Annotated in this window: 49 protein-coding genes (1 of these 49 cut by a window edge); 38 read left to right on the forward strand and 11 right to left on the reverse strand. The window is 43.8% G+C overall.

Going from position 1 to position 57,671, the window contains the following annotated elements:
- Positions 1 to 280 precede the first annotated feature (280 nt).
- The 10 genes from AC07NA_RS05345 (at position 281) to AC07NA_RS05390 (ending at position 18,606) form a co-directional block, all read left to right on the forward strand.
- A complete protein-coding gene (locus tag AC07NA_RS05345; protein WP_494896338.1) occupies positions 281 to 2,596 on the forward strand; it encodes a GH92 family glycosyl hydrolase in 2,316 nt (771 codons plus the stop codon).
- Positions 2,597 to 2,623: 27 nt separating this feature from the next.
- Entirely contained in the window at positions 2,624 to 4,573 is a 1,950-nt protein-coding gene (locus AC07NA_RS05350) for a glycoside hydrolase family 97 protein (RefSeq protein WP_494896340.1), read from the forward strand.
- 140 nt (positions 4,574 to 4,713) lie between these two features.
- A complete protein-coding gene (locus tag AC07NA_RS05355) occupies positions 4,714 to 5,847 on the forward strand; it encodes a beta-1,2-mannosidase (protein ID WP_494896342.1) in 1,134 nt (377 codons plus the stop codon).
- Positions 5,848 to 6,100: 253 nt separating this feature from the next.
- Complete coding sequence (locus AC07NA_RS05360) at positions 6,101 to 8,578, forward strand: glutaminase family protein (protein ID WP_494896344.1); 2,478 nt, start codon at positions 6,101 to 6,103, stop codon at positions 8,576 to 8,578.
- Between the two features lie 17 nt (positions 8,579 to 8,595).
- The gene (locus AC07NA_RS05365) at positions 8,596 to 10,662 is read left to right on the forward strand and encodes a beta-L-arabinofuranosidase domain-containing protein (protein WP_494896346.1); all 2,067 of its coding nucleotides are present in this window, start codon (positions 8,596 to 8,598) and stop codon (positions 10,660 to 10,662) included.
- Between the two features lie 180 nt (positions 10,663 to 10,842).
- Positions 10,843 to 12,078 (forward strand): L-fucose:H+ symporter permease, encoded by a 1,236-nt coding sequence (gene fucP / locus AC07NA_RS05370; protein ID WP_345210613.1) that lies wholly within the window; start codon positions 10,843 to 10,845, stop codon positions 12,076 to 12,078.
- A gap of 99 nt (positions 12,079 to 12,177) precedes the next feature.
- Positions 12,178 to 13,203: a LacI family DNA-binding transcriptional regulator gene (locus tag AC07NA_RS05375; protein WP_345210614.1), complete on the forward strand. Its 1,026-nt coding sequence runs from the start codon at positions 12,178 to 12,180 to the stop codon at positions 13,201 to 13,203.
- A 70-nt stretch (positions 13,204 to 13,273) separates the two neighbouring features.
- Positions 13,274 to 13,978 (forward strand): NUDIX hydrolase, encoded by a 705-nt coding sequence (locus tag AC07NA_RS05380; protein WP_345210615.1) that lies wholly within the window; start codon positions 13,274 to 13,276, stop codon positions 13,976 to 13,978.
- 114 nt (positions 13,979 to 14,092) lie between these two features.
- Positions 14,093 to 17,596 (forward strand): PKD domain-containing protein, encoded by a 3,504-nt coding sequence (locus AC07NA_RS05385; protein ID WP_494896349.1) that lies wholly within the window; start codon positions 14,093 to 14,095, stop codon positions 17,594 to 17,596.
- On the forward strand, positions 17,593 to 18,606 hold the full coding sequence (locus AC07NA_RS05390; RefSeq protein WP_345210617.1) for a PorP/SprF family type IX secretion system membrane protein: 1,014 nt from the start codon (positions 17,593 to 17,595) through the stop codon (positions 18,604 to 18,606). The genes AC07NA_RS05385 and AC07NA_RS05390 overlap by 4 nt, the downstream gene beginning before the upstream one ends.
- 301 nt (positions 18,607 to 18,907) lie before the next feature.
- On the opposite strand, the gene rpoN is transcribed toward AC07NA_RS05390, so the two are convergent.
- Entirely contained in the window at positions 18,908 to 20,386 is a 1,479-nt protein-coding gene (rpoN, locus tag AC07NA_RS05395) for an RNA polymerase factor sigma-54 (protein WP_494896352.1), read from the reverse strand.
- 150 nt (positions 20,387 to 20,536) lie between these two features.
- Between rpoN and mscL the strand changes: the two genes are divergently transcribed.
- From mscL to tsaB, 5 genes are all read left to right on the forward strand, one after another.
- Positions 20,537 to 20,944 (forward strand): large-conductance mechanosensitive channel protein MscL, encoded by a 408-nt coding sequence (gene mscL / locus AC07NA_RS05400; protein WP_494896354.1) that lies wholly within the window; start codon positions 20,537 to 20,539, stop codon positions 20,942 to 20,944.
- A 128-nt stretch (positions 20,945 to 21,072) separates the two neighbouring features.
- Positions 21,073 to 21,231, forward strand: coding sequence for a 50S ribosomal protein L34 (rpmH, locus tag AC07NA_RS05405; RefSeq protein ID WP_345210620.1), 159 nt, complete (start codon positions 21,073 to 21,075; stop codon positions 21,229 to 21,231).
- Positions 21,232 to 21,299: 68 nt separating this feature from the next.
- Positions 21,300 to 21,701, forward strand: coding sequence for a ribonuclease P protein component (locus tag AC07NA_RS05410; protein WP_494896356.1), 402 nt, complete (start codon positions 21,300 to 21,302; stop codon positions 21,699 to 21,701).
- A complete protein-coding gene (gene yidD / locus AC07NA_RS05415; protein ID WP_494896358.1) occupies positions 21,685 to 21,918 on the forward strand; it encodes a membrane protein insertion efficiency factor YidD in 234 nt (77 codons plus the stop codon). Before AC07NA_RS05410 ends, yidD begins: the two co-directional genes overlap by 17 nt.
- A 6-nt stretch (positions 21,919 to 21,924) precedes the next feature.
- Positions 21,925 to 22,617, forward strand: coding sequence for a tRNA (adenosine(37)-N6)-threonylcarbamoyltransferase complex dimerization subunit type 1 TsaB (tsaB, locus tag AC07NA_RS05420; protein WP_494896360.1), 693 nt, complete (start codon positions 21,925 to 21,927; stop codon positions 22,615 to 22,617).
- Here tsaB and AC07NA_RS05425 read toward each other — a convergent pair whose 3' ends face one another.
- A complete protein-coding gene (locus tag AC07NA_RS05425; RefSeq protein ID WP_494896362.1) occupies positions 22,618 to 24,045 on the reverse strand; it encodes a DUF5723 family protein in 1,428 nt (475 codons plus the stop codon).
- A 127-nt stretch (positions 24,046 to 24,172) separates the two neighbouring features.
- Positions 24,173 to 25,756 (reverse strand): hypothetical protein, encoded by a 1,584-nt coding sequence (locus tag AC07NA_RS05430; RefSeq protein WP_494896364.1) that lies wholly within the window; start codon positions 25,754 to 25,756, stop codon positions 24,173 to 24,175.
- Positions 25,757 to 25,844: 88 nt separating this feature from the next.
- Between AC07NA_RS05430 and AC07NA_RS05435 the strand changes: the two genes are divergently transcribed.
- Positions 25,845 to 26,234: a DUF423 domain-containing protein gene (locus tag AC07NA_RS05435; RefSeq protein WP_345210626.1), complete on the forward strand. Its 390-nt coding sequence runs from the start codon at positions 25,845 to 25,847 to the stop codon at positions 26,232 to 26,234.
- Positions 26,235 to 26,243: 9 nt separating this feature from the next.
- Positions 26,244 to 28,727 carry a replication restart helicase PriA gene (priA, locus tag AC07NA_RS05440; RefSeq protein WP_494896366.1) on the forward strand — a complete coding sequence of 828 codons (2,484 nt, stop codon included), beginning with the start codon at positions 26,244 to 26,246 and terminating at the stop codon, positions 28,725 to 28,727.
- Here priA and AC07NA_RS05445 read toward each other — a convergent pair whose 3' ends face one another.
- Entirely contained in the window at positions 28,728 to 29,054 is a 327-nt protein-coding gene (locus AC07NA_RS05445) for a hypothetical protein (RefSeq protein ID WP_494896368.1), read from the reverse strand. It abuts the gene before it with no gap.
- Positions 29,055 to 29,183: 129 nt separating this feature from the next.
- On the opposite strand from AC07NA_RS05445, the gene AC07NA_RS05450 reads away from it, so the two are divergent.
- Positions 29,184 to 29,840, forward strand: a complete 657-nt coding sequence (locus AC07NA_RS05450; protein WP_345210629.1) for a protein-L-isoaspartate(D-aspartate) O-methyltransferase — start codon at positions 29,184 to 29,186, stop codon at positions 29,838 to 29,840.
- A gap of 162 nt (positions 29,841 to 30,002) precedes the next feature.
- On the opposite strand, the gene smpB is transcribed toward AC07NA_RS05450, so the two are convergent.
- Together smpB and AC07NA_RS05460 are read right to left on the reverse strand one after the other, a co-directional pair.
- Positions 30,003 to 30,455, reverse strand: coding sequence for an SsrA-binding protein SmpB (gene smpB / locus AC07NA_RS05455; protein WP_345210631.1), 453 nt, complete (start codon positions 30,453 to 30,455; stop codon positions 30,003 to 30,005).
- 29 nt (positions 30,456 to 30,484) lie between these two features.
- A complete protein-coding gene (locus tag AC07NA_RS05460) occupies positions 30,485 to 32,368 on the reverse strand; it encodes an Nramp family divalent metal transporter (protein ID WP_494896371.1) in 1,884 nt (627 codons plus the stop codon).
- A 211-nt stretch (positions 32,369 to 32,579) separates the two neighbouring features.
- Here AC07NA_RS05460 and AC07NA_RS05465 point away from each other — a divergent pair, with 211 nt between their 5' ends.
- Positions 32,580 to 33,050: an Lrp/AsnC family transcriptional regulator gene (locus AC07NA_RS05465; protein WP_345210633.1), complete on the forward strand. Its 471-nt coding sequence runs from the start codon at positions 32,580 to 32,582 to the stop codon at positions 33,048 to 33,050.
- A 27-nt stretch (positions 33,051 to 33,077) separates the two neighbouring features.
- On the opposite strand, the gene AC07NA_RS05470 is transcribed toward AC07NA_RS05465, so the two are convergent.
- The 3 genes from AC07NA_RS05470 to AC07NA_RS05480 all read right to left on the reverse strand — a co-directional run bounded on the left by AC07NA_RS05470 (position 33,078) and on the right by AC07NA_RS05480 (position 35,226).
- Complete coding sequence (locus AC07NA_RS05470) at positions 33,078 to 33,821, reverse strand: copper homeostasis protein CutC (RefSeq protein WP_494896373.1); 744 nt, start codon at positions 33,819 to 33,821, stop codon at positions 33,078 to 33,080.
- Positions 33,822 to 33,881: 60 nt separating this feature from the next.
- A complete protein-coding gene (locus AC07NA_RS05475) occupies positions 33,882 to 34,892 on the reverse strand; it encodes an isoaspartyl peptidase/L-asparaginase (RefSeq protein WP_494896375.1) in 1,011 nt (336 codons plus the stop codon).
- A 73-nt stretch (positions 34,893 to 34,965) separates the two neighbouring features.
- Positions 34,966 to 35,226 carry a putative signal transducing protein gene (locus tag AC07NA_RS05480; protein ID WP_494896377.1) on the reverse strand — a complete coding sequence of 87 codons (261 nt, stop codon included), beginning with the start codon at positions 35,224 to 35,226 and terminating at the stop codon, positions 34,966 to 34,968.
- Positions 35,227 to 35,282: 56 nt separating this feature from the next.
- Here AC07NA_RS05480 and AC07NA_RS05485 point away from each other — a divergent pair, with 56 nt between their 5' ends.
- The 3 genes from AC07NA_RS05485 to AC07NA_RS05495 all read left to right on the forward strand — a co-directional run bounded on the left by AC07NA_RS05485 (position 35,283) and on the right by AC07NA_RS05495 (position 37,243).
- Complete coding sequence (locus AC07NA_RS05485; protein ID WP_494896379.1) at positions 35,283 to 36,224, forward strand: helix-turn-helix transcriptional regulator; 942 nt, start codon at positions 35,283 to 35,285, stop codon at positions 36,222 to 36,224.
- 122 nt (positions 36,225 to 36,346) lie between these two features.
- Positions 36,347 to 36,805, forward strand: a complete 459-nt coding sequence (locus tag AC07NA_RS05490; protein ID WP_494896381.1) for an EVE domain-containing protein — start codon at positions 36,347 to 36,349, stop codon at positions 36,803 to 36,805.
- A 12-nt stretch (positions 36,806 to 36,817) separates the two neighbouring features.
- The gene (locus tag AC07NA_RS05495; RefSeq protein WP_494896383.1) at positions 36,818 to 37,243 is read left to right on the forward strand and encodes an SRPBCC family protein; all 426 of its coding nucleotides are present in this window, start codon (positions 36,818 to 36,820) and stop codon (positions 37,241 to 37,243) included.
- Between the two features lie 83 nt (positions 37,244 to 37,326).
- On the opposite strand, the gene AC07NA_RS05500 is transcribed toward AC07NA_RS05495, so the two are convergent.
- On the reverse strand, positions 37,327 to 38,661 hold the full coding sequence (locus AC07NA_RS05500; RefSeq protein WP_494896385.1) for a dihydroorotase: 1,335 nt from the start codon (positions 38,659 to 38,661) through the stop codon (positions 37,327 to 37,329).
- Positions 38,662 to 38,881: 220 nt separating this feature from the next.
- Between AC07NA_RS05500 and AC07NA_RS05505 the strand changes: the two genes are divergently transcribed.
- From AC07NA_RS05505 to AC07NA_RS05540, 8 genes are all read left to right on the forward strand, one after another.
- A complete protein-coding gene (locus tag AC07NA_RS05505; RefSeq protein ID WP_345210641.1) occupies positions 38,882 to 40,228 on the forward strand; it encodes a DEAD/DEAH box helicase in 1,347 nt (448 codons plus the stop codon).
- Between the two features lie 8 nt (positions 40,229 to 40,236).
- Positions 40,237 to 40,503 (forward strand): hypothetical protein, encoded by a 267-nt coding sequence (locus tag AC07NA_RS05510; protein WP_494896387.1) that lies wholly within the window; start codon positions 40,237 to 40,239, stop codon positions 40,501 to 40,503.
- Positions 40,504 to 40,509: 6 nt separating this feature from the next.
- Entirely contained in the window at positions 40,510 to 40,839 is a 330-nt protein-coding gene (gene gldC / locus AC07NA_RS05515; RefSeq protein WP_345210643.1) for a gliding motility protein GldC, read from the forward strand.
- Positions 40,840 to 40,843: 4 nt separating this feature from the next.
- Positions 40,844 to 41,263 carry a hypothetical protein gene (locus AC07NA_RS05520; RefSeq protein WP_494896388.1) on the forward strand — a complete coding sequence of 140 codons (420 nt, stop codon included), beginning with the start codon at positions 40,844 to 40,846 and terminating at the stop codon, positions 41,261 to 41,263.
- 120 nt (positions 41,264 to 41,383) lie between these two features.
- Positions 41,384 to 44,830 (forward strand): response regulator, encoded by a 3,447-nt coding sequence (locus AC07NA_RS05525; protein WP_494896389.1) that lies wholly within the window; start codon positions 41,384 to 41,386, stop codon positions 44,828 to 44,830.
- Positions 44,831 to 44,839: 9 nt separating this feature from the next.
- Positions 44,840 to 45,670, forward strand: coding sequence for a CheR family methyltransferase (locus AC07NA_RS05530; RefSeq protein ID WP_345210646.1), 831 nt, complete (start codon positions 44,840 to 44,842; stop codon positions 45,668 to 45,670).
- Positions 45,660 to 46,247, forward strand: coding sequence for a chemotaxis protein CheB (locus tag AC07NA_RS05535; protein WP_494896390.1), 588 nt, complete (start codon positions 45,660 to 45,662; stop codon positions 46,245 to 46,247). Before AC07NA_RS05530 ends, AC07NA_RS05535 begins: the two co-directional genes overlap by 11 nt.
- 38 nt (positions 46,248 to 46,285) lie before the next feature.
- Entirely contained in the window at positions 46,286 to 48,223 is a 1,938-nt protein-coding gene (locus AC07NA_RS05540) for a hybrid sensor histidine kinase/response regulator (protein ID WP_494896392.1), read from the forward strand.
- Here AC07NA_RS05540 and AC07NA_RS05545 read toward each other — a convergent pair.
- Positions 48,220 to 48,705, reverse strand: coding sequence for a methylated-DNA--[protein]-cysteine S-methyltransferase (locus AC07NA_RS05545; protein WP_494896393.1), 486 nt, complete (start codon positions 48,703 to 48,705; stop codon positions 48,220 to 48,222). The two genes, AC07NA_RS05540 and AC07NA_RS05545, sit on opposite strands and share 4 nt — an antisense overlap.
- 100 nt (positions 48,706 to 48,805) lie before the next feature.
- Between AC07NA_RS05545 and AC07NA_RS05550 the strand changes: the two genes are divergently transcribed.
- The 8 genes from AC07NA_RS05550 to AC07NA_RS05585 form a co-directional block, all read left to right on the forward strand.
- Positions 48,806 to 49,489 carry a heme exporter protein CcmB gene (locus AC07NA_RS05550; protein ID WP_345210650.1) on the forward strand — a complete coding sequence of 228 codons (684 nt, stop codon included), beginning with the start codon at positions 48,806 to 48,808 and terminating at the stop codon, positions 49,487 to 49,489.
- A complete protein-coding gene (locus AC07NA_RS05555) occupies positions 49,477 to 50,694 on the forward strand; it encodes a carboxypeptidase-like regulatory domain-containing protein (RefSeq protein WP_494896394.1) in 1,218 nt (405 codons plus the stop codon). Before AC07NA_RS05550 ends, AC07NA_RS05555 begins: the two co-directional genes overlap by 13 nt.
- Before the next feature lie 16 nt (positions 50,695 to 50,710).
- A complete protein-coding gene (locus AC07NA_RS05560) occupies positions 50,711 to 51,406 on the forward strand; it encodes a cytochrome c biogenesis protein (protein WP_345210710.1) in 696 nt (231 codons plus the stop codon).
- A 3-nt stretch (positions 51,407 to 51,409) separates the two neighbouring features.
- Positions 51,410 to 51,619, forward strand: coding sequence for a CcmD family protein (locus AC07NA_RS05565; RefSeq protein WP_494896396.1), 210 nt, complete (start codon positions 51,410 to 51,412; stop codon positions 51,617 to 51,619).
- A gap of 157 nt (positions 51,620 to 51,776) precedes the next feature.
- Complete coding sequence (locus tag AC07NA_RS05570; protein ID WP_345210653.1) at positions 51,777 to 53,213, forward strand: Glu/Leu/Phe/Val family dehydrogenase; 1,437 nt, start codon at positions 51,777 to 51,779, stop codon at positions 53,211 to 53,213.
- 971 nt (positions 53,214 to 54,184) lie between these two features.
- Positions 54,185 to 54,595, forward strand: a complete 411-nt coding sequence (locus AC07NA_RS05575) for a cytochrome c maturation protein CcmE domain-containing protein (protein ID WP_345210654.1) — start codon at positions 54,185 to 54,187, stop codon at positions 54,593 to 54,595.
- A 7-nt stretch (positions 54,596 to 54,602) separates the two neighbouring features.
- Complete coding sequence (gene ccsA / locus AC07NA_RS05580) at positions 54,603 to 57,062, forward strand: cytochrome c biogenesis protein CcsA (protein WP_494896399.1); 2,460 nt, start codon at positions 54,603 to 54,605, stop codon at positions 57,060 to 57,062.
- A gap of 6 nt (positions 57,063 to 57,068) precedes the next feature.
- Positions 57,069 to 57,671: the 5' portion of a phytanoyl-CoA dioxygenase family protein gene (locus AC07NA_RS05585; protein ID WP_494896401.1), read on the forward strand. It continues 120 nt past the right edge of the window; the window shows 603 of its 723 coding nt (coding positions 1-603); its start codon is at positions 57,069 to 57,071; its stop codon lies off the right edge, out of view.

The raw sequence follows: 57,671 nt of genomic DNA on the forward strand, positions 1-57,671 counted from the left end.
AAAACTAATTAGCATGGGTTAATTGCCGTGTTTTTTAATATTTTAGTTGTTCAATTATAAATTTTATGTATAATTGACAGTTGCAAAACAATTACCAATTATACGTTAAATACCTGTTTAGCCGCTGCAAGAGCCACTTTGCCAAAATAGCAGGGAAATTAACGGATGATGTACCCGCTAAAAACGGATAATAAAGTGCTGCCTGATTTTAATATTATAAGGTGATGTGAAATGAAAATTAAAACATCAGTAAACAATTAAATTCTGCACCCTAACCAAAATGATGAAGAAGTACCTTATTCTATTACTTGCAGCTGCTTGCCAGGTAAGTGCTATAAAAGCGCAAACCCCGGCCGATTACGTAAACCCTTTTATTGGCGCTACTACCAGCGTTGATGCCGCGGGCGTATACCATGGGCTTGGCAAAACCTTTCCGGGTGCTACGGTGCCTTATGGCATGGTACAAGTAAGCCCCAACACCATTACCGGCGGCGATAATGGTCCCGGTTACAGCTACGAACACACCAGTATCGAGGGCTTTGCCTTTACACAAATGAGCGGTATCGGTTGGTACGGTGATCTGGGTAATTTCCTGGTGATGCCCACCACGGGCAAGCTCAATACCTTTTCGGGTAAGTTAGATCATCCCGAATTGGGTTATCGTTCAACATATACTAAAACGAGCGAAGCAGCAAGCGCCGGATATTATTCGGTAAAGCTGGATAAATACAATGTAAAGGCCGAAATGACGGCAGCCCCGCATAGCGGCATACTGCGTTTTACCTTCCCTAAAAATGACGATTCGCGTATTCAGATAGACCTGGCCCGCAGGGTAGGCGGTACCTCAACACTACAATATGTAAAGGTAGTGGATGACCATACCATACAAGGCTGGATGAAATGTACACCTGACGGCGGCGGCTGGGGTAATGGCGATGGTAAGGGCGATTATACCGTATACTTTTACGCCCAATTCAGCAAGCCGTTAAAAAGTTACGGCGTATGGAGCGCCAACATCCCCGACGATTGGAAACGCAAACTGGAAGACGTTACCAGCGATAAATACCAGCAGGCCATTGCCAATGCCCAGGTATTACCAAACGTAAGCGAAAAAGAAGGAAAGCATTTAGGCTTTTACACCGGCTTTGCCACTACGGCTAACGAGCAGGTGCTGATAAAAAGCGGAATCTCGCTGGTAAGCATAGAAGGCGCTAAAAAGAACCTGCAAGCCGAAATACCTGCTTGGGATTTTGATGGCGTACACCAAAAAGCCCGCGCTTTATGGAATAATGCACTATCAAAAGTAAGCCTTACCGGCGGTACTAAAGATCAGCGTACGGTTTTCTATACCGCGCTGTACCATACCATGATAGACCCACGTATTGTGAGCGATGTGGATGGTAATTATACCGGTGGCGATAACAAAGTACACCAATCATCAGCATTTAATAAACGCACTATTTTTAGCGGCTGGGATGTTTTCCGCAGCCAAATGCCTTTGCAAACCATTATCAACCCATCGCTGGTGAATGATATGGTGAACTCGCTGGTTACCCTGGCGGGCGAAAAGAAGGAAAATTACCTGGAACGCTGGGAGTTTTTAAACGCCTATAGCGGTTGTATGCTGGGTAACCCTGCCATATCCGTTATTGCTGATGCTTACGCCAAAAACATCCGCAATTTTAATGTGCCCGAGGCTTACAAGTTATCGGTTAGTACAATGGATAAGTTTGGCAATGGCGATGAAGGCTATTACTATGTTGATAACGGCATTGCTAAAACGCTGGAGTATGCCTATAACGATTGGTGCGTAGCGCAGTTGGCTAAAGGCCTCAACAAAACAGCCGATTATGCTAAATACAAACAAAAAGGCGAAGCTTACAAAAATATATTCGATCCGGAAAAGCACTGGTTTCGCCCTAAGCTGAAAGATGGCAGCTGGGAGCCATGGCCTGCCGAGGGCCGTTTGAAAGAGTGGTACGGCTGTATGGAAAGCAACCCTTATCAGCAAGGTTGGTTTGTACCGCAGGATGTACCGGGTATGGTGAAATTAATGGGCGGCAATGCCAAAGTAATTGCCGATCTGGACAGCATGTTCATCAAAACACCCGAAAACATGATGTGGAATGCTTATTACAACCATGCTAACGAACCAGTGCATCACGTGCCTTTTCTGTTTAATAAATTGGGCGCACCGTGGTTAACCCAAAAATGGACGCGCGAGGTTGCCCGCCGTTCTTACAAAAATTCGGTAGAGGGATTGATAGGTAATGAAGATGTTGGGCAAATGTCGGCATGGTATATACTGGCAGCCAGTGGTATCCACCCGATTTGTCCCGGCGATCCAAGGCAGGAAATTACCAGCCCGTCGTTTGATAAGGTGGTATTTAGGTTAGATCCTGCTTATGCCAAAGGCAAAACGTTTACCATAGCGGCCCGTAATAATTCGTCCAAAAATGTTTACATACAAAGCGCGAGGCTAAACGGCAAGCCTTACAACAAATGCTACCTCGAATTTAGCCAGATAACAGATGGCGGCTACCTCGAACTTACGATGGGGCCAAAACCTGCCAAGGGCTGGGGAAGCACCAAATAGCACTAAAACTGAAAGCTCACAATAACAATGAAAAGAAAACTGTTAATTACCGGCCTGCTTTTATCAGCAGGTTTAAAACTGATCAGCGCGCCGATCGACCTTTTATCGCCCGATAAGAAGATAAAGGTATCGGTTGATCTTAAAAACCGCATTACCTATTCGGTTACCTTTAACGGCGACGCGCTGTTAAGCGATTCGTACCTGCAACTTAACCTGGATAAACAAAAGCTGGGTGCCGATCCTAAACTGATCAAAAAGTCGTTTTCAACGGTTAACGCCACTTCGCACCCGGTAGTGCCTTTTAAAAGCAGCACGGTAATTAACAACTACAACCTATTAAGGCTCGATTTTAAGAACAATTTCAGCGTAGAGTTCCGCGCATATAACGATGGTATCGCTTACCGCTTTATCACCAGCAAAAAAGATTCGATCATCGTTAACGACGAAGACGCGCATTTTAACTTTGTTGATAATGTAGAGGCATCATACCTCGAAACTGATAACTTCAAAACCTCTTACGAAATACTTTACGCTAAAAAAGACCTCGGTAAGGTTAATAAAAGCAACATGAGCGTATTGCCTATTTTGTTTGATAACAAAAAGTACAAGGTAATGCTGTCCGAAGCCGATCTGTACGATTATCCTTGCCTGCTGTTAAAAGCTACCGGCGATAAATCGATGGATGCCATTTTTCCTAAAAACCCGATCGAGTTCGGTCCGGATGGCGATAGGAGCGTGAAGCTGGTTAAAGAAGCATCATACATAGCCAAAACAAAAGGTACCCGCAGTTTTCCATGGCGCTTTTTGGTGATCACCGATAAGGATAAACAACTGGTAGAAACCGAAATGGTGTACAACCTATCAACCCCTAATCAGTTAAAAGATACCCAATGGATAAAACCGGGCCAGGTTACCTGGGAGTGGTGGCATAATGCTTACGTGTACGGCGTCGATTTTAAATCGGGCTACAACCAGGATACCTATAAATATTATATCGATTTCGCTTCAAAAAACGGCATCCCGTATATATTGATGGATGAAGGCTGGGCTAAAACAACGTTAAACCCGTTCGAGCCAAACCCGACCATCAACTTACAGGAACTGATTGCTTACGGTAAGCAAAAAAATGTAAAGATAGTTTTATGGTTTACATGGCTGGCGGTTGAGAACAATTTCAACGTGTTTGAAACGCTGGAGAAATGGGGCATAGCCGGTGTTAAGATCGACTTTATGGAGCGTAACGATCAGTGGATGGTAAACTACTATACGCGTGTAGCTAAAGAAGCTGCCAAGCACCATATCCTGGTTGATTTCCATGGCGCGTTTAAACCTGCGGGTTTAGAGGTCGCTTATCCTAACGTACTGTCGTACGAGGGTGTGGTTGGTATGGAGCAGAACATAGGCGGAGGATTCGCTACGCCTAATAACAATGTGTTCCTTCCTTTCCTGCGTAATACGGTAGGCCCTATGGATTATACACCGGGAGCTATGCGTTCCGGTCACCCTAAAGATTACCGTGCTAACTGGCACAATGTAATGAGTGTGGGCACAAGAGCACATCAGCTGGCTTTGTACGTGGTATTTACAAGTGGTTTCCAGATGCTTGCCGATAACCCTTTTAACTACAACAAAGAGCCCGAGGCTACAGAGTTTATCACCAGCGTGCCCGTTACCTGGGATGATACCAAAGTGCTTGATGCTTCCGTTGGCGAATACATCGCGGTAGCTAAAAGAAAAGGCGAAAAATGGTTTGTAGGCGCCATGACCAACAACAAAAAACGTGACATCACCATCAATACCGACTTCCTGAAAAAAGGTGTGACCTACAAGATCACCCTGATTAAAGACGGTGTGAATGCTGATTTTCAGGCGATGGACTTTAAAAAGATCGTAAAGGAAATTAAATCGGGCGAAGCCGTTACTATCAGCATGGTTGAAGATGGCGGTTACGTAGCACGTATTGAGCCTGTAAAATAGTATCTAACCCTAAAATTTATACAATTGAGAGCCGGCGTAATTGCCGGCTTTTTTATTTGGTTTTTGCTAAATCGGTTAACTATATTTGGAAACCAATAGTTTTTAAACTTAATTTAAACCAACCAAATACCTGATAATACATGAAAGTACTTAACAAAGCCTGTTTATCGTTATGCGCGTTTTTGTTGGCCGGCAGCCAGTTACTGGCACAGCAGGCCCAGACTGATTTACCTGCCTGGGCATTAGGCCCTTTTGTACGGCCCGAGGGTGTAAACCCGGTGATCAACCCTGACACCAATTCGGTATTTAACGACCCTATGCAGAAGAAGATAGCCCAATGGGAGCCAAGCGATACCTTTAACCCGGCGGCTACCGTAAAAGATGGAAAGATCTATGTACTGTACCGTGCCGAAGATCATTCGGGCGAGGGGATAGGGATGCGTACCTCACGCATTGGCCTGGCTTCGAGTACCGATGGTATCACCATGAAACGCTCAAAAACACCGGTTTTGTTTCCGGGCGAGGATAGCCAAAAGGAATTTGAATGGAAAGGTGGCTGTGAAGACCCACGTGTTGCCGTTACTGCCGATGGCACTTATGTTATATTATACACTCAATGGAACGGCAAAACCCCACGCCTCGGCGCGGCTACCTCCAAAGACCTGTTGAACTGGACAAAATACGGCCCTGTTTTCCGCAAGGCTTATGATGGCAAGTTCTTTAACATGGCCACCAAATCGGCATCTATTGTAACCAAGCTGGTTAACGGCAAGCAGGTGATCGCTAAAATAAACGGCAAGTATTTCATGTACTGGGGCGAAAACGCCGTATTTGCCGCTACCTCAACCGACTTGGTGAACTGGACTCCTGTTGTCAATGAAGATGGCTCATTAAAGAAGCTGATCACCCCGCGTAAAGGTTATTTTGATAGCCAGCTTACCGAATGCGGCCCGCCGGCGGTGTTAACTGAAAAGGGCATTGTGCTGCTATACAATGGTAAAAGCGACAGCAAAAACGGCGATCCTGAATATACACCTAATGCTTATTGCGCCGGGCAGGTACTGTTTTCGGCCACCGATCCAACCAAACCATTGTATCGTTTAGATAAGCCTTTTCTTATTCCCGAAGCTTCTTTCGAAAAGAGCGGGCAGTATCCGTCAGGTACCGTATTTATTGAAGGCTTAGCTTATTACAAACAAAAATGGTTTTTGTATTATGGCTGTGCCGACTCGCGTGTAGCGGTAGCGATTTTTGATCCAAAGAAGAAAAAATAGTGTTTAAACAGCCGTTTTTTGGCTGCTGTTTACTGGATTATTTTAAGTGCTGATTGATAGGATACTCCATTTGTAATAAAATGTTACTTAATTGTTTTAGCTGACTAACAGTTGGTTGTAAAACAAGATGGACTATTTTTGCTTCGGAATTTTTATTAGGTTTGGAATTAACCAATATAAGTAATACTTTTAAATGCCAATTAGACAGTTATTCTTTCGATGGCCTAATTAAGTAAACAGTTAACCCAGATTTATGAACAAACCAAAAACATTTGTAAGGAAGGCCTTTAGCCTTTTAACAGCCTTATTCTTAGCGGGTACTACCAATGCCCAGGAAAGAAAAGCCCCCGCTTATCCGCTGATAACGCATAACCCGTATTTTAGTATATGGTCAACTACTGATCTGCTCACCGGTTCATCAACCAAACACTGGACAGGTACCGATCAGTCATTATTAGGCCTGATAAATGTTGACGGTAAAACCTACCGTTTTTTGGGTGCCGAGCCTGTTAGTTACAAAACTGTTTTAGCAGCATCTGACGAAAAAGCCTATACCGTAAAATATACCGAAACCAAACCGGGCGACGACTGGTGCGCCCCTGAATATGATGCATCGGCCTGGAAAACCGGCGCTGCCCCTTTTACTGATGATAAAGCTACCGCCAAAACACTTTGGAAAAGCAAAAGCCTTTGGGTACGCCGTACCTTTAACCTTAGCAATACCGATATTAACCAGCTGGTATTAAAGCTATGGTATGATGATAACATTGAGGTATTCATCAATGGTGAAAAAGTATTGGATAAAGACCACTGGAACTCTGATTATGATTGGGTTCCTCTGAACAGCTCCGCTAAAAGCAAGCTTAAAGTTGGCGAAAACGTACTGGCCATACATATATTGAATACCGCCGGTGGCGCCGCTCTTGATTTTGGTTTATCAGACAAAATTAAACCGGCTACTCAAATTGAAGTGGCCAAACAAACCAATGTTGAAGTTACCGCTACGCAAACCGTTTACAGCTTTAAAGCCGGTAAGGTTGATTTAGGCGTAACCTTTACTTCGCCGTTGCTGATGAGCGACCTTACAATTTTGTCGAGGCCGGTATCGTACATTACTTACAAGGTAAAAGCCAACGATAAAGCTACACACAATGTAAAAGTATACTTTAGCGCTTCTACCGATGTGGCGGTTAACAAGCCATCGCAAGAGGTTAAGGCTACTAAATATGCTACCGCCGCGCTTGATGTTTTAAAAGCGGGTTCGGTTGAGCAGCCTTTATTACAAAAACGTGGTGACGATTTACGTATCGACTGGGGTTACATGTATGTTGCCGCTCCAAAATCGGCAGGCGCTACCCAGTTTGTATCGTACGAAAGAAATGCCGCCGCAGCCTTTACCGATAAGAGCATGGTATTAGGCGACGCGAAAGGCCAAAAGTTGGCATTGAACACCATTATTCCATTCAATAAGGTTGGTGCTACAGCGGTTGAAAAATTTGTGGAGTTAGGTTATGATGAGATCTTTGCCGTTCAATATTTCAAAACCAACTTAAGGCCATGGTGGAACAACTCGGGTAAAGAAACCATTGAGGGCCAGTTAACCAAAGCCGCTGCCGAATACAAAGGCATCATTCAAAAATGTAACGCGGTTGATAAGAGTATTTATGCTACCACTTTAAAAGCAGGCGGCGAAAAATATGCCGCGCTTTGCGTACTGGCTTACCGTCAGGCTATTTCTGCCCATGGTTTAGTAAAAAGTCCGCAGGGCGATATCTTGTTCCTGTCGAAAGAGAACTTCAGCAACGGTTCAATCAACACGGTTGACGTAACTTACCCATCGGCCCCAATGTTTTTGGTATACAATCCAGACCTGTTGAAAGGCATGCTGAATGGTATATTCTATTACAGCGAAAGTGGTAAGTTCCCTAAACCATTTGCAGCACACGATTTAGGTACTTATCCGTTGGCTAACGGTCAAACTTATGGTGAGGATATGCCGGTGGAAGAATCGGGTAATATGATAATCCTTACCGATGCCATTGCAAAGGCCGAAGGCAACGCCAACTACGCCCGCAAACACTGGAAAACTTTGAGCACCTGGGTTAACTACCTTGTTGAAGAAGGTTTTGACCCTAAAACACAACTTTGTACCGATGACTTTGCCGGTCACCTGGCGCGTAATGCCAACTTATCGGTTAAAGCTATTGTAGGTATTGCCTGCTATGCCGACCTTGCCGAGCAGGTTGGTGAAAAGCGCATTGCCGAAAAATACAGGATCATTGCTAAAGATATGGTAGGCCGCTGGATTCAACTCGCTAAAGACGGCGATCACTACGCCCTTACCTTTGATAACAAAGGCACCTGGAGCCAAAAATATAACATGGTTTGGGATAAGGTATTACACCTAAACCTGTTTCCACAGGATGTGTATGATGCCGAAATTAAATGGTACAAAAGCAAACTGGGCGAATTTGGTTTGCCGTTGGATAGCCGCAAAACCTACACAAAATCTGACTGGATATTGTGGACTGCCAGCTTTACCGGTAACCAGGCCGACTTTTTAGCCTTTGCCGACCCAATGTACAATTACGCCATAAAAACCCCGTCGCGCGTACCGCTGAGCGACTGGCACGAAACTACCGATGGTAGAATGGTAGGTTTCCAGGCACGCAGTGTGGTAGGTGGTTATTATATGAAAGTACTTAAAGATAAATTAGCTACCAAAAAGTAAAACCAATATACTAAAGTATGAGAGATATACTTTCTTCAGGACATAAAGCATTTGCTTTATGTCTTGCTGTTTTAGGTGCAAACGTTTGCAACAACAGCTACGCCCAAACGGCAACCGCTGTTAACCAAACCGATGTATCATCAATAAACAGTTATTACGTAAGCAACAAGGCGCCGCTTAAGCCGCAGCCTTTTATCAAGCTGCCTTTAACGGCATTTAAACCGGGCGGCTGGCTAAAAAAACAGCTGGAACTACAGCGCGACGGATTGACCGGCAATTTAGGCGAGATCAGTATCTGGCTGTCAAAAACCGACAATGCCTGGCTGAACAAGGATGGTAAAGGCAAGTATGGATGGGAAGAACTGCCTTACTGGTTGAAAGGCTACGGCGATATCGCTTATATGCTTAAAGACCCTAAGATGCTGGCCGATACCAAGGTTTGGATAGATGCAGCCATCAATAACCAGCGTGAGAACGGCGATTTCGGTCCGCTGGTGGAGAAAGGTGAGGGCAAGCGCGACCTTTGGACCAACATGCCGATGCTGTGGTGCCTGCAATCGTACTACGAATACTCCAAAGATCCGCGGGTGCTTACCATGATGACCAAATATTTCAAATGGCAATTAAGCATCCCTGATGATAAATTGCTGGAAGATTACTGGGAAAAGAGCCGCGGTGGCGATAACATAGTAAGTGTTTACTGGCTGTACAACCGTACCGGCGATAAATGGCTACTTGATTTGGCTACCAAGCTGGATAAAAACACAGCAGATTGGCGACAAAACAATAACCTGCCTAACTGGCACAACGTTAACGTGGCCGAATGTTTCCGCGAACCAGCAACTTATTATCAGCAAAGTAACAACCCTGCCGATCTGAAAGCGACTTATGATAACTTTAAACTCATCCGTGAGATTTACGGGCAGGTACCCGGCGGTATGTTTGGCGCCGATGAAAATGCACGTAAAGGTTACGATGACCCAAGGCAGGCCGTTGAAACCTGCGGACTGGTTGAGCAAATGACCTCAGACCAGTTCCTGCTGCAATCAACAGGTGATAGTTTTTGGGCCGATAACTGCGAGGATGTAGCATTCAATACCTTCCCGGCAGCATTTACGCCTGATTATAAGGCCCTGCGTTATTTAACAGCACCTAATATGGTGATCAGTGATAGCAAAAACCATTCGCCGGGTATTGATAACAGCGGTCCGTTTTTAACCATGAACCCTTTCAGCAGCCGTTGCTGCCAGCATAACCATGCAGCAGGTTGGGTATACTATGCCGAAAATTCTTGGATGGCTACCCCCGATAACGGGATAGCCGCGCAGTTGTACAGTGAAGGTGAAGTTACGGCCAAAGTAGGTTCGGGTGGTTTGGTGAAGATACTTACCACTACAAAATACCCATTTGATGCCACTATTGATATGAAAGTGATCACTTTTGCTAAAAACAGCTTCCCGGTTTATTTGCGTGTACCGGCATGGTGCAGTAACGCATCAGTATTTGTAAATGGTAAAGCGGTAAAAGTAGCAGCCAAAGGCGGCGAATACATTAAACTGGAAAACGAATGGAAGAACGGCGATAAGATAACCCTGCAATTGCCAATGCAACTGCACGTAAGGGAGTGGGCTAAAAACAAGAATAGCGCGAGTGTAAATTATGGTCCGCTTACTTTTTCGTTAAAGATTGACGAAGATTACGTGAAAAAGGATAGCAAAGCCACCGCCATCGGCGATTCGCAATGGCAGGCTACGGCTGATCCGGCAAAGTGGCCTTCGTACGAGATCTACCCAAAATCGGCCTGGAACTATGGTTTGCTGCTTAACAAAGCCAATCCCGAGCAATCGTTTACGGTAGTAAAAGGCGTATGGCCAAAGGATAACAACCCGTTCACCAATGCATCGGCACCTATAACTTTAAAGGCAAAAGGTAAACTGATACCCGAATGGAAGGTTGACCAGTACGGATTATGCGGGGTATTGCCGGTTAGTCCGGTTAAAACTGCGGAACCTGTGGCTAATTTAACGCTGGTGCCAATGGGCGGCGCGAGGCTAAGGATCTCATCTTTCCCGGTAACGGAATAAATAGCTTAATACTTTGCTAAAATAAAAGCCATAACTAACCATTATGGCTTTTATTTTTATCGCCCTGCCGCAAAAATAACCGGGACTGTTATATATGATATAAAAAATCGATTTACTGATAATTTATATTATTTTAGGCGGCAATAACTCAAACCAATTAAGCTTTTTTACAATTCTTGTATGGACCTGAAACCAAAACTAACGGAAAAGAACTTTTATGTTGTTTTCGCATTTGTAACTTCATTATTTATGCTTTGGGGCATAGCCATTACCATGGGCGATGTGCTTAACAGGCATTTTCAAAGTGTATTGAGCGTATCAAAAGCCGATTCGGGCCTGGTGCAATTCTCTATTTTTGGCGCATATGCCGTAATGGGTATTCCCGCAGGTTTATTTATGAAAAAATTCGGTTACAAGAATGGCGTATTGCTGGGCTTGTTTCTGTATGCGGTAGGTGCTTTCCTGTTCGTGCCCGCATCTAACGCCGAGTCATTTACTTTTTTCAGGATAGCGTTATTTATTCTGGCCTGCGGTTTGGCAACGCTTGAAACAGTAGCACACCCTTTCGTAGCATCATTAGGCGATCAGCGTACCAGCGATCAGCGTGTAAACTTCGCGCAAACCTTCAATGGTGTGGGTGCTGTAATAGGCCCGCTGATTGGTAAATTCTTTGTGTTTGGCGGTGCTTTTGCCGCCATGGGAGGTTTGATCTCCGTGAAAATATTATATGTAGTAATAGGCTCGGTAATTACCCTGATAGGGTTGTGCTTCGCTTTTGTGAAAGTTCCGCCGCTTACCGACCCGCATGTTATTGCAACCGATACCTATGCCATAGGCGAAGAAATACATGTAGAAAAGAGCCTGTTTCAACGCAAGCACTTTGTTTTTGCAGCCATTGCACAGTTTTTTAACGTAGCGGCACAAGGCGGTACATGGGCATTCTTCCTGAATTACGGGCACGATATTATGGGGATGACAGATGGTGAGGCATCAGGATATTTCTCAGCAAGTATGGTGATGATGATTGCCGGTCGTGCTGTGGGTACCGGTTTAATGCCTTATATTAAGCCATACAAGTTACTGGCCATATTCGCGGCTTGTAGTATCACTATGTGCCTTATCATTGCGCAAGCCTGGGGATGGACGTCATTTATAGCGTTGATATGCCTTAACTTCTTCTTCAGTATCATGTTCCCTACCATATTCAGCCTTGGTCTTAAAGATCTGGGTAAAAAAACGCAGCAAGGTTCATCCTTTATTGTAATGGGTGTAGTTGGCGGCGCGGTATTCCCTTATTTAATGGGTAAAGTGGCCAACCACAGTGTAGCGCATGCCTACTATTTACCAATCATTTGCTATTCGGTAATTTTCTTCTTTGGGTACCTGTATCCTAAACTGAATAAGCAAAGTGCTTAACGTTTAGTTAATCGTTTAGTAAAATTTTACCAAAAAATTGTTTTTTGTTGAAATGGTAATATATTAGTCTTGTTAAACTAAAATTAGAGCAGGAAACAAATGTCAGCAAAGAGATTATCCATAGTAGATATAGCCGATAAACTTAATATATCAAAAACCACGGTATCGTTCATTTTGAACGGCCGCGCACAGGAAAAAAGGATAAGTGCCGAGCTGGTAGAACGTGTACTAAAGTTGGTTAAGGAGGTTGGCTACAAGCCAAATTCGCTGGCTAAAAGTTTGCGTACGGGTAAATCAAATACCATTGGTTTGATGGTTGAAAATATTTCCGATCCGTTCTTTAGCGCCATAGCGCGTTTAATTGAGGATAGGGCTTATAAAAACGGCTACAAGATCATTTATTGTAGCACGTATAATGATACCCAAAAAACCAAGGAACTGATCAATATGTTTCGCGACAGGCACGTAGATGGTTACATCATGTCGCCGCCGGAAGGTATTGAAGAGGACATTACCTCATTGCTGAATGATCACATGCCGGTAGTAATGTTCGACAGGTACTTGCCAACGGTTGATACCGATTACGTGGTGATCAATAACCAGTTTAGCGCCTACAACGCTACGCAGCATTTGATAGGGCAGGGGTATAAAAACATCGCCCTTATTACCTTCTTTTCCAACCAAACCCAAATGGCCGACAGGGTAAAGGGTTACAAAATGGCGCTGAAAGAAAACGACCTGAAACCATTGGTAAAAGAGTTGCCGTTTACGCTGAATAAGAAAAACCTGATTGAGCCGGTTACTTCGTTCCTGAAATCGAAAAAAAACATTGATGCCATTTTGTTTGGTACCAACCACGATGCTACCTGCGGTTTAAAAGTAATGCAGAGCCTGGGTATCAGTATACCGAACGATATTGCCGTAGTAACTTTTGACGACTCGGACGCGTATGAACTGCATACACCGCAAATAACATCTATAGCGCAGCCGATAGAGGAGATTGCCGACAACGTGATCACCATATTGCTTAATAAGCTGGATAAAAAAACGGAGTTTGAAAAGAACCAGGCGATAACCCTGCATACCGAACTGATTATAAGAGGATCATCAAAAAGTAGTAAATAGAAAAAACGCGCTGACTGGTTCAGCGTGTTTTTTTCATATATTGTAATATCATTAAACCTTGCCATTAAGCATGCAAAAATATACCGGCGAAAAAAGGATACTTGTAGCAACAGACTGTATTATTTTTGGCTTTGACGGATCGAACATTAAATTATTACTTGTACAAAGGGGCATTGAACCCGAAATACACAAGTGGAGCCTTATGGGCGGCTTTATACAACCATCAGAAACCCCTGATGAGGCCGCGAACCGTGTTTTAGAACAACGTACAGGTTTAAATAACGTGTACATGGATCAGCTGAACGTGTTTGGCAAACCCGACCGCGACCCGGTGGAACGCACCCTTTCTATCGCCTACTATGCACTCATCGATATCCATCAGTATGAAAAACAGCTGAATGATGATTTTCATGCCGAATGGTTTTTGCTGGATGATATGCCCGACCTGATATTTGACCATAACGAAATGGTAAAGCAGGCCCGCAAACAACTGATGTACAAGGCGGCCTTACACCCTATATTATTCCAGTTACTGCCCGAAAAATTTACCATTCCGCAATTGCAGGCTTTATACGAAGGCGTTTACCAAACCAAGTTTGACGACCGTAACTTTAGCCGCAAATTGCTGTCAACCGGTTTGCTGGTAAAACTTACCGAAAAGGATAAGCAGTCATCAAAAAAAGGCGCGTTCTACTACAAGCTCGATCAATCGCAATATGCCGAAAACTTCGAATCGTTCCTGAATTTGGTGCCTAATCCCAATAAATTCTTTTAAAAGGTAAATACGCTACCTGCTTTTTGTGTTAATGGCTTGATATATAAAATGCTTTATGTATTTTTATAAGCGTTGCCCCTGCGGCAACAGGCTAACCATTAATTATTAAACTGAGTGAGGGGGATTTTCAGGGCATTGCTGCTCCTTTTCTTTTTTGCCACAAACGGCCTTGCGCAATCTAACACCAGTAACAAGGGTACTGAGTTTTGGACAGCGTATATGCAGCATTATTACGCTGCTGATGCAAACGACAGGAAAAGTCAGATGGCGTTGTATATTACTTCTGATGTGAATACATCAGGCAAAGTTGAGTTAGCAGATGGTGCTTTTTCATTTTCTTACACTGTAAGGGCAAATCAGGTTACCATTGTTAATATACCCTCATCGGCTTATATTAGAGCGCCGGGGCAATCGCTCAAAGGTCTACATATTACAGCAGGTAAACCGGTAGCTGTATATGCCCATATTTATGCGGAAAATGTGTCGGGCGCAACATTGCTATTACCTGTTAACACTTTAGGAAAAAAATATATATCTATCAATTATACGCAACGTTCAAATGCAGAGAATGAGCGGCGGGAGGCGTATTCTACATTTTTGGTAGTGGCAACAGAAGATAATACTGTGGTTGAGGTTACTCCATCTCAAAGCCTTACCGATGGAAAGCCTGCAAACCAACCATTCAATGTTTTCTTGCGAAAAGGTGAAGTGTATCAGGCTAATTCACTAACCGATCTTACCGGGTCTACAGTAAATTCTATAAGTACTAATAATGAGCCTTGTAAAAAAATAGCAGTTTTTTCGGGCAGTACAAAAATAGCGATAGGCTGTAATAACGATCTGCGTTATTTTTCGTCTGATAACTTGTTTCAACAGGTTTATCCGACGGCCACATGGGGCAAAAGCTACATTACGGTGCCATTAGCCGGTCGTAAATACGATATTTATAGAATTATATTGAGTGATCCGTCAACAGAAGTGAAATTGAATGGTTCAGTTATAACGCCCGGTGCAGGTTCGCAATTTATCGAATTAAGTTTAACCGGTTCTGAATATATAACTGCTGATAAACCAATACAGGTAGCACAATATGCAGTTACACAATGGCAAACACTCTCTTGCACTGTAGATGAGCATGACTTGGGCGATCCGGAAATGATATATCTCAATCCCTTAGAGCAAACGATTGATCATGTAACATTGTATTCCACTAATAGAAATAAAATTGAGCTTAATTTTATTAATGTTGTAATAAAAACAAGCGCTGTATCAAGTTTTATGGTTGACGGATCATCTTACACAAAATTTCAACCTATTACGGCAACTAACAATGAGTATTCTTACGCTCAGATTGAAGTAAACTCAGGTACACATAATATATCAGCTAAAGAGGGATTTAATGCCATTGCTTATGGTTTTGGCGAGTTTGAATCATACGGCTACGCCGCCGGTACCAACTTGGTGAACCTTAACGAAAGGGTGGTATTGCATGATCCCGCAACCGGCGAATCTGTTATTGCCGGTTGTGCAGGTACCAGCTATAAATTACAACTAACCTTACCCTATAAAACAAATACCATTACCTGGGATTTTGGCGATGGCACTACTGCGGGGCCGTTTAATGACCCTCCTTTTACCACCAGGGTAAAAGATGGTAAAACGCTTTATATATACGAATATCCCGAACAAACCTACAGTATAGGCGACCACGTGGTAATAGCCAAAGTTTTTAACCCAACAGGTGATGATTGCGGCTCAACTGAAGAAGTAGAGTTTGACTTTAATGTAGCTAACCTACCCGTTGCCGCATTTGATGTAATAGCTAATTGCGTTGATGTGGCAGCAACTTTTACAGATAAAAGCGCCGCGAATGGTACGTTGATAAAAGCCTGGCTATGGCAATTTGACGATGGTACAACATCTGATCTACAAAATCCCAATCATGTTTTTGAAACAGCAGGTGATCATACCATTACTCTTACGGTTACTAACGAGAATGGCTGTACTGATGTAATAAGCAAGGTGGTAAATTTTAAGCCTTTGCCTATAGTAGGATTCACTACATCAGCAATGGTATGTTCTGGTAAGGAAATTGAGTTTATCGGTACCAGCAATGTAATCAATACCATTACAAAATGGCGATGGGACTTTGGTGATGGTAAAGTGTCAAATTCATTAACTGTTAATAACACAACTCATACCTATGAGGCGCCGGGCATTTATACGGTTAGGCTAAGTGTCCAAAATACTAACGGCTGTATCAGTTTTGCATCTCGCTCTGTAGATGTAGGCTTTAGTCCTGAGGCTGATTTTACAATGGCGCAAGCCTGCGTTAACGACCCCGCACAGTTCACCTACAAAAATTTGATAGCCACCCAAAACGATGCCGCCTTTACTTTTGAATGGAATTTTGCGGATGCGGGTTCGGGTGCTTTGAATACATCTACCGATAGAAATCCATCACATCGTTATGCCACACCGGGTACTTATGATGTTAAATTAACAGTTACCACGCAACAAGGTTGTGTTGTTGAACGTACAAACCGCATTACTATAAACGGAGATCAGTTTGCCGGTGGTTTTAGTGTGGAGGATGAAGATAGGCTGTGCAGTAACCGCGATGTGGTTTTTATAAACAATGCAACGGTTAATGTAGGGAGTATTGTGAGGGTAGAATGGTATTTTGATTTGGACGGTCACCCTAATGATAAAGAGGTTTATACTATTGATAACATGCCTGCCGATGGAAAGTATACGCATAAATATGATACGTTCACTTTGCCTGGGAGCAAACCTTACCGTGTGAAAATGGTTGTGTATTCGGGCGGAAATTGCTCAAGGGAATTTGAGTTGCCACCAATAACGGTGTATGCCCAACCTTACGTAGCGCTTTCGCCAACAGGCAATATTGTGGTATGTGAGGATGACGCGCCGCTAACATTCGGCCAAACAGAAAATGGCACATTAATCAGCGGCGGCACATTTACGGGTAGGGGTGTATCATTAACCGGGGTGTTTGATCCTAAAGTGGCCGGGCCGGGTATATTTGAAATAAACTATACCTATTTATCGGGCAAGGGATGTGATTTTAACACTACGTTTAACGTGACTGTTAACGCCCTGCCAAAAATAGATGTAAAGCCGCAGTATACGTTTTTTGAAGGTGGGCAGGTGTTACTAACAGCGCAGGCAAGCGGCGCAAGCCTGGTTTATAAATGGTCACCGGCAACTGGACTTAGCAATCCGGATATTTTGCAGCCAATAGCAAACCCTGCGGTTGATACCAAATACCAGTTAACGGTATCATCGGGCGCATGCGAAACTACTGTAGATGTGTTTGTTAAGGTATTGCGTAAAATAATTGTACCGAATACGTTTTCGCCGAATGCAGATGGTACTAATGATACATGGAAAATTCAAAATATAGAAGATTACCCTAATTGTTTAATTACTATATTTAACAGATATGGCGATAAGGTGTATACAAGCACAGGTTATGGCAACGGCTGGAACGGAACGCGAAACGGAGCCGGCTTGCCTACAGCTACTTACTATTATATAATTGATTTAAAAGACGGACATAAACCGGTTTCCGGTAATGTTACAATATTACGATGATAAAGAAATTTTACTTTTTAGTATTAGTGGCCCTATGCGGTGCCGGGTTAGCCAAAGCACAGCAAAAGCCGCAGTACACGCAATATGTACTCAATAATTACTTGCTAAACCCTGCTTTAAGCGGAATAGAAAACTATACCGATATGAAAGTAGGCCACCGCAGCCAGTGGACCGGTTTAGACGGCGCGCCTGTTACCAGTTATTTTACCATTAACGCCCCATTGGGTAGTAACTTTTTGCAGGGCGATGCCTCGGCTATGCCATCTTACGGTGGACAAAACCCGTTAAGCAGGCTATACACCCAAAATTACCAGGCTGCCGAACCGCACCACGGTATCGGTTTAATGGTGGTGAACGATGTTACAGGCCCTATCAACCAAACCAATATTAACGCTACCTATGCTTATCATCTGGGCTTGTCGCCAACGCTTAATTTGGCCGTAGGTGTATCTGCCGGTGCTAATTATAACAGCTTAAATACTTCAAAACTTACCTTTGAGAACGATATCGACCCTGTACTGCGCGGTAATACCTATAGCCGCTGGAACCCTGACCTGGGTGTAGGTGCATGGGCATATTCATCAACATGGTTTGCAGGGGTATCAGCACAACAGCTACTTACTCAAAAACTATATTTCAGCGATAATACTGCCGATAGCAAAACGGTACCGCATTATTTTGTAACCGCGGGTTTTAAGGTGTTCTTAACAGATGAGATCACCCTGTTGCCATCAACTCTATTAAAGATAATTGAACCAACACCGGTAACCTTTGATGTAAACATGAAACTTGCCTTCAGCGATCGTTTATGGATAGGCGGCTCATACCGCAAAGGCGATTCATTCGGCGCGCTGCTGGGCGTTAATATCAACTCCATATTCAACGTAAGCTACTCGTACGATTATACTACCTCCGCCTTGCGTACCGTAAGTAACGGTACCCACGAGATTGTATTAGGTATACTGCTTAACAACAAGTACAAGCTGCTATCGCCTCAACACGGATTTTAGTAAGTCAAAATTCAAAAGTTAAAATTCAAAAAGCCAAAGCATGGTTAGGTGGGGTTTTTTGTGCGCTGTCATGTTGAGGAGGAAAACATCTATCACTGGCAGGTCCTGCGTCGTAGATTCTTCACTGCGTTCAGAATGACAGGGTGGGAGTATCTTTTACACATACACAAACTGTCATGTTGAGGAACGAAACATCTATCACAAGCAGGTCACACGAAGCAGATTCTTTACTCCGTTCAGAATGAAAGGGGAAGTGAGTATGACCTCCTGATTTCTGAATCTCAACTCTTATTTCTAAAACCTAAAGCTCTTTACGTAACCTCGCTACCGGGATATTCATTTGTTCGCGGTATTTGGCTACGGTACGGCGGGCTATGTTGTAGCCGCTTTCTTTGAGTATTTCGGTGAGTTTTTCGTCGGCAAGGGGGTGACGTTTGTCTTCTTTGCCAATATGTTCTTCCAGTATTTTCTTCACCTCTTTGTTTGATACCTCTTCGCCGCTTTCGGTTTGGATGGCCTCCGAGAAGAAGGATTTCAGCAGGAAAGTACCATGCTCGGTTTGCACATATTTAGAGTTGGCTACGCGCGATACCGTTGATATATCCATGCCTATCCTGTCGGCAATGTCCTTCAATATCATCGGTTTAAGGTTCTTTTCGTCGCCGGTTAAAAAGAAATCGTATTGGTACTGCATTATGGCATTCATGGTTTTCAGCAGGGTTTGCTGGCGTTGTTTAATAGCATCAATAAACCACTTGGCCGAATCCAGTTTTTGCTTTACAAACTGTACCGCTTCCTTCAGCTTTTTATCCTTTTGCGATGCCTTATCGTAATGCTGGAACATCTCCTGGTACGAGCGGCTTACTTTAAGCTCAGGTGCGTTTTTGGAGTTAAGCGTTAATATCAGCGAACCATCATTATTGGTGATGTGAAAGTCGGGTATTACCTGCATTTGCTTGGTATTTACCTCGTTTGAGTCGCCGGGTTTGGGGTTGAGTTTTAATATCTCGTTGATCACCCCACGTAATTCCGCCGAGTCCATATTGAGCGATTTTTCGAGTTTATCGTAATGTTTACGGGTAAACTCATCAAGGTAATGCTCAACAACCAATATGGCTTTTTTTATGATCGGGTCGGTATTGTTATCCTTTTTACGCAATTGGATCAGCAGGCATTCCTGTAAGGTACGCGCGCCAACACCGGCAGGGTCAAAGCTTTGTATCACCTTCAGCATATCCTCCACCTCTTCATCTTCGGCCATTACGTTTTGCGAAAAGGCCAAATCGTCGGTAAGCGACATAATGGGGCGACGCAGGTAGCCATCGTCATCTAAACTGCCGATGATCTGCTTGCCTATCATAAAATCCTTTTCGGTTAAAGGCAAAAGATCAAGCTGGGCTTGCAGGTTTTCAAAGAATGAGCTTTGAATAGCGATAGGCATTTCCTTCTTATCTTCCTCATCATCGCCGTTTTGATCATAGCGCGAGCCATAATCATTCAGGTTATCATCCTGCAAATAGTCGTCTATATTGAATTCATCGGCCTCACCGCCTTCGTTATCACTGTTATAGTTGTCTTCGTCGGGGTCGCGGTCGGGGTATTGTTCTTCGGGTTCGTTAAGGTTAGTTAAACTTAGGTCTTCAAGTGCCGGATTTTCCTCCAATTCCTCCTTTATCCTGGTGTCGAGAGATACTGTAGGCACCTGCAACAATTTTATAAATTGTATTTGCTGCGGCGACAGCTTTTGTAATAGCTTTTGTTGAAGATTCTGTTTTAACATAATTAGTAGTAGGCCAAAAATACATCAAATACCCCTAACTTTAAAATAAGTTAAGCTTATCGATACTTAAAGTTGATAAAAGGATAAAAGAAAATATTTGTTTTAGCCTGCCGATTTTTTTTAACTTTATTCAACTAAACACTGAAACTTATGGGAGTTGTAAAGGAATTTAAAGAATTTGCCATGCGTGGCAACGTTGTCGATTTGGCAGTGGGTGTTGTTATTGGTGCCGCCTTTGGTAAAATAGTAACCTCATTGGTGAACGATGTGATAATGCCGCCGCTGGGGCTGCTGCTTAGTGGTATCGATTTTAAAGATGCCAAGTACGTGCTGAAACCGGCCCTGGGCGATAAACCCGAAACTGCCATCAACTACGGTATGTTCATTAATAGTGTTATCGATTTTATCATCGTTGCATTCTGTATATTTTTGGTGGTAAAAGGTATCAACTCCCTTAAAAAGAAAAAAGAAGAAGAGCCTGCCGCACCAGCTGCACCAAGCACCGAAGAGGTACTACTTACCCAAATACGCGACCTATTGGCCGAAAAAAAGGCTTAATATTGTGTAAATGTTAATAAATAACAGCTTTAATGCTAATTATTAACAACGGTACTATTTGACAAGTGCGAAAAAACCACTACATTTGCGCTCTTGTTTTTAAAAGACGATATTAAGAATATAAAGTAATGAAAAGAACGTTCCAGCCTTCTCAAAGAAAAAGAAGAAATAAGCACGGTTTCCGTGAGCGCATGGCATCTGCTAACGGCAGAAGGATTTTAGCTTCAAGAAGAGCTAAAGGCAGAAAAAGGTTAACCGTGTCTGACGAGCGTCGTCATAAAGCGTAATTCCGGTTTCTACGTTGCGGTAACTTCAGCCGGATCAAGTTAATTTTTTTGGTTTGGGGCCAGCAACTATGTATACTTTCAAAAAAGAAGAACGGTTATGTAACAAAGGGCTTATTGACAGTCTTTTTCATAGCGGTTCTTCTTTTTTATGTTATCCTTATAAGGCATCGTGGCGGCTTGTTGATAATGCCGGCCAATATCCTGTGCAGGTAATGTTTTCGGTTGCCAAAAAGCGGTACAAACACGCTGTAGACCGTAATACCATTAAACGCCGCTCGCGCGAGGCATACCGCCTCAATAAACAGCAACACCTTTACGATTTTTTACACGCATCAAATAAGCACATTATTTTGTCGTTAAGTTATATAGGCAAGGATATTGCCGAGTATGATTTTATCCAGAAAAAGATGGTAAAGCTGTTAACCCAGTTGAGCGAGCAAATTAGCAAAGTAAATGATCAGGCTGTTTAACCGCGTTGTAGGGGCATTTTTTTTGATGCTCATCAGGCTGTATCAATACCTGCTGTCGCCAATGCTGGGTGCGTCCTGCCGTTATACACCATCGTGTTCGCAGTATGGTGTTGAAGCTATAAAAAAACATGGCGCTTTTAAAGGCGGATGGTTAACTTTGAAGCGCATTGCCCGCTGCAACCCCTGGGGAGGCCACGGGCACGATCCTGTACCCTGAGAATACATGAGCATAATACTACAAATTGAAACTGCTACTACCTCTTGTTCTGTAGCGCTGGCTAAAGATGGCCTTGTTATTGCCCAAAAGCAAATTAACGAGCGCAATATACACGCCGAAGTAATTACCCTTTTTATCGAAGAACTGGTGCATACCGCCGGTTTAACTTATGCTGATGTGGATGCCGTTGCGGTAAGCTGTGGGCCGGGTTCGTATACGGGGCTGCGTATTGGTGTATCTACCGCTAAAGGTTTATGCTACGCGCTGGATAAGTCGCTCATCGCCATTGAAACATTAGAAGCCATGGCTTATGGTGCTATGCCATTGGCTGCTGCTTACAATAAGGCCGGTATTTTATTGTGCCCCATGATTGATGCCCGCCGTATGGAAGTTTACACGGCCCTGTTTGATATGCAAGGCAACCGTGTAAAAGCTACCGCCGCCGAAATTATCGATGAAAACAGTTTCGCGCCCGAGCTGCAAAACAACCCAATATTGTTTTTCGGCGATGGCGCGGATAAGTGCGAAGCTGTGTTAGGCGCAAACAATAACGCGATATTTTCACCCAACTTTCAAAACAACGCGGCACACCTTAGCCAAATGGCTTTGAAAAAGTTTAACGATAAGGCTTTTGAAGATGTGGCTTATTTTGAACCTTATTATTTAAAAGATTTTATTGCCGGTAAAAAGGCGCTGTAATTAGTTGCTCTTAAACAACCTGTGATATAACCTGCCGAAAAAGCCCGGTTCGCCGCTTGGCATACGGCTGGCATTCATCGGGCTTTCTATATAATTACCGAACTTAAACGATACCCCAAAAAACAGGTTGCCGCCGGTGAAAGCCCCCGAATGAGTAATTTGCGATTGACGGCCATAAGCGGCCAGTATGGTTCGGCCGGTTTCAAATACCCGTTCGCTGCCTAAAAAGAACTCCGCGTTGGGGGTTTTAAACATGAACTGCCCGCCAAAACTTAACAGGTTAAGATCATTATATGATGACAGCACCGTTACTATGCACTTTTTGTACTGTATGTGGTTTACCACAGCGGCAGTAAAGCCCGAGTAAAATAGTTGTTTATTAACGATAATCGATGGCGACATCTTCCAGGTTTGATCGTAATTTAACCAGTATGCTTTTGACGCGCTTAGTTCGGCACGGCCATCGGTAGGGGTAAAGAAATGCCCCGTTTCGAGGTTGCCCGTTCTTAGCAACCTGGATAATTGCGCGCTGGTACTATCCTCACGCTGCCTGGTACTCAAATCAGTAAGCATGGTAGCGCCGTCAATATTGTATATGCTGGCTTTACTGTTCCACCTGATAAAACCTACATCCTTTAAGTTCCCCTGGAAAACCACCCCCTCATCATTTTTATATGAACCACCCAGCGTGAACGATAAACCCGGGTTGCGCAAGCTCGGTTTAAAATCGCGCGCGCCTGATGTGCCTTCCACATGCGAGGTATAACGTTGCGCGTTTAGGGCCAAAATAGCGTTATCCTGATCATTGAACTCGATATATGAATTGTAAATCTTCAATTTTTGATACTGCGCGCCCATTAAAAAGTTAAGCTTTAAGCCTAATGCAAAACGGGGCGTTATCTTTTCGCGGTAAGTAACACCTAACTGGTGATACGTTTGGTAGTAGGCATTGCCTTTGAATGGATTATTGTAAGCACCTGTTTCAAAACTTCCCGAACCGTTAAACAGTGCCACGGTTTCATCGGTGAACAAAGCATTTCCTTCACCTCTTGATTGTAGGGAGAAGCCCAATTCCTGATCTCCGTCTTGACTGGTATATATCTTGAACATCAGCAAGTATATATTAGCGTTAACGTTGATGTGATTGAACTTGCCCTGGCCAATTTGTAGGGCGCTGTTGTTGTAGCGGGCATCAAAGGCTCGGCTCTTTAAAGATACCTGCGCGTTGCCGGTAATAACCAGATCGGTACCCGCGGTAGGGAAAAGAAAGTTGGAGGCGAACATCCGGCTCGAATCGCGAATAAAGGAGCGTTGCGACGGGTTCTCGAACGAATCAAATAAAGTTTCGGTATTATATTGTGCCAGTTGCTGTGCAAAAAGATTAACAGAGGATAGTACGAGTGCAAAAAACAGTAGACTTTTCTTCATAAATACGATAACGTGTGCTTGAAACTTAGTGGCTGTTTGCAAATCAGCACCTCAAACACGGTTGCGTTGCAATTTAACATTCTAATGTTAAAACGCAGTAAAGCCACTATAGTTTATAACAAAACAATTATTTATTTGCAGATAATGTAGTATCTGCCGGGTTCAACTTCATGCAAAAGTTGGTGTAAAAGTTTTTGTCCGACGCGGTGAGCTGGTACGACAGCGCGTAATAATCGTTAAAACCGGGTTCGTTTTTCTTAAACAGATCATACATCGGCTTGCTAAGATCACGCCTTAATATAGTTTGAGAATTTTTAAAATTGAGGTAGAAGTTCACATTACAGCTTTGCGCCAGCAGGTTATCAAACAGGTTGTAGCTATCCATCTTTATCAAAAACTTACCGTTAATGTAGGTTTCGTAATAGCTTTCCAGTTCGGCATAACTGTTGGCCAGCAGCAGGTAATTATCAATCACCATAAAATAAGGCTTGCGGAAAATACCGAAAGCATCGCCCAGTAAAAAATACGGCACCTTATCATAATTAAAACGTCCACTGTTCTCACTCATGCCTGTGCTGATGTTCAACATGGTGGGTTTAAGCTTAGAGCCGTCTTTAATGGCAATAATGCCCAGCTTTTCCTGGTAGCGTGTAGTAACTATAGCAAACTCATGCATAAGGGCACTGTTAAAGTTGGCTTGCAGGTTTACGCCGGTTTCGTTTTTAATTTTGGTGAGTAAAGCCGTTTTCTCCTTAGCCTGGTTAGCCTTACGATACCAGTCGGCTAAGTCGGCGGTGAATTTTTTACTGTCGGCCACCCCAAAATTGATAAAGTACGCCGTGGTAGATGGGAATATATTTTTAAGCTGATTATTTACCGGCTGCTGGTTACTGAACAAGTTGAGGTAACTTGTAGGCGCGGTTTTATCGGTAGTGGTGGTGCCGTTAAACAGCAAAGCATCGCTTTTATAATTTAAGCTGAGCACCGCGGTTGCAGGTAATACCCTGAAGCTTTTAAATATATCGGTATTGCTGTTTTTAAAAAGATTATCAAATAGCGCATTCAGTTCGCGGTAGTTCACGTACAGGTTGGCCGGCGAATTTGAATTTTGTTTGGCAGGGAGCAGCTCGAAAGGCTGCTTTTTTTTGTCGTCGTAAGTGGCCGTGGCCTCTATCAGTTCTTTAGAAAAACTGCCGCTTAGTATATTGTTGTTGTTTACAATAGTATAAAAACGCCTGTTGAGGGCTTTTACAAAAAAGGTATAGCCCTTTTTGCCTGCCACAGTATACGGGCTTATCAACAGGTTGCTTTTGCTAATGTTATTGAATATGCCTTCCTCTAAAGTTTTTACCGCGGGTATGGTAATGAGCAAATTAAGGCTGTCGTTTTTTGCAGGATGCAGGGAGATGAAGATATCCTGACCGTAAAAATAATTTTTAAGTAATGTTTTTGTTAGTACCTGCTCACGCAGTAGGCTTAGTTCATCGAGGGTTTGTTTGCCTGCCACGGCGGGTAATAGTGTATTTCCCTGAAATATCTCGTCGAAACCGTTATCGTTACTAAACTCAAATATAAAGGCGGCATCACCGGGTATGTGGCTCATCACCTGGCTGGTATGCAAACCGGGCGGACTTAAATTTTTGAAATAAGCTACCGTCATGTACCCGGCGGCTACAAGCAAAAGTATAGTTACAATGATGATCCTTTTCATTATATGTTTGCACCGCAAGTTAGATAATTACAACACGGCATTAAAGTATAGTTTCAAATTTGGTTAACTTAGCCTTTTAATATCTTCAATGAACAAACAAATTATTATTACCGCCGCGCTGTTTGGCGCAGTGGCAGTTATATTAGGTGCATTTGGCGCTCACGGCTTAAAGGCCCTCATTACACAGCCCCAATTAGAAATTTGGCAAAAAGGCGTTGATTATCAGTTTTACCACGTTTTCGCGTTATTGTTCCTGTCTACATTTACACGTTTTAAAAACAAATTAATTGCAGGCGCATACTACTTTTTTTCGTTAGGCATCGTGTTTTTTTCGGGTTCGTTGTACCTGCTGGCCTGCCGCGATCTGTTAGGATTGGACACGCTTACACGTATTATTGGCCCTATAACACCACTTGGCGGTTTGTTTTTTATAGTAGGCTGGGTACTGGTTGTTTTGGCAGCCATCAGAAATAAGTAATATAAATAGATGTTAGAGTTTGCTGATGCACATTATAGCGGCAGGAGAACGCTGTTCGTTGAGGTGATTTTGCCTTTGGCGATAGCTAAAAACTATACCTACCGCGTACCTTATGATATGAACGATGCTATTGCCATTGGCAAGCGCGTTGTGGTGCAGTTTGGCAAAAGCAAGCTTTACACGGCCATTATATCATCCATTGGCGACCAGGCGCCCGAAAAGTATGAGGCTAAATATATACTGGAGGTACTGGATAGCCAGCCGATAGTAACAACCGCCCAGTTACAGTTTTGGCACTGGCTGGCCGAATACTATATGTGCAATGTTGGCGAGGTAATGAACGCCGCGCTGCCTGCCGCCCTTAAGCTGGCCAGCGAAACCAAAATAACCGTTAATAAAGATATGGTGGTTGACAAAACCACCCTGCATGATAAAGAGTTCCTGATATTGGAAGCGCTCGATCTGCAACCCGAACTCACTATTAGTGATATTGCCAAGCTGCTGGGCCAAAAAACGGTGATGCCTATATTGAAGCTGATGTTCGAGAAAAACATCATCCACATATCTGAAGAGGTAAGCGACCGCTACAAACCACGTAGGCGTACCTTTATCACGCTTAACCGCATCTACCAGGATCAGGATAACATGCGGGAGCTGTTCAATATTCTTGAACGTGCCCCAAAACAGGCCGATGCCTTGCTGGCGTACATCAAACTATCGCGCCATCAAAAAGCGATCACTAAAAACGAGTTGATAGAAGAGAGCGGTGCCGGTGCCGCGGCCATTAAAGCCCTTATTGATAAAGAGGTTTTTGTGGCCGAAGAAAAGAACGTTAGTCGCCTGCATTACGAAAATGAGGACGACGGCGCGGTTTTTACTTTGAGCGAGCAGCAGCAAAATGTATTTGTTGATATAAAAAGGCAGTTTGAGGATAAAGATACCGTGTTGCTGTACGGCGTTACCTCGTCGGGCAAAACGCAGATCTATATCAGGCTGATTGAAGAGATGATAGCCAGCGGCAGGCAGGTGCTTTACCTGTTGCCCGAAATTGCGCTTACTACCCATATTATTGAGCGGCTTCGCGATTATTTGGGGGCGAGTATAGGCGTATATCATTCTAAATTTAATGATAACGAACGTGCCGAAGTATGGCAAAAGGTACTCAATAACGAGTACAAGGTTATACTGGGTGCCCGCTCATCGGTGTTTTTACCGTATTATGATTTGGGTTTGATCATTGTAGATGAAGAGCACGAAACATCTTACAAACAGTTCGACCCGGCCCCGCGCTACAATGCCCGCGACGCTGCCATTTATTTGGCGGCTACTTATAAAGGTAAAGTACTGCTGGGTTCGGCTACGCCATCGTTCGAGAGTTATTTTAACGCCCGTATCCATAAGTTTGGTCTTGCAGAGCTCACCGAACGTTACGGCGGGGTAGAGCTGCCGGATATTGAGGTGGTGAGCATCTCCGAAGAAACCAAAAAGAAACTCATCCAGTCGCACTTTACCAGCGTGCTGATGAACGATATGCAGGTAGCACTTGATAATAAGGAGCAGGTGATTCTGTTTCAGAATAGGCGTGGTTATGCCCCCGTGCTCATCTGTAAAATATGCGCCTACACACCCAAGTGCATCAATTGCGATGTAAGCCTTACCTTCCATAAAAGCAGCAAGAAATTGCATTGCCATTATTGCGGCTACAAAGAAGACACGCCAAATATTTGCCCGGCCTGCGGTTCTACACATTTGGAGTATAAAGGTTTCGGTACCGAAAAGGTAGAGGATGAGCTAAGCCTGCTATTGCCGAATGCCAAGATTGCCCGAATGGATCTTGATACCACGCGTTCGCGCAACGCGCTGCAAAATATATTGAACGATCTGGAAGAGAAAAAGATAGATATATTGGTAGGCACGCAGATGGTAGCCAAGGGGCTGGACTTTTCAGATGTTACCGTTATCGGTATCATCAGTGCCGATAGCCTGCTGAAATTCCCGGATTACCGGGCTAATGAACGCAGTTTCCAGATGCTGGCGCAGGTGAGTGGCCGTGCAGGGCGCAGGGGTAAGCGGGGCAAGGTAGTGATTCAAACGTATGATCCCGGTCACAGGGTGATAAAGCAGGTGATCGATAACGATTTCCTCGACCTTTATTTTACCGAAATGGAGGAGCGCAAAAGCTTTAAATATCCGCCTTATTACCGCATCATCAATCTCGATATCAAACATAAAGACCCCGAGATATTGCATAACCAGGCCATATACCTGGGCAACAAGCTGCGTAAACATTTTGGCGACAGGGTAATTGGTCCCGAAGCGCCGCTCATCAGCAGGATTAGGAACTACTACATCAAATCGATCATGCTGAAATTTGAGAAGGATGGCGTATCAATAGCCAAGGCCAAAGCCATCATCAGGGAGGTGATCACCGAGTTTCAAACCACCAAACTAAGTAAAGGCAGCATTGTGCAGCCCGATGTTGACCCATATTAATTATCGTTCCCTGATATCGTTCAGGTGAATGTACGAGAAGCCGATGTTGGCCGCTATTCCGCAGGAGTAGGAGCCTTTCATCATGTCGTAGTTTATGCGCACCTTAAGACTGTCGCGTTCCCATTTACTGTCTAAGTTTTCGGGCTTGTAATCGATATTGCCTACCCGTATCACCCAGCCGCAGCCATCGGCGGCAGGGTTGCCAAGGTCGAGTATAATGGCATCGGTCTTCAGATCATTGATGTGACTATCTTTTCGGCAGCCGCATATTAAAAACAGGGCTACTATTGCTGCAAAGCCATGCCTCATTATATTGGGGTATTTCATTTTTGTATTTTTAGTAATTACGTAGCGGTTTGGCTTTGTGCTACATAGCACGAAAAATTTAACCTGTTGGTAACTCGTAGCTATAAGCAAGCGCCAAAAACTGGGTTTTATGTATAACTTTGCTTGCAAATGGCTTATAAGTTTGTTGATAATTACCGCGAAAAAGGCGCCCGGAAGAGATTGGTTGAAGTATTAAAAAAGAAGGGCATTGAAGATGAACAGGTATTAGCGGCAATAGGCAAAGTTCCCCGCCATTATTTTTTCGATGAAACCTTCTGGAACCAGAGTTACAAGGATATCGCTTTCCCGATAGGCGAGGGGCAAACCATATCGCAACCATATACCGTAGCTTACCAAACCGAATTGCTGCACATAAAAAAGGGCGATAAGGTATTGGAGATAGGTACCGGTTGCGGCTACCAAACCTGTGTACTGCTTGAGCTTGGCGCAAAGGTATACACCATTGAACGCCAGGAAAAGCTATACGAACGCACTATACAGGTATTGCCCTATATGGGCTACAAACCCGAGTTTTTTTTAGGCGACGGCTCAAAAGGCATAGCCAAACATCAGCCTTACGACAAAATTATAGTGACCGCCGGCGCACCCTTCGTACCGGATATCCTGCTGCAACAACTTAGCATAGGCGGTATATTAGTGATCCCGGTAGGTGACGAACAAACCCAAAAAATGGTAACCGTACTAAAAGTAGCCGAAAACGATTACGAAAAAATTGTACTCGATACCTTCCGGTTTGTACCGCTGGTAGGTGATAGGGCGTGGTAACTTGTGGTTAGAATCAAGAGACAAGAGATAAGAGTCAGAGATAAGAAACAGGAGACAAGAAAGAGAATTGTTTATACAATAACAAAGGCCACGTTTTTACGTGGCCTTTGTTATGAACCTTATCTTGACTCCTGATTCTTGTATCTTAACTCTCTATTTGAATTATCTCTTCATCGCTCTGTCCATCTCTATCTTGGTGTCGCGTTCTTTCATGGTTTCGCGCTTGTCGAAGGTCTTTTTACCCTGGGCAAGGCCTATTTCCAGCTTGGCAAAACCGCGCTCGCTGATGAATAATGCAATTGGTACAATAGTAAAACCGCGCTCTTCGCCTTTAACCAACAGTTTCTTCAGCTCCTTTTTGTTGAGCAGTAAAATCCTGTCGCGCTTGGCCTCGTGGTTGTAAAACGAACCGAACGAGTATTCAGAGATATGCAGGTTACGTACATATAGCTGGTTATTAATAAAGGTGCAAAAGGCATCGTTAATATTCGCCTTGCCCTCTCTTATCGATTTTATTTCGGTACCAAGCAGTTGTATCCCGGCAACGTACTTATCCAGTATGTGGTATTCAAAATAGGCCTTCTTGTTTTTTATATAGATCTTATCCTGGCTCATCTCCTGCTCTTTTGCTGCAAATATGCAAATTATTTTGGTTGTGGCTTAACAACCAGCACCGGTACGTTCACCTTATGCCTTACCGAATTTACAGTTGTGCCGAATATAAGGTCTTTAAGCGCCTTGTGCCCGTGCGACCCCATTACTATAAAATCTATCTTATCGGCATTGGTAATATCGGCAATGGCGGTGGCGGGCATGCCGTAACCAATTTTAGCAATGGCCTTGTAGCCAAGGTTTTTAAGGTCGGTTACGTATTTTTCGAGATTGGTGAAGTCGCTTTGCGTTTCAAGGTCCATTACATCGGTACCGTGGTAACGCGCCCCGGCGGTTTCTACCACGTGTATTAAAGTATATTTGGCATGCTTGCCGCCCTGCATAATTCCGTGTCGGATGGTATTAAAATCGTTCTTAGAAAAATCTATTGTAATGGCGATGTTCTTATAAGAGATCGCCTCAATATCATGTATGGCTAAAGCCAGTCCGTGCGGTAACAATTGAGGCTTCTCGTGGTGTTTAAACATCAGTGGACGAATAAATACATACAGCAGCAATACCGCTATACCTATAATAATAGGGATCACTAAAAAGTAGATCCACATAGTAGCGCCGGGATAATCGTGCAGCCAGGTAATAATTTGCTCATATACCAGTTTTACGTTAAGCCCTACAATAATTACCGCGCTTGTCCATGCACCCACCTTAACCAGCGGACCGATGGCAAACTTATCCATGCGTTTTTTGTCGGATGTAAAGTGGATCAGCGGGATAATAGCGAAACCAAGTTGAAGGCTCAATACCACCTGGCTTAATATTAACAGGTTGCCCAGTGAATCTTCGCCGAAGTAAATAATAGTGATCACTGCGGGTACAATAGCCAGTATACGGGTAAGCAGGCGGCGCAGCCATGGCTCAATACGCAGGTTTATATGGCCCTCCATAATAATTTGCCCGGCAAGTGTACCTGTAATGGTTGAGCTTTGGCCCGACGCGATCAAGGCTACCGCGAACAGTACCGGGGCCATTTTACCGAAGATGCTTTCGAGCAGTTTGTAGGCGTCCTGTATCTCGGCTACCTCATAATGCCCATTGGTGAAAAACGCGCCTGCCGCTAAAATAAGTATGGCCGCGTTTACCAAAAATGCCAGGTTAAGCGCGATAACGGTATCAAATAAGTTGAATTTTATAGCCGACCGGATACCTTCATCCGTACGTGAAATTTTACGGGTTTGCACCAGCGACGAATGCAGGTACAGGTTATGCGGCATCACAGTAGCCCCAATAATACCAATAGCGATGTACAATGATTTACCCGACAGAAAGCTCGGCGCGAAACCCTTAACCACTTCCACCACATCAGGTTTTACAATGAACATTTCTGTAAGGAAGGACAGCCCTACAATAAATATCATAGATACAATGAAGGCTTCGAGCTTGCGCATGCCCTTGTTCATTAAAAAGAGCAGCAATATGGTATCGGTAATGGTGAGCAACACGCCCCATATTAAAGGCAGGTCGAACAATAACTGCAAACCTATAGCCATCCCGATGATCTCGGCCAAATCGCAGGCTATAATGGCCACCTGCGCCAATATATAGAGGCAAAAGTTGGTAAAGCGTGGGTATGTGTTTTTGGAGGCCTGAGCCAGATCGAGTCCGCGTACAATGCCTAAACGCGCGCTTAATGATTGCAGGAGCAGGGCAATTAAATTTGATGCCAATAGCACCCATATCAGTTTATAGCCAAAGGCGCTGCCGCCTGCAATATCGGTTGCCCAGTTGCCCGGGTCCATATAACCAACGCTTACTAAATACGCCGGGCCAATAAATGCGAGTATTTTACGCCACCCGGTTTTGTTTTCGGTATTTACGGAATTGTGTACATCACCTAATGATTCGTTGTGCTTGCTCATGAAGTGATATCAGAAAAAATTATCATAACTGCTTATTAATTAAAACAACAAGCGGGGCTTGCAGATGTTTATGCAATATACAAATAAATTATTTATAGCTAATATATAAAATTAGACTTGCCTAATTAGTGCGTAGAATATATTTTTGTAAACTTGTGCATGCAAAAAATATTATTTTGTATAGCATGGAATAACATATATTTGCACCACGATGGCCGCTGAACTTGATAAAATAGACCTACAGATACTAAAAATATTACAGGAGAACGGACGAATCACCAATCTGCAACTTTCAAACGAGATCGGTCTTTCGCCTGCACCTACATTAGAGCGTGTGCGCAAGCTCGAAAATTCAGAATATATAAAGAGTTACCATGCCCTGGTTGACGAAGAGAAGTTAGGGCTTGGCATTAAAACATTTATACAGGTATCGCTCGATTTTCATCAGAGCAACACCATACAGATATTTTTGGAAGCCATACAGCAGATAAAGGAAGTTACTGAATGCCACCATGTAACCGGGCAGTGCGACTTTTTGCTGAAGGTATACGTGCGCGACATAAAATCGTATGAGCAATTGATTATGGAAAAGATAAGCCGCATTAATGTGGTTAAAACCTTCCATACAATGATGATCATGTCGACCAGTAAGAAAGAACCTATTATTCCGCTTGAATATTAATAACAAGCGGAATAATAATTAAAGCAATTAGCTGTTGGCTACTTTAATTATTTCGCGCACCCTATCGGCACTGGTAACGTCGGTGCCATACTCATCCCCGTAAAAACTACCCATTATAATATGGTCGTTATGGTACTCCATACGGCTTGGCATGCGTGTTTTTGCTGTAGAATGTAATTCGGTAGCGCCGGTAAATTTAATTATATCGGCAGCATTATGTTCGTTAACGCCGCATCCGGGCATAATGGTGATACGGCCCGCCGCTTTTTCAACCAGGTGGTTAAGTACGCTGGCACCTTCAATAGCCGATGTTTTACCACCCGAGGTAAGTATGCGGTCGCAACCTATTTCAATAATATCTTCTAATGCCTGGTAAAGGTCAACGCACATATCAAAGGCACGGTGAAAAGTAACACCAAGTCCCCATTTTTTGGCCAGTTGTACCAGTTCGCGGCAACGCTCTTTATCTACGGTTCCGTCACTTTTTAGTATACCTATTACAATACCATCGCAGCCCGAATCAATGCAAAACCTTACATCGGATGTTATAATGTCGTATTCAGTATCGTTATAAAGGAAATCGCCGCCCCGCGGACGGATCAAAACATAAAGTTTGATATGCAGCAGTTTGCGTGCTGTTAAAATTTGGCCGGCAGAAGGAGTGGTACCACCATCGTTCAAATTATCGCATAATTCTACACGAACAGCGCCCCCTTCTTGAGCAGCAAGCGCAGATGTGGTAGAGTTTGCGCAAACTTCAAGTGAAACCATAAGTAGTTGTGTGGTAAATTAATTAGCTTGTAAATACAATTAAGCCATAAATATACGATGTTATTTGTAAAAGCTTTTACCCTTTATCAGCAAATCTTGCTTTTGTGTGTCACAAACCGCGAATGAAAAACCATCCTGTATAGCATAAGCGCCATATTCTCCTTTTTTATTGATGGCCAGAAAGCCCACCTGTATCTGTTTAGCGGTTTCGGGCTTTTTACGGATGATGCGATGAACGGCCTCCTTACAAGCCTCTTCAGGCGACATGCCCTGGCGCATCAGCTCCACTACCAAAAAGCTGCCTACGTTGCGTATTACCTCTTCGCCTACACCGGTTGATGTGGCGCCGCCAATTTCGTTATCGATGTATAAACCCGCACCAATAATAGGGCTGTCGCCCACACGGCCATGCAGTTTAAACGCCATGCCGCTGGTAGTGCACGCGCCCGATATATTGCCTTTGGCATCAATAGCCAGCATGCCAATAGTATCATGATTGTATTGGTTACCCGGTTTGTGCTGGGCGTTCTCAATATTCATCACCGGCGAATATTTGGCTGTTTTCAACCATTCTTTCCATGCTTTTTCCGATTCGGGCGTAAGCAGTTTTTCTTTTTTTATACCCTGCTCAATAGCAAACTGGGTTGCGCCTTCGCCAACCAGCATTACGTGCGGGGTTTTTTCCATCACCAAACGGGCAACTGTAATGGGGTGCGCAATGTTTTCCATAGCGGCCACTGATCCGCAATTGCCGTTCTCGTCCATAATACAGGCATCAAGGGTAACGTGCCCGTCGCGGTCGGGGTAACCGGCACGGCCAACGGTATGGTTGCTCATGTCGGCTTCGGGTATTTTTACACCGGCCTCAACGGCATCCAGTGCACGGCCGCCGTCTTTCAGTATTCTCCAGGCCTCCTTATTGGCAGGGATACCAAAATCCCAGGTTGAAATTACCACCGGAAGATTTGGCGCAACCGGGGCGGCAATATTTTTAGCTAAGGCTGATTTGGAGATGGTAGCCACGGCAGCGCTGGCTGCTGATAGTTTAAGAAAGTTTCGGCGGTTAAACATAAGTTTTAAATGTATTAAAAAAAGAGTGGTGGTAATTGCTTTACTGGTTTGGTAATAAAATAATTACTAAACACTATAGTTGTGGGGCTTCGTCGGGTTCGTCGCCGGTGTCAATCTGCTCGGCCAGTATTTGCCTGCACCTTTCAAGGTCGTGTTCAAACACCTTAATTTTTATACCGCCAATGGCCTGGTTATAAAAAGGATTAGCGCCAATGGTGTTATCATCGGCAATAAAGCAATCAATGCCGTTAGCCTGTAACCTTGCCAGTATAATTTGCGCCAGCATGGGGTCGTAATAGCTTTCGAGGGTAACTATTTTGCCTTGGTTGTCCATAATTTTAGTCAGTTATATTAAGCTAATATAGGCTGTTTTTATTTAATTTGGCGGCCATGAACCGCATTGACAGAATATCAGCCATATTAATTCAGCTGCAATCGCGCAGGGTAGTTAAGGCCGCTGATATTGCCGAGCGCTTCAATATCAGCCTGCGTACCGTATACCGCGATGTGAAAACGCTGGAAGAAGCGGGCATCCCGCTGATAGGCGAGGCCGGGGTAGGTTATTCTATTATGGATGGCTACCGTTTGCCGCCGGTAATGTTTACCAAAGAGGAAGCTACCGCTTTTTTAACTGCTGAAAAGTTTGTTGAAAAGCTCACCGATGATTCTACCATGGCGCACCATCGGTCGGCCATGTATAAGATAAGGGCCATACTCCGCAACTCCGAAAAGGACCTGCTGGAGGATATGGATGCCAACATTGCCGTAATCCGCAGTAACAGCCAGCGCTATGCCGATAGGCAGGATCATATTCAAACCATTTTAAACGCCATCGGCCAAAAAAGTGTACTGAAACTCGATTACTTTGCCATGCACAACCAGCAGCATACCACCCGTTGTGTTGAGCCGGTAGGTATTTATTACCTGGATAGCTTTTGGCATTTGATAGCCTATTGCCGCATGCGGAATGATTACCGCGATTTCAGGCTCGACAGGATAAAAACCGCGATTATAACCGACGAAATATTTGAAGACCAGCACCCCACGCTGAACGAATATATTGCCCAAACCGCTCACGACCGCGAACTGGAAACCGTGATAATGATAGTTGACCAAAAGATACACAACTACCTAAATAGCCAGAAATATTATAACGGTTTTGTATCAGAAAAAACGATAGGCGACAGGGTAGAGATGACCTTTTTGACGGAACATATTGAGGGCTTTGCCCGCTGGTATATGATGTTTGGCGATAGTGCCGATATTATAAGTCCGGATAAGCTGAAGGAAAGGATAAAGGAAATTTACCATAAAATAGGCGCTAAATTTTAAATTCTTTCTGCACTGCTGACATACTGTTGTCACTGCCACCCATGTATTTTGCTAATGCGATAAATTGCCTGCATTGCTGGCAACGTTTTTGTTTAACACATTACATATCAAAACCAAAGCTTATGCAGTATTGGGTAACAGTGGTATCTAAAGATCATTTGGCACGTGGTGTTAAGGGCGGTTTTATGCAGGTCAACCATGGCAAGGCAGCTCCTTTAAAGAAAATAGCTAAGGGCGACTGGGTGGTATTTTATTCGCCCAAAGTAGCTTATACCGGTAACGAACCCTGCCAAGCCTTTACCGCCATTGGCCGTGCGGCAGATGATGAGGTATATCAGCATAAAATGACCGACGACTTTATGCCTTATCGCCGCAATATCAAATTTTACGAGGCCGACGAAACACCGATAAAGCCGCTGATAAACGATCTGGAATTTATTGAAAACAAGAATGCCTGGGGATTTAAATTTCGTTTCGGTTTTTTTGAGATCAATGAGCACGATTTCGAGCTCATCCAGTCGGCTATGATAGAAGACCAGCTTATACCAACACATCAACTAAAATCATATACAACTACCTAAAACAGAAGAACCATGAGCACATTAGCATTAACAACCACCATCACCTTTAACGCGCCCAAAGCCGAAGTATGGCAAGGCCTTACCGACCCTGAAATTGTAAAGCAATACTTTTTTGGTACCACCTTAAAATCCGACTGGCAGGTAGGCAGCCCTATTACTTTCAGCGGTGAGTGGGATGGCAATAGTTATGAAGACAAGGGTACGATACTGGAAATTACCCCGGGCGAATATCTCAAATACAACTACTGGAGCAGCATGAGCGGACAGGAAGACAAACCTGAAAACTACGCCAACGTGAGTTACAGCTTAAGTGAAGCCGATGGCGTAACCACATTGACCATCACTCAGGACAATATTAAAGACGAAGCCGCCAAAGAGCACTCCGAACAAAACTGGCAAATGGTATTTGGCGGTTTGAAGAAGATGCTGGAAGAGTAGGGTGTAGACTGAAGTCTACCTGCATAATCGTGCGAAGTCAGGAGACTTCGCACAGCAAAGTAGATCGGGTGAGTCAAACACACCTACCTGTCAAACGTCAACCTCACCCCGGTTTTTTCAGTTGCCAAGGCATCATTGCTCCAGGCTATGTTGCCGGATACAATGGTGGTGATCACCTTCGATTTAAAGGTGGTATCTTCAAACGGACTCCAGCCGCATTTGTACAGGATGTTGCTTTTATTTACCTGCCATGGCGAGTTAAGATTAACCAGTACCAGGTCGGCCCAGTAGCCTTCGCGGATAAAGCCACGTTTTTCTATCTGGAAGCAGGTAGCCACGTTATGAGCCATCTTTTCGGCAACTTGTTCCAGGCTTATTTTATTATGGTGATATAGCTCAAGCATGGCAGGCAGGGCATGTTGTACTAATGGTCCGCCGGATGGTGCTTGCAGATATGGTTGCGCCTTTTCTTCAATAGTATGCGGGGCATGGTCGGTAGCGATAACGTCAATACGGCCATCTAATACGGCTTTCAATATGCCTTCGCGGTCGTTTTCGGTTTTAACGGCCGGGTTCCATTTAATGAGGTTGCCTTTGGTTTCATAATCGGCATTGCTGAACCAAAGGTGGTGCACACAGGCTTCGGCGGTAATACGTTTGTTTTTTAAAGGCGTGGTGTTATCAAAAAGATGCGTTTCTTTTTCGGTAGAAATATGCAGGATGTGCAAGCGCGTATTATGCTTTTTTGCCAGTGCCACAGCCATTGACGACGACAGATAACAAGCCTCTTCGCTGCGGATCTTCGGGTGCATGCGCACCTGGATGTTATCGCCCAGTAACTGTTTGTAATGGTTAAGGTTGCTTTGTATGGTAGCCTCATCCTCGCAATGCGTAGCGATCAGCATGGGCGATTGTGCGAAGAGCTTTTCCAGCGTATTCGGGTTATCTACCAGCATATTCCCGGTTGATGAACCCATGAAAACCTTGATACCGCACACGTTCTTAATATCGGTACGCAGCACCTCATCAAGGTTATCGTTTGATGCACCCATAAAAAAGGAGTAGTTAGCCGGTGAGCTTTGGGCGGCAATATTGTATTTGTCTTCCAGTAATTGTTGGGTTAAGGTGTTCGGTACAGTATTCGGCATCTCCATAAAAGAAGTAATACCACCCGCAACCGCCGCTATCGATTCGGTGCGAATGTTGGCTTTATGCGTTAGGCCAGGCTCGCGAAAGTGCACCTGGTCATCAATACAACCCGGTAAAAGATGCAACCCTTCGGCATTGATCAGGGTATCGGCGGGCACATCAATATGGCTGTCAATACGGTCGATATAACCGTTTTTTATTAAAAGATCGGCTACCTGCTGGCGGCCCTCGTTAACTATGGTTGCTGCTTTTATTAATATAGATGACATGGTACAAAGATAGTTCTTAAAAGGTGAAAGGTAAAAGGAGTAAAGGTGAAAGGTCTTTTCAGATTCCGGGATCGAGGTTTCAGTGTCAGGTTTGATATAATGCTTTGTTTGTCCACTTTAACCTTTTCGCTTTCGCCTTTTCGCTTTAACCTTTCTCCTTTTGCCTTTCGGCTTTAACCTTTCCCCCTTTCGCCTAAAAAGAAAAGCCTATCTTTGCGGCATGGCAGAAACATTTGAAGATTTTGATTTTAACCGGCAGATATTAAATGCCATAGCCGATGCCGGTTATACGCAACCAACTCCTGTACAGCAAAAGGCCATTCCGCCGATATTGAACGGGCAGGATGTAATGGGCATTGCCCAAACCGGTACAGGTAAAACCGCCGCGTATGTATTACCTATAATAATGCGCCTTAAATACGCGCAGGGCGAACACGCGCGTGCTTTAATTATAGCGCCAACACGTGAGCTGGCCTTACAGATAGAAGAAAACGTAAAAACCTTCGCCGCCAATACCGATCTGCGCGTGGTGGTGGTATACGGAGGCCTCGGCCCAAAGACACAAATAGAGCAGATCAATAAAGGGGTAGATATTATTGTGGCCACTCCCGGTCGCTTTATGGATATTTACCTTGCGGGCCACATCATCACCAAAACCTTACAGGTACTGGTGCTTGACGAAGCCGATAAAATGATGGATATGGGCTTTATGCCCCAATTGAACCGCATATTAGAAGTGGTGCCGCGCAAAAGGCAAAACCTGTTGTTCTCGGCTACCATGTCTGACAAGATCCACGAACTTTCGGCAAATTTCCTGGAACATCCAACGGTAGTGGAGGTTACACCGCAGGCAACCCCGGCAGCTTCTATCGATCAGCGTTTGTATTTCGTTCCGAATATCAAAACCAAGATCAACCTGCTTAAAAAGCTGATGGATGAGGAAGGCGACATTAAAAAGCTGATGGTTTTTTGCAAAACCCGTATGGCAGCCGAGGATGTATTCAAGTTTTTGTCGCGTAAGTTTGGCGAAAATGAAGTGAAAGTGCTGCATGCTAACAAGGGGCAAAATACCCGCATCAACTCCATGAACGCGTTCAAGAATGATGAGGTAAAGATATTGGTAGCTACAGATGTGGCTTCGAGGGGGATAGATGTGAGCGATATAAGCCACGTGATCAACTTTGATGTACCCATTGTAATTGAAGATTACGTGCACCGTATTGGTCGTACAGGGCGTGCTTACCAATCGGGCGTAGCCATTACTTTTTGTAACCCGGCAGAGCTGTACTATTTACGCAAGGCCGAAAAACTGATCAGGCAAACCATCCCGGTTTATGATATTCCGGCAGATGTATTTATTGAAGAAACCCCTTACGAAGAGCGCCAGGATCAGAACCGCGAAATAGATATGCAGAAGCGCCGCGACGATCCCGACTTTAAAGGTGCCTTTCACGAAAAGAAAACGCTTAATCAAAAAAAGAAGTTCGAGGCAGAAAAAGCCAAGCGCAACCCGCGTGTGGCAGCTAAATTCGCCGTTAAGCGTTCATCCAAAAAAAAGAAATACTAATTATATAAATGAAATTCAGATTAACCCCATTAAACTTTGCCACCGCTTTTTTGATGGTAATGGCGGCTTATGTATGGCTGAACGGAGCAAAAATTGCCGGCCAGCAGTATACCCACTGGACGGGTACCATTACGTGGATCTTTTTACTGTTCGCGTTTGTGGTAGCCTTTCTGGATATTATGTTCCGTAATTTTTTTAAAGTGACAAAAGTTTTATGGTTGGTAGAACTAAGCTTTATAACTTTGGTGGTTGTTATTTTTTTACTTGTTAAATAATTTGAAATGAAGAGAGCTGAGATAAAACTCACTATAGACCTTGATGATAATAATGTTCCTGAAAACATTATGTGGGAATCAACCGATTCGCAAAACACTGAAGCGCTGCCTGTAAAATCAATGATGCTGGCCCTGTGGGATCAGAATTATAAAAATACCCTGCGTATTGATTTATGGACCAAAGATATGCCGGTTGACGAAATGAAGCGTTTCTTTTACGAAACCCTGCAAACCATGGGCGATACCTTTTTACGTGCCACCGGCGAAAAAAACATTGTGGAAGACCTGCGCGATTACTGCGCCCACTTTGCCGATAAAATGGAAATAACCCGTTAATAGTATGCGCATACCATCTTTAATTTCGTTAGTTGGTTTTATACTCATCATTGCGGGCAGCTATTGCCCGGTGCTGCGCCCCTTCGGCCTCATGAACTGGAATGTTTATGACCTTAACAAGCCTTATGGTATGGTCATATTATTAGTTGCCATAATAGGGATGATAGGTGTGGTGTTCAACAAACTAAAGGTAGCCCGCGCGGCGGCTTATGGTTCGCTGGCGTTGGTGGTTTTATTATGGATTGCCGCTTACATGAAGGTGCACACCAGTTTCAGCTTTTTACCGTTCCATTCGGTGGCCGATTATCTGGCCAGCAAAATAAAGTTTAAATGGGGCTGGTACATATTGTTCACCGGTGCCGTTTTATCGCTCGCTGTATTGATAAGGGGGCGGCAACTCAGCAACGTTGAACCAACAAAATAAACTAACAGATCTTACAACCAAAACTTGTAAGATTTTTTTATTTGGCAACCGATTGGACTTATTTTACGTAATAAGTAACTCAATTATTTTAAGATATTTGTAAAAAACTAACCCTAACAAATGTTTAAACTCTCTTTTCGCAATCAGGTACTGGCAGGCTTTGGCGTGTCAATCATATTGGTATTCGCGGTTGCTATTCTATCTTACCGAAGCATAAATAAGTTTGAAGAGGACAGCAAAATGGTTGATCATACCCAAATGGTGATCAAAACATCAACCAATTTGCTGCAATTAATGATAGATGCCGAAACCGGGATGCGCGGTTATGGGGCTACCAATAAAAAGGTTTTCCTTGATCCGTACAACGCGGCATTGCCGATGATCAACAGTGATCTTTCTAAGCTGCGTAACCTGGTTGAAGATAGTCAATTACAAAGCAAGCGTGTCGATTCATTGTATTCAATGGTAGGGGCGCAGTTAAATATTCTTAAAACCAATATCGAAACCCGCGAAGAAAAGGGGCTCGATTTTATGGTGGCCAATAACATGTTCATCAATGGTAAGGCTAATATGGATGAGATCCGTTTGCTGAATGCCCATATTGTTGATCACGAAAATAGTCTGCTTGCCGAACGTAAAGCATCATCTGAATCGTCATCCGCACAAGCCATTACCGTTATAATTGTAGGGTCGTTTGTGTTTTTGATCATTATTATAGTTCTGTTCTATTACATACAAGGCACATTTGCTACTCAAAAGCGTATTGAGGCCGAAATTACCGTGGCCAATGTGGAGTTGGGCAAAGTACTGCGCGAAAACGAAGCTAAAAACTGGCTGCTTACAGGTACCGGTTTACTTAATGAAAAAATGCAGGGTCAGCAAAGTGAAAAGGAACTGTCCGAAAAGGTGATCAGCGAACTATGTACCTATACACATGCTTTAACAGGTACTTTTTACCTGCATAACGAAGCCGAAACGCGTCTTGACCTGTACGCTTCGTATGCTTTCCATAATCCCGAGTTTATCAAGCAGCATGTTAAAATGTCTGAAGGGATATTGGGCCAGGTTGCTTACGATAAAAAGGCTACCATTGTTAAAGGCAAGATAAATAATAAGCTGTCGCTGAATACATCAATACTTGAAAACGACCTTATAGAAAGCTTTATCATACCTTTCTTCTTTGATAAAAAATTGAAAGGTGTTATTGAGCTGGCTTTCAACAGCGCGATAGATGATAACGTGCGTGATTATATCGACGCCGTAAGTAATGATATCGGCGTATCGGTTAATACCGCGCAGGCCCGTACCATTATGCACGACTTGTTTGAGGAAACCCAGCAGCAAGCCGAAGAACTGGAAGCGCAACAGGAAGAAATGCGCGTTACCAACGAAGAGCTGATGAACAAAACAGAAATGTTGCAGGCATCAGAAGAGGAGTTGCGCGTACAGCAGGAAGAACTGCGTACCATCAATGCCGAACTGGAAGAAAAAGCCAGTTTGCTTGAAGAAAAGAACCAGGCTATTGAAGAGGCGCGAGCTTCTATCAACCTTAAAGTGCAGGAGCTGGAAACTACCGGTAAATACAAATCGGAGTTTTTGGCCAACATGAGCCACGAGTTGCGCACACCGCTTAACAGTATACTGGTACTGGCACGTATCCTGAAAGATAACAAGCAGGATAACCTGTCGGAAGACCAGATTAAATATGCCAGCGTAATATTTAATGCCGGTAATGACCTGCTAACGCTCATCAACGACATTCTCGACTTGTCGAAGATAGAATCGGGCAAGCTGGATATGCAAAATGAGGATGTTAAGGTAGCCGACATCCTGAACGATATGGAAATGTTATTTGCCGAAGTGGCATCTAACAAAAAGATCAACTTTACTACAAGTGTAAAAGATACCCCGGCCTTTATTTATACCGATAAGGTAAGGGTGGAGCAGGTAGTGAAAAACCTGTTATCAAATGCCTTTAAGTTTACGCCTGAATCGGGTTCAATAGCTATCAATGTAACACAGGGTATAGCGCCAGATACCATTAGCTTCCATATTAAAGATACGGGTATAGGCATCTCGCCGGATAAGCAAAAGCTGATCTTCGAGGCCTTCCAACAGGCGGATGGTTCAACCAGCCGTAAATATGGCGGTACAGGTTTAGGTTTGTCAATCAGTCGCGAACTGGCCATGTTGCTGGGCGGTGCAATTACTTTAACCAGCGAACCTGGTCGTGGTAGTGAGTTTACGCTTACGCTGCCATATCAAGCTCAAAATACCGGTATTGTTGAAGAAGTATTGCCAACTGCCGAAACGTTTATACCAACCAAAGAGTTTTTGAAACCGGCAAGCCAGGTAGTATCTGTAAACCCGGGCCGCCGCGAACCACTGGTGGTGATTGTGGAGGATGATAAAAACTTCGCCGATATATTAAAAGACTACTCGCGCGATCATGGTTATAAATCAATCATCGTGAACGAGGGTACGCACGCGGTTGAAATTATTAAAGAGAATCAGCCCGATGCCGTAATACTGGATATTATGCTGCCGGGTAAAGATGGCTGGCAGATATTGAAAGAGCTGAAACAATCAGAAGAAACCATCAATATCCCGGTACACTTAATGTCGGCAGGTGAAGCTGCTGCCAATAGGGTACGCCGCGAAGGTGCAATCAGTTTCCTTAAAAAACCGATAGATACCAGCGCGCTTGATAAGTTGTTTGGCGATATTATGTTGCAAAGCGGTTCTAAATTCAAGCAGATATTGCTGGTTGAAGATCACAAGGCCCAAAGCCAGGCATTGAAAGATATGATGCAATCGCAAGGTATTGAGGTTGACCAGGCATTTGATGGCGAATCGGCTTTCCGTATGCTGCACGAAAACGAGTACCAGTGCGTGATATTGGATATCAACCTGCCGGATATTTCAGGGTTGGATCTGTTAGATAAGATCAAGGAAGAAGACAGGTTCCTGGAGTTGCCGGTAATTATCAATACCGCTATGGAGCTGGATAAAACATCGGTTAACAGGCTGATGCAATACGCCAATGCCATGGTGATCAAAACCAGCAAATCATCCGACAGGCTGATTGACGAGGTGAACCTGTTCCTGAACAAGATAACCGAAAATGCCGCGCAACCATCGGCACCTGCATCAAATGGTAAAGCGAAGGCGGTAGGTAAGGGCAAGGATGCCATAAAAGGCAAAAAAGTACTTATTGTTGATGACGATATGCGTAACATCTTCGCCCTGAGCAGCGCACTGCAAAGCTACGATATGAATGTGGAGATAGCCAACGATGGTGAAGAAGCGATTACCAAACTGGAAGAAGTTACAGACATTGATATAGTGCTGATGGACATAATGATGCCTAAAATGGATGGTTACGAAGCCACCAGACATATCAGAAAACAAAACAAATGGGCTAAGTTGCCTGTAATAGCATTAACAGCAAAAGCAATGAAAGACGACCGCGAGAAATGTATAGCGGCCGGGGCTAACGACTATATCACCAAACCGGTAGATATGGACAGGTTAATTGCCTTAATGCAATTGTGGTTAGATAGCTAATACGAGGATATGGATTTATTGTTAGGCAACGTTACTACTGAACAGCTCGATGAATTGATCGATTTGGTTAGGCGTGTGCATGGGTTTGATTTTAGTAATTATACCAAGGCATCCCTTAAACGCAGGCTTAGCCGTATTATGCAGCTTAAAAAGCTGGAGTTTTACGATTTGAAACACCTGCTGGTGAACGACCACACCTTTTTTCAGCATTTTTTAGAGGAGGTTACCGTAAACGTTACCGAAATGTTTCGCGATCCTAATTTCTATAAATCACTTAATACCCAGGTAATTCCGTACCTTTCAACTTACCAGCACATAAAAATGTGGAGCGCGGGTTGTTCATCCGGCGAGGAGGTTTACTCGCTGGCTATACTGATGCGCGAGGCAGGGTTGCAAAAACGGTCGTTCATTTACGGTACCGATATTAATACCGAAGTGTTGCAGGAGGCCCGCAAGGGTATTTACAGTTTTCGTAAAATAAAAAGTTATGCCGAAAACTACCAGTATACAGGGCTAAAAGGATCAATAACCGATCATTTTACCATTATGTACGATGCCGCTACCATACACAGCGAGCTGAAGCAGAACACTTTGTTCTCGGTACATAACCTGGTATCCGACGGGGTTTTTAACGAGTTTCAGTTCATCAGCTGCCGTAACGTGTTTATTTACTTTGAAACCGCATTGCAGGAAAAGATACTCGAACTATTTTATAATAGCTTGAGCCCACATGGCTTTTTATGCCTCGGCTCGAAAGAAACTATACGGTCTGACGCTTTCCGTAAAAAGTTTAAGATGATAAACAGCAAAGAAAATATATACCAGAAAATTGGCGCTTAACGATCAAATAATACGCAGATGGCACAATACCGATGTTTTATTATTGGGTGGATCTGCCGGGTCGTTTAAACTTCTTTTCAAAATAGTAAAAAACTTTGCTGTTGACTTAAATAAGACGGTAATTATAATAATGCACCGTAAAAAGAACTTTTTTAGCGAGATTGAGAAACTATTTGCCGACAACTCTCGTATATCCTTACGTGAAGTTGCAGATAAAGATGTGATACAAAATAACACTATTTATATAGCACCTGCCAACTATCACACATTAATTGAAAAAGAGGGGTATTTTGGGTTAGACGTATCAGATGCGGTGTGGTATTCAAAGCCATCAATTGATGTTACTTTTGAAAGCGCCGCTGATATTTATAAAAATCGTTGTATGGGTATCTTATTTTCGGGCGCTAACCAGGATGGCGCGGCAGGTTTGCTGAAAATAAAAAATAACGGCGGTTTAACTATTGTGCAAGACCCTGACGATGCTGAAATGGCAGAAATGCCTTTATCCGCCATACATATAGGCGCTGCCGACCATGTATTAACAACTGAAGATATATTTAGGCTACTACAACTTTAACAGATTTTTTAAGATTACCACCCCTTATACAATTTAGCATGACCCCAGTTAATATACTTATTGTTGATGACCGTGAAGAGAATATCATTGCGCTCGAAGCTTTGCTGAAGCGCGACGACATTAAGATCCACTCTACCACATCACCAAATGAGGCGCTCCGCATTGCGTGGGAAACGCAAATTTCAATTGCGCTTATCGATGTGCAAATGCCCGAAATGGATGGTTTTGAACTGGTTGAAATGCTCAAATCAAATCCGCGTACGCGCAACATACTGGTAATATTTGTTACAGCTATATCAAAAGAAACAAAATACGCCGTTAAGGGGCTTGGCGTAGGGGCGGTTGATTACCTGTACAAACCACTCGATCCGTATATTACATCGGCCAAGGTTGATGCCTTTATTCAACTGGCACGTTTTCAGGAAGATATTAAACAAAAGAACGAAGAGTTGCAAAACTTCGCTACCGTAGTGCGTAACTCTGCCGATATCATTACCGTGGTTGACGCGCAAAGCCTGCGTATACAAACCATCAATCCAACGGTTGAAAAAATATTAGGCTATCGCCCTGCCGAACTGGTAGGTCAGAGCATTGTAGACCGCGTAATTGAGTCTGATAAATCGAACTTCCGCAAAAAGCTGGGCGAGATCATTAAAGATAATTTAAGTTTCTCGGTATTTGAGTTTCAATTCGAAACTTTTAACAAAACGAATATTTGGGCCGAGTGCCGTGTATCATACCGCAATAAACTGTTGTTCATCAACATCAGCGATGTATCACCACAAAAGAGCTATCAGCATCAACTGATCAAATCAAAAGAAGCGGCCGAACAGTCTAAAAAGGTTAAAGAAACCTTCCTGGCGAATATGAGCCACGAGTTGCGTACACCTATCAACGGTATATTGGGTATTACCAACCTGTTGCGTAAAACCGAAGTTACCGAGCAGCAAACCAATATGCTTAATTTGCTCGAAGTATCGTCACAATCATTATTAGGTGTGGTGAACGATGTATTGGATATTTCAAAAATTGAAGCGGGTAAATTCAGCATAGTGCGCTCGTCGCATAACCTGCACGATATTATAAAATCTGTTTACGGCTTACTGAAATTTAAGGCCGATGAAAAGAACATTGAGTTTTTACTGGAAATAGCACCGGATGTACCTTCGCATATTTTGGTAGACTCATTACGCCTTAACCAGGTGCTGATGAACTTGCTAAGCAATGCCATTAAATTTACTGAACGAGGTTTTGTTAAGCTTGCTGTAAACGTATTGCAAAAACAAAATGACAAGGCGCAGTTGGAGTTTTGTATTGAAGACAGCGGTATAGGTATAGCAGATTCGCGACTGTCGAAAATATTTGAATCATTTGAGCAGGCCGAGGATGATACCTCTATTAAATACGGCGGTACCGGTTTGGGCCTAACCATAGTAAAACGTTTGGTTGAGCTTAAAGGCGGCGAACTGAAGGTGAATAGCCTGGTAGGTAAGGGTAGCGAGTTCAGGTTTGTGAACTGGTATACTTTGGCCAGCAAACCTAAAGAGCGTACCGATAATAAACCGGCCAGCGCCATCCTTGAACCCTTCGATAGCTTGAACATACTGGTGGCCGAAGACAACATGGTTAACCAGTTTATGGTGAGCAAAATACTTAAAGACTGGAACGTAACCGTAGAGATTGTCGACAATGGACGCAAAGCGATTGAAAAACTGCAACAACACGATTACGATATCATATTGATGGATACCCACATGCCTGAAATGGATGGCTATCAGGCATCAAAAATTATCCGTGTTGATTTTGAGGAACCAAAACGTAGCATCCCTATCATTTCATTATCTGCCGCTACGTTAGATCATGAGCAACAGGAGGCCATTGCCGCCGGTATGAATGATGTATTATCAAAACCATTCCAGCCGCACCAGTTGCACGAAAAAATATCTAAACTGATAAAAAGGGAGCAGCCTGCTTAAAAGGGTAATTTAGTTTGGCCGGTACCGCTTACGCGGGCCTCGTGTTCAAGCAGCCATTGTTTGCGCCATAAGCCGCCTGCATACCCGGTAAGGCTGCCATCTGAACCGATAACACGGTGACAGGGTACTACTATCCACAGGTTGTTTTTGCCGTTTGCGGCCGCTATAGCGCGTATAGCTAAAGGGTTTTTCATTTCGTTGGAGAGGGCTGCGTAGCTTGTGGTAATGCCGTAAGGTATCTTCAGCAAATACTCCCACACCACCTGCTGAAAGGTAGTGCCGGTTTGCTTTATCGGGAAATCAAACACTTTTCTTTCGCCCGCGAAGTATTCATCCAGTTGCAGTGCAACGGTTTTTAACAGCGGGGTTTCGGGCTCGTTGGTTTCCAGTTCCTCATCGCGAATGGATATAGAACTGATAAAACCATCCTCTTCGGTAATGCGCGCGATACCCACCGGCGTACGGTAATAATTAACAGGCATAATTGTAAAATTACAATTTTTGTATAATGCTGTGTAAATATCTTGCGGTAATATGGCAAAACTGTAAATCAGTAAAATCTGTGATTATATTTGCAAACTGATGGAGCTTTACAAACAAACCGTTAATCTGCTAAAAAAAGAAATACTGCTGGAATGGCGTTCAAAATACGCCTTTAACGGGGTGCTGTTATACGTGGTATCTACCGTGTTTGTGTGCTATATATCGTTCAGCCTGAGTGCCGGTTTTAAAAATACCACCGCTTACCCCATCGTATGGAATGTATTGTTCTGGATAATTATGCTGTTTGCCTCGGTTAACGCCATAGCCAAAAGCTTTATGCAGGAGAGCAGGGGGCGGTTGCTGTACTACTATTCAATTGCCAGTCCGCAGGCTATCATCTTATCAAAAACCATCTACAATACTTTGCTCATGTCGTTATTGAGCATTTTGGCGTTAATAGTTTACAGCCTGTTTTTTGAAAATACCCTTGGCGATCCTGTATTTTATTTTCTATCGGTAATTATCGGCAGTATCAGTTTTTCAACCGTGTTCACCATGATATCGGCCATTGCCTCAAAAGCAGGTAACAATGGTACGTTGATGGCTATATTGAGCTTCCCGGTGATCATTCCGGTGATCCTCATCCTCATCCGCCTAAGTAAAAATGCCATGGACGGCCTCGACCGTAGTTTGAATTACGGGCATTTAGGTGTACTGTTTGCCATAAACGCTATAGTAATTGCTACTTCACTCTTATTGTTCCCTTATTTATGGCGCGATTAGGCAGGCACATCGGCATCATTTGTTTGCTGCTTTGCAGCGTGGCAATAGCCCATACAGGCTTCGCCCAAACCCTCGTTAGCGGTAAGGTAACCCGCATGGATAGCAAAACGCCGATTGAAAACGCCAGCGTGTTTCTCAATAATGCCACTTTCGGTACATCAACCATAACCGATGGAGCGTATGCCCTGAAAAATGTTAAGCCCGGCCAATATCAATTGGTGGTAAGCTGCGTGGGCTTTGAAGAACATGTGCAAACCATAATGGTAGGTAACGAACCCCTGAAGGTAGATATACAGATGATGCCCAAAGTTACCGAACTACGAGGCGTAGTGGTATCAACCCCTGCCGACTGGAAAAAAAACTATGAGCTTTTTAAGAAGGATTTCATCGGCACATCAGAGAACTCGAAGAAATGTACGGTGGTAAATCCGCATGTGGTGAGCCTCATCTACCGTAAATCGAAACTACTGCTGGAAGCTTACAGCGAAGAGTTTTTGGTGGTGGAGAACCGCGCGCTTGGCTACCGGGTAAAGTATTTGATAAGAGATTTTAAGAGCGATAAAATGTCGGGCATAATATCTTATGAGGGCAGGGCGCTGTTTGAAGACCTGAAAGGCAGCGAACACCAAAAGAAAGAATGGAAAGTCAAACGCGATGAAGCCTATTATGGTTCGCCGAAGCATTTTTACAGGGCGCTGTACACCAATAGGTTAAATGAAGAAGGTTTCCAGGTGCTCAATTTTTCGCGGCAGCTAAACCCGCGGCGCCCGCCCGAAGAATTGCTGCAAAAGATGCTGCGTAAGTTTGCCAATAATCGCGATTCGCTCAATTACTGGGGCGGGCTCGGTAACGAATCCCGCTACTACAAGGAGAACCTGCAACGAGTTCCTTTAAGTTCGCTTGCTATCTGCTTTAAAACGGAGAACCCGGGCATATTCGCGTTGAGCTTTCAACGTTTGTTGTATGTGATCTACACCAAAAAGCATGAAGAAACTTACTTTAAAGATTTCTATCGTCCGCTGGATATGGAGAACTTTGAGGCCAGTGTAATTACACCTTACGAGCCTTATGTGTTTTTTGATATGAACGGTACCGTAATTAAAAACGCGCCGTTATATGAGGGTACGTGGTCAAAAGCCAAACTTGCCGAACTGCTACCGGTAGATTATGTGCCCGATGAACCTGCTAAAACTGACATTAACTAAGCAACATAATTAGTACATTTGTTGCCACAATTTGATTATGAAATTAATTTATCAATCCTGGTGGAAAATATTGGCAGTGCTCATCATATTTTACACCCTGATAGCCGGATTTTTATTAGGCGTACCCCACATGCCTATCCTGCACGAAACTATACGTAATACTTATTTTCACGTGCCTATGTGGATGGCGATGTTCACGGTATTTTCCATATCGGTATTTTACGCCATCAGGTATTTGATGACCGGGAAGGAAGAGTACGACCTGCTATCGGTAGAATGCGTTAACACAGGTGTGTTCTTTTTTGTGCTGGGGCTGATTACCGGTATGATGTGGGCAAAATATACCTGGGGCGAATACTGGAGTAACGACCCTAAGCAAAACAGTGCTGCCATTGCCTTTTTGCTTTATTGCGCCTACCTGGTATTGCGTAACTCTATCGACGAAGAACAAAAACGCGGAAAAATATCGGCCATATATAACATTTTCGCTTTCCCCATTATGGTGGTGCTGATAATGGTGCTGCCCCGTATGACGGATTCATTGCATCCCGGCAACGGCGGTAACCCTGCCTTTGGTAAGCTTGATATGGATAACCGCATGCGCGTGGTATTGTACCCTGCCTTTATTGCCTGGAGCTTGCTGGGTGTTTGGATAGCTACTATCCGTTACCGCATCAGGCTGATAGAATACAAAAGAAACGCTATAGACTAACGAATGAAGAAGATACTTTCCTTAATACTCCTGTTACTCAATTTTACCGCCGTTTTTGCCCAGGCAGGCAACGATGTTGAAATGGCCGATACGCTGCGCAGCTCGGGCAAAATATACGTTGTGGTGGTTACTTTGGCTATTATTTTCGTTGGATTAGCCATTTATCTGTTCTCGATAGATAAAAGATTAAAAAAAATCGAAAACGAAAAGTAGTTCAAAAAATAAACCTATGTTGTTTAAACATTGATTTAATTGCTTTGTTATGTAGTGTAGCAAAAACACTAACCGTTTTGGCATTTGCAGATATGCTGAAAATTGTGTCAACTTTGCGCTGTATTAACAACCAATTAATTAATCAGAAAAATAACACATGGCTAATAATATCTTGATTGCCGATGAGGATACTCACTTTTTTGGTGATGTATGCAAGAATTTTGACTACGCTGCACAGTTTACAAAACACGATGCCGGCCTGTTAGATCAGATCAAATCATGTAACAGTGTTTACCGTTTCCGTTTCCCGATACGTAAGGGTAATGGTTTTGAAGTGATCGATGCATGGCGCGTGGAGCATTCGCACCACCAGTCGCCAACAAAGGGTGGTATCCGCTACAGCGAAATGGTGAACGAAGATGAGGTAATGGCCCTTGCCGCCCTTATGACCTACAAATGCGCCATAGTAAATGTACCCTTTGGCGGCGCTAAAGGCGGTATCAAAATCAACCCTAAAAACTACACCGTTACCGAGCTGGAGAATATTACCCGCCGCTACACGGTTGAACTGATAAAGAAAAACTTTATAGGCCCCAGCATTGACGTACCCGCACCGGATTATGGATCAGGCGAGCGCGAAATGAGTTGGATAGCCGATACCTATGCCACCATGAATCCCGGTCAGCTGGATGCTTTGGGTGCTGTTACCGGTAAGCCAATCGCGCTGCATGGTATTGCAGGCAGGAGGGAAGCGACAGGTCGTGGTGTGGCTATTGCCATTCGTGAGTGTGTTGATGTGGCCGAGGATATGCAAAAACTGGGCTTAACCACCGGCATAAACGGCAAGCGTGTAATTGTACAAGGCCTGGGTAACGTAGGTTTTTACACTGCTAAGTTTTTAACCGAATTTGGCGCTACTATAGTTGGTCTGTGCGAATTTGAAGGCGCTATTTACAACGAAGACGGACTTGATGTAGATGCCGTATTTCAGCACCGCAAAGCAACGGGTTCTATTTTAGGATACGCAGGCGCTAAACAAGAGTTCAAAATTTCGGCAGAAGGTTTAGAGCAGCCATGCGACATTCTTGTTCCGGCAGCTTTGGAAAACCAAATCACCGGCGACAATGCAGGCAGGATACAAGCCAAGATCATCGCCGAAGGTGCCAACGGGCCAACTACTCCGGAAGCCGAAGCCATATTTTACGCCAAAGGCGGCCTTATAATCCCGGATATGTATGCCAACGCGGGTGGTGTTACGGTATCATACTTCGAATGGTTAAAAAACCTTTCGCACGTAGCGTTCGGTCGTATCAACCGCAGGTTTGAAGAAAATACCAACCTTAACCTGGTGAATATGGTTGAAGGCATTACAGGCGTAGCGTTAACACCGCTTCAACGCTCAAGCATTATCAAAGGCGCATCAGAGCTGGAACTGGTAAATTCAGGTCTGGAAGATACCATGATCCGCTCGTACCACGAGATCCGTGAAACCTTCAAAAATGTAGACAAAATTGATACCCTGCGTACCGCAGCGTTTGTAGGCGCTATCAACAAAATCGCGGTATCGTACCAAAACCTTGGTGTTTGGCCGTAAATAATTTAAAAGTTAAACAGAAAGAGGTGAGCTTATGGCTTACCTCTTTTTGTTTGTGTTGATCTATAAATTATTGTCATTGTTGAGGAACGAAGCGATCACATCACGTTCTGTGCGTATTATATAAATCACGTCATTGCGAGGAACGAAGCAATCTCTACTTAGGTTTGGCTTGTGCTGTAATTTACGTTAGCCTGCTCTTGGGCGCAGGGCCCCATTACTTTTGAGGGCAAAAGTAACAAAACCCTTGTCCAGCAAAAGGCTTCTTTCGCACACGGCCTCTGCGCTGCAAAGCTGTCAGAACTTTGGGCTGGAACTTTTGCCCCATGCTTCGCCGCTCATTTCCATCCCGCATGCAACAAGTTCCTATGCCCGCCTTTGCGCTCTTGGCCACCACAGTTCTGCCCGCTTTCGCCCGAAGCTGCTTGCTGACGGCTACGGGAAAGGGGCTCTGCTACCTTCAGCTTTGACAACTTTTTAAAAGTTGTCAAAGCTTGAGTGTTGAAAGATTCTCTGCTGTCGCGAGTTTAGCATAGCGTAACTCGTGACATACGCGCTTTCTAAATACGCATTCTATTGTACAGCGGCGGGACGCCGCGTAATAGTCGTCACTCGGCCGTAGCCGTAGCTACTGCTGTTTTTTTATTTTCTTATACCCTCTTTTTCGCCTGCGAAAGAGAGGGTCGCCCAGCGAAGCGTAGGCGGGGTGAGTCAACACACCATGCCAAAGCACAACCCTAACATCCACTAACGATAACTACAGCAGAACCATTCCTAACGAAGACCTGAACAATGATAGATCCTTTGCTTCGCGTAGGATGACAGTGTACATCTTAAAAAGGCTGACTAAGGGAATACTATATGTAATTAATCAAGAACAATTCTAAATAGCATATATCCCTTACAATAAACATTATTAAGTGCACGTTTCGTATTTTTGTAATCTCGAATTACAAGGAGTAAACCGCAGAATGAAAAAAGGTTCAATATTCGGTATTATAGTTATTGCCATTGCTATTGCAGTAATTATAAGTACCTATGCTTCAACAAGTACTTACGGCACGTTTACCGAAGCGCGTGCTACCAATGGTGAATTGCACATTAATGGTCAGTTAAATAAAAAGAAAGAACTGTACTATGATGCCCTTAAAGATGCCAACTACTTTTCGTTTTATATGAAAGATAGTAAGGGGCAGGAGTGCAAAGTGGTTTTCAACGGCACTAAGCCACAGGATTTTGAGCGTTCAGAACAATTGGTGCTTACCGGACAAATGATAGGCAACGAGTTTCACGCATCAAAAATACTGATGAAATGCCCATCGAAATACACCGAGGATAAAGTAGAAGTTACAGAGGCCACCGCTAAACAGGCCAGTTTATAATTATTTAATGGATACAGACTTTAAAGGCGAACACCTTTTACCGGGGAATTTAGGCCAACTTTTTATTATTCTTTCTTTTGGCGCGGCCCTGCTATCAACCATCAGTTATTTTTTTGCTGCAAAACCACAAAACGTTAATGATACCTCGTGGCGTAATTTGGGCCGAATAGGTTTTTATATCAATAGCCTATCAGTAGTAGGTATTGGTTGCTGCCTGTTTTATATTATTTATAACCATCTGTTTGAGTACCATTATGCATGGGCGCATTCGTCAACCACGCTGCCGGTACATTATATTATTTCATGCTTTTGGGAGGGCCAGGAAGGTGCCTTTTGGCTGTGGACTTTTTGGCAAGCCGTTTTAGGTAACATCCTCATCCGCAAAGCAAAATCGTGGGAAGCCCCGGTAATGACGGTTGTGAGTTTAGCGCAGGCTATGATCGCTTCTATGCTTATCGGTGTGGAAATTTTCGGTTCACGCATAGGTAGCTCGCCGTTCATATTGCTGCGCCATGCTATTGAAGGGCCTATTTTTAGTCGCCCAGATTATTTGAGTTATATTAAAGACGGTAACGGCCTTAACCCGCTGCTGCAAAACTATTGGATGGTGATTCACCCACCGATATTATTCCTCGGTTTCGCGTCTATGATCGTTCCGTTTGCCTACGGTATTGCCGGTTTATGGACAAGGCGTTACAAAGAATGGGTAGCACCGGCTATTTCTTATTCGCTTTTCGCGGTAATGATATTGGGTACAGGTGTTATCATGGGTTCGTTTTGGGCTTACGAATCATTAAACTTTGGTGGCTTTTGGGCATGGGATCCGGTGGAGAACGCTTCGTTGTTCCCGTGGTTAACTTTAGTAGGTGCATTACACGTACTTATCGTTTATAAAAATACAGGTCACTCTTATTTTACGGCTACGTTTTTAACGCTCATCAGCTTTGTGCTGGTGTTGTACGCGTCGTTCCTTACCCGTAGTGGTATTTTGGGCGAAACATCGGTACACGCCTTTACCGATTTAGGTATGAAATGGCACCTCATTATTGATGTATTCATCTTCCTCGGTATCGCGATAGGGTTCATTATTGCACGCTGGAAAGAAATGCCGATCACTAAGAAAGACGAAGAAACGCACTCGCGTGAGTTCTGGATGTTCGTAGGTTCTATCATGATGGCGTTATCGTGTCTTCAACTGGTGCTCATGACGTCTATCCCGGTATGGAACTGGATGTTCGGTACCAACTTTGCGCCACCTTTGAAACCGGTACCTATTTACAACGTGGTACAAGGCGGTTTCGCGGTTGTGATCGCTATATTAACAGGCTTTACCCAATTCTTAAAATATAAAAAGACCGATACTACAAGGTTCTTCATCACTTTGGTGGTTTACCTGTTCTGTTCGGCTGCTATTACAGCGTTGGCCGCTTACGTAACCGGTGTTTATAAATTACAGTTTGTGTTTGTACTGGTGATGTTTGCCGCGGTGTACACGGTATTAGCAAATGCTAAAGTATTGGCCGATGTATTTAAAGGCAAGGTGAAACTGGCCGGATCGGCAGTGGCGCATATTGGCTTTGGTTTTATATTGATAGGCGCGCTTATCGCGGCGGGTACCAGCAAGGTAGTATCTGAAAATACCACCGGCGAACAATACGGCGCCGAATTTGCCAAAGGCAACAACCCTAAAGAAAATATCCTGATCTACAAAAACGAGCCTATCAGAATGGGTGAGTATATGGTGAGCTATATCGGCGATTCCATCGCTACGCCTAACCATTATTTTAAGGTAGAATATAAAAAGCTGGATGCTAAGGGTAACGTTACCGATCATTTCATCCTGAAACCAAATTCGCAGGCTAACCGCAAAATGGGTCTGGTTTCATCTCCTGATACCAAACACTACCTGTTCCACGATTTGTATACGCACATCAGCATGGCGCCCATCAAATACGATGATGAACCGGCAGAAGGAGATGACAGCGCACACGGAAACCCTGAAGAAGATAAAAAATACGATCCGGCTGTGCCGCATGAAGTGGCCATAGGTGATACCATTAATTTCCGCGATGGCTTTATGGTATTTAAAGGTATTAACAAACAGGCGAAATTACATAATATGCCATTGGCCAAAGGCGATGTAGCCGTAGGCGCGCAACTGGATGTGGTGGTTAACGGTAAAACCTACCCCACCGAGCCTATCTATGTAATTAAAGGCCGTAACGTATTCGATTTTGCTAAAACTATTGACGATATCGGCCTGAAAGTACGTTTCTCTAAGATCATCCCTGAACGTAATAAGGTAGAGATCAGCGTATATCAGCAGCCTCAAAACAAACGCCCTTACATAGTAATGCGTGCTATCGCGTTCCCGTATATCAACTTCCTGTGGTCGGGTACAATTATTATGGTTATCGGCTTCCTGATGTCTATCTTCCGTCGTAATAAAGAATTGAAGGTTAGCTAATCAGCATTGAAAGATCTGCAGTTCGATCAGCAAAACATCGTGGATAATGGGTTTACTATTATCCACGATGTTTATACTACTGAAGAACTCCATAATATTACAGCCATGCTGGAGGCTATCGATCCTGCAAATCCCAACTTTCGTAAAACTAAAGACCTGTTTGCTATAAGGCAGTTCTTTAAAGAAATACCGGCGATAGTGCCATTGGTATTTAATAATAATTTAAACACACTTATTGGCGAATTATTTGGCGATGATTACTTCATCGTTAAATCCATCTATTTTGATAAGCCCGGTAACTCCAACTGGTTTGTAGCTTATCATCAGGACCTCACTATATCGGTAAATAAAAAACTTGATCTGCCGGGTTACGGCCCGTGGACGGTTAAGCATAACCAATTCGCAGTACAGCCTCCGTTAAATATCCTTGAAGATAACTTTACCATACGTATTCATTTAGATGATACCGATGCGGATAACGGCGCGCTGAAAGTAATTCCACAATCGCATAGCAAAGGCGAGTACCGTGCCGATGCCATCAATTGGGACAACGAAACAGAAGCAACATGCACAGTAAAAGCAGGCGGCATCATGATCATGAAACCCTTA

The sequence above is a fragment of the Mucilaginibacter sp. GW821-FHT07G05 genome (assembly GCF_059418565.1).

Bases quoted from the DNA above. Each gene is read 5' to 3' on its own strand.
- AC07NA_RS05425 (WP_494896362.1), bottom strand. From the start codon at position 24,045: ATGAAGAAAAGTCTACTGTTTTTTGCACTCGTACTATCCTCTGTTAAT.
- AC07NA_RS05435 (WP_345210626.1), top strand. From the start codon at position 25,845: ATGAACAAACAAATTATTATTACCGCCGCGCTGTTTGGCGCAGTGGCA.
- AC07NA_RS05550 (WP_345210650.1), top strand. From the start codon at position 48,806: ATGGAGCTTTACAAACAAACCGTTAATCTGCTAAAAAAAGAAATACTG.
- priA (WP_494896366.1), top strand. From the start codon at position 26,244: ATGTTAGAGTTTGCTGATGCACATTATAGCGGCAGGAGAACGCTGTTC.
- smpB (WP_345210631.1), bottom strand. From the start codon at position 30,455: ATGAGCCAGGATAAGATCTATATAAAAAACAAGAAGGCCTATTTTGAA.
- AC07NA_RS05470 (WP_494896373.1), bottom strand. From the start codon at position 33,821: ATGGTTTCACTTGAAGTTTGCGCAAACTCTACCACATCTGCGCTTGCT.
- AC07NA_RS05365 (WP_494896346.1), top strand. From the start codon at position 8,596: ATGAGAGATATACTTTCTTCAGGACATAAAGCATTTGCTTTATGTCTT.
- AC07NA_RS05480 (WP_494896377.1), bottom strand. From the start codon at position 35,226: ATGGACAACCAAGGCAAAATAGTTACCCTCGAAAGCTATTACGACCCC.
- AC07NA_RS05465 (WP_345210633.1), top strand. From the start codon at position 32,580: ATGGCCGCTGAACTTGATAAAATAGACCTACAGATACTAAAAATATTA.
- ccsA (WP_494896399.1), top strand. From the start codon at position 54,603: ATGGATACAGACTTTAAAGGCGAACACCTTTTACCGGGGAATTTAGGC.
- gldC (WP_345210643.1), top strand. From the start codon at position 40,510: ATGAAGAGAGCTGAGATAAAACTCACTATAGACCTTGATGATAATAAT.
- AC07NA_RS05520 (WP_494896388.1), top strand. From the start codon at position 40,844: ATGCGCATACCATCTTTAATTTCGTTAGTTGGTTTTATACTCATCATT.
- AC07NA_RS05540 (WP_494896392.1), top strand. From the start codon at position 46,286: ATGACCCCAGTTAATATACTTATTGTTGATGACCGTGAAGAGAATATC.
- AC07NA_RS05430 (WP_494896364.1), bottom strand. From the start codon at position 25,756: ATGAAAAGGATCATCATTGTAACTATACTTTTGCTTGTAGCCGCCGGG.
- AC07NA_RS05565 (WP_494896396.1), top strand. From the start codon at position 51,410: ATGAAGAAGATACTTTCCTTAATACTCCTGTTACTCAATTTTACCGCC.
- AC07NA_RS05410 (WP_494896356.1), top strand. From the start codon at position 21,300: ATGTATACTTTCAAAAAAGAAGAACGGTTATGTAACAAAGGGCTTATT.
- rpmH (WP_345210620.1), top strand. From the start codon at position 21,073: ATGAAAAGAACGTTCCAGCCTTCTCAAAGAAAAAGAAGAAATAAGCAC.
- tsaB (WP_494896360.1), top strand. From the start codon at position 21,925: ATGAGCATAATACTACAAATTGAAACTGCTACTACCTCTTGTTCTGTA.
- AC07NA_RS05475 (WP_494896375.1), bottom strand. From the start codon at position 34,892: ATGTTTAACCGCCGAAACTTTCTTAAACTATCAGCAGCCAGCGCTGCC.
- AC07NA_RS05510 (WP_494896387.1), top strand. From the start codon at position 40,237: ATGAAATTCAGATTAACCCCATTAAACTTTGCCACCGCTTTTTTGATG.
- AC07NA_RS05490 (WP_494896381.1), top strand. From the start codon at position 36,347: ATGCAGTATTGGGTAACAGTGGTATCTAAAGATCATTTGGCACGTGGT.
- AC07NA_RS05575 (WP_345210654.1), top strand. From the start codon at position 54,185: ATGAAAAAAGGTTCAATATTCGGTATTATAGTTATTGCCATTGCTATT.
- yidD (WP_494896358.1), top strand. From the start codon at position 21,685: ATGATCAGGCTGTTTAACCGCGTTGTAGGGGCATTTTTTTTGATGCTC.
- AC07NA_RS05485 (WP_494896379.1), top strand. From the start codon at position 35,283: ATGAACCGCATTGACAGAATATCAGCCATATTAATTCAGCTGCAATCG.
- AC07NA_RS05500 (WP_494896385.1), bottom strand. From the start codon at position 38,661: ATGTCATCTATATTAATAAAAGCAGCAACCATAGTTAACGAGGGCCGC.
- AC07NA_RS05375 (WP_345210614.1), top strand. From the start codon at position 12,178: ATGTCAGCAAAGAGATTATCCATAGTAGATATAGCCGATAAACTTAAT.
- AC07NA_RS05390 (WP_345210617.1), top strand. From the start codon at position 17,593: ATGATAAAGAAATTTTACTTTTTAGTATTAGTGGCCCTATGCGGTGCC.
- AC07NA_RS05380 (WP_345210615.1), top strand. From the start codon at position 13,274: ATGCAAAAATATACCGGCGAAAAAAGGATACTTGTAGCAACAGACTGT.
- fucP (WP_345210613.1), top strand. From the start codon at position 10,843: ATGGACCTGAAACCAAAACTAACGGAAAAGAACTTTTATGTTGTTTTC.
- mscL (WP_494896354.1), top strand. From the start codon at position 20,537: ATGGGAGTTGTAAAGGAATTTAAAGAATTTGCCATGCGTGGCAACGTT.
- AC07NA_RS05555 (WP_494896394.1), top strand. From the start codon at position 49,477: ATGGCGCGATTAGGCAGGCACATCGGCATCATTTGTTTGCTGCTTTGC.
- rpoN (WP_494896352.1), bottom strand. From the start codon at position 20,386: ATGTTAAAACAGAATCTTCAACAAAAGCTATTACAAAAGCTGTCGCCG.
- AC07NA_RS05360 (WP_494896344.1), top strand. From the start codon at position 6,101: ATGAACAAACCAAAAACATTTGTAAGGAAGGCCTTTAGCCTTTTAACA.
- AC07NA_RS05350 (WP_494896340.1), top strand. From the start codon at position 2,624: ATGAAAAGAAAACTGTTAATTACCGGCCTGCTTTTATCAGCAGGTTTA.
- AC07NA_RS05355 (WP_494896342.1), top strand. From the start codon at position 4,714: ATGAAAGTACTTAACAAAGCCTGTTTATCGTTATGCGCGTTTTTGTTG.
- AC07NA_RS05495 (WP_494896383.1), top strand. From the start codon at position 36,818: ATGAGCACATTAGCATTAACAACCACCATCACCTTTAACGCGCCCAAA.
- AC07NA_RS05450 (WP_345210629.1), top strand. From the start codon at position 29,184: ATGGCTTATAAGTTTGTTGATAATTACCGCGAAAAAGGCGCCCGGAAG.
- AC07NA_RS05525 (WP_494896389.1), top strand. From the start codon at position 41,384: ATGTTTAAACTCTCTTTTCGCAATCAGGTACTGGCAGGCTTTGGCGTG.
- AC07NA_RS05570 (WP_345210653.1), top strand. From the start codon at position 51,777: ATGGCTAATAATATCTTGATTGCCGATGAGGATACTCACTTTTTTGGT.
- AC07NA_RS05545 (WP_494896393.1), bottom strand. From the start codon at position 48,705: ATGCCTGTTAATTATTACCGTACGCCGGTGGGTATCGCGCGCATTACC.
- AC07NA_RS05530 (WP_345210646.1), top strand. From the start codon at position 44,840: ATGGATTTATTGTTAGGCAACGTTACTACTGAACAGCTCGATGAATTG.
- AC07NA_RS05460 (WP_494896371.1), bottom strand. From the start codon at position 32,368: ATGAGCAAGCACAACGAATCATTAGGTGATGTACACAATTCCGTAAAT.
- AC07NA_RS05445 (WP_494896368.1), bottom strand. From the start codon at position 29,054: ATGAAATACCCCAATATAATGAGGCATGGCTTTGCAGCAATAGTAGCC.
- AC07NA_RS05345 (WP_494896338.1), top strand. From the start codon at position 281: ATGATGAAGAAGTACCTTATTCTATTACTTGCAGCTGCTTGCCAGGTA.
- AC07NA_RS05505 (WP_345210641.1), top strand. From the start codon at position 38,882: ATGGCAGAAACATTTGAAGATTTTGATTTTAACCGGCAGATATTAAAT.